Consider the following 48492-nt stretch of genomic DNA (forward strand, 5'->3'; position numbering starts at 1 on the left):
GGGCAGAAGCCGGTCGTGACGACAACCTGCCCGCTACACTCCCACCGCTCGACGTTTCCCCAGGTCAAGCCACAAAGTACTGCTGGAGTACTAGGTCCTGTCCGGCGGATCATGTAAACGCCCCACTTTGGGATCATCGTTTCTGTGGGGCGGGGAGATCTGACGAACGACGAGTGGGCGCGACTGGCGACTCATCTGCCAAAGTCCGGTCGCCGGGGCGGGCGCTGGAGCGACCACCGGAAGGTGGTCAACGGGATCCTGTTCCGAATCCGCACGGGCATCCCGTGGCGGGATCTGCCGGAGCGGTTCGGCAGTTGGAAGACCGTGTACGAGCGCCATCGCCGCTGGTCGGCGGACGGTACCTGGGATCGGATCCTCCAGGCGGTCCTGGCCCACGCCGACGCCGAAGGGCGGATCGACTGGAGCATGGTGAGCGTGGACTCCACCTCGTGCCGAGCCCATCAGCACGCGGCAGGAGCACCCCATAGGGCGCCCCGGCTCTCGAAGCGAAAAGTGATACCTCGGCAGCACCGCCCAGACGAGGGGCTCGGGCGCTCCCGAGGCGGACTGACCTGCAAGATCCATATTGTCGGGGAAGGCGGACGTCGCCCGCTGGCCCTGCTGATCACCCCCGGTCAGTGGGGCGATAGCCCCCAGCTGATCCCGCTGCTCGAGCGGATCCGGGTCAGGCGCGAGGATGGCGGCCGTCCGCGTACCCGCCCCGATCATCTGGGCGGGGACAAGGCTTACAGCTCTCGTCGCAACCGTCGCTACCTGCGTCGACGCCAGATCAAGCACACTATCCCCGAGCCGAGGGACCAACGAGCCAACCGCCAGCGCCGCGGTAGCAAGGGCGGTCGGCCCGTCGGCTTCAACAAGGAGATGTACAGGCGCCGCAACGAGGTCGAGCGCACCATCAACCAACTCAAGCACTCCCGGGCCGTGGCCACACGCTACGACAAGAGGGCCTTCGTCTACATCGGTACCGTGATCGCCGCGACGATCCGTCTCTGGCTCAGGCCCTGAGCGCAACCCACATGCATCTGCCCGTCCACGGGACGGGCTCAGTGGGTCGTACTGAGGACGGTGTAGGCGGTGTCGGGGTCTGTACTCCGCACGGCATGTCCGCCGTGCGGGCCGACCCGTTCGGCCATCCGACTACAGTGCGCGGTCGTCCTGGGGGGGCGTGATCACTTTCGGTCACATGTGTCCGTGCCGATGTATGTCCCCAACCGAAGGGAATTGCGATGATGAGGCGCCGTCACAGAGACACTCTGCGGGTCGTCGTAGTGGCTGGGGTGCTGGTCTTGGGTGGCATGGTGGGCCTGTCCGGGCTGTCCCAGGCCCAGGCGAAGGTGACGACGTGTTTCGGCAAGCCGGCCACCATCGTGATCACCGGACCCTTCGAGGTCACGGAAGGGACGAGCGGTGCGGACGTGATCGTCGGCACCTCCGACAGGGACATCATCAAGGGCCTGGATGGCAACGACCGGATCTGCGGCCTCGGCGGCGACGACGAGATCCAGGGCGGCCCCGGCAACGACCAGCTCGACGGCGCCAGCGGCAACGACTGGGTGATCGGCGACGTCCTCGACGAGACTGGGAACGCCGACGGCGGCGGCAACGACACCCTCCTGGGCGGTGACGGATCCGACTCCATGATCGGAGACAGCAGCGGTGCGTTCCACGGCTCGGGCGGCGGGAACGACCGCCTGGTGGGCGGGACCGGCCACGACCGCATGGTCGGCGACAGCTCGGGTGCCACCGCGTCCGGTGGCGGACGCGACTACCTTGAGGGCGGTGAGGGGAACGACGACATGATCGGCGACTCCCAGTCCCACATTGGTGACGCCGAAGGTGCCGGCGACGATACCCTCCTGGGCGGGCTCGGCTACGACTTCCTGATCGGCGACAGCGACTCCTGGGGGAACGCCACCGGCGACGGCGGCGACGACAGCCTCAACACCGGTACGGACGGCGGCTTCGCCGCCATCGGCGACCACAACATCCGAAACGAGTTCGGCGGTTACGCCTCCGGATCCGGCCGGGACAAGATCGTCGGCGGCCCCGTCGCCGAGCAGCTGGTCGGGGACAGCTCGGTCGTCGAAACGGGCCTGTCCTCCGCCAGCAACGACGAGATCGACGGCGGGGGCGGCAACGACCGGATCTTCGGCGACAACACCGACTTCTTCGCGACCACCTCGGTGGGCACCGCCGGCGGCCGCGATCGCCTCGCCGGCGGCGACGGCGGCGACAGACTCAGCGCCGGCCCCGGCAACGACGAGCTCGACGGCGGCCCCGGCGGCATCGACTCCTGCGACGGCGAGTCCGGCACGGACACGGCGACGGCGAGCTGCGAGGTCACCCTGAACGTGCCCTGACGAGCCGACACTCGCGGCCATCCAGTTGCCCCAGGGCGTGTCCGCCGACTCACCCTGGGGGCCTGTCCGAGGTCCCGTACCCCACACCAGACCCGCGCCCCGCACACCGACATGACGGTGACCGTCTGCCAGGCCTACACCCCGTCGACCGGCCTCCCTGCGGCCCGTCCCGGCGGCGCTCACATGATCCGCCGGACACGACCTAGCCGCGCAGGCCGCGGCCCGGCGCAGGACCTCGTTCTCCTCCTCCAGCAGCTTGATCCGCCGACGTGCTTCCCGCAGTTCCGCGCTCTCCTGGCTGGACGTTCCGGACTTTGCCCCCTCGTCGATGTCCGCCTGGCGCATCCACTTCCACAGCGTCATCGGGTGGACGCCAAAGTCGGTGGCCACCTGCTCGACTGTCACGTCTGGGCCGCAGTTCCTCGCACCTGCACGACGTCCTGGCGGAACTCTTCCGGATATGGCTTGGGCACAGCGACATCCTTCCCACCTGCGCCACAGAGCAAGCCAGTTCAGATGTCACCCGATCTTGCGGTAGACCCAAACGCCCTGTTCCCCGCCAAGCTATTGCTCGACGGGGAACAGGGCTCTCCGAATCAGCCAGCCGCCCCTTCGCTACTCCGCTAGCGTGTTTTTGTATCGCACCAGCAGGTTCTCCAGCCATGGACTGGCCCCCTCCTGTGGCTGTGACTTCACAGGTGGCTCAGGGGCCGTCTCGACGAGATGTAGCAAGGTCCAGCTCAACCCGAAGCACTCATCGGGACCAAAGCTACCAAGCAGCAGCGACGCCTCTTCCTGGGTGACCGGAGCAGTTATTGCATGGAGCGCCTCGGTGACTGCTACCAGCCGATTGTATGCATCATCCGAGATGTCATCCTCGGTTGGCAGTGGCCCGAACTCCAGAAATCTCCGAACTTCGTCCCTTACTTTCCCCATTCGATCCTCTCGTGTATTCCCCTAGATATTTCCGGCGGCCCTATGTGCGGCGAGAATTCCGCGAATCTGCTGATTGAAGTGACTTGGATCTCCATAATTCTGCTGTCCAATTGAGCGCAGATCCCAGAGGTCTTTGGCGATGACATTACGCATCGGCAGCCCTTGGTCCAGGCGCTTGGTGAGCATACCGGCTGGCCCATAAGTGCGGGTCAGGAGATGGTCTGCATGCTGCATCACCACTGAGATTCCTTGCCGTGGAGTAGCCAGAAGTGCAGCCTGCGGAATGTGATTCGGGGTCAGGCCATCACCAGTTCGAGCCCGCCCAGCCAGCGCACCATAAGTTCCGACCTCACCCTCTTGTACCGCGAGTTTAGGGGCACCTCCCGTTGCACAACGGCACTTCGTAGCGTGGGTCGGATTTGACCCACGGCAGTTATGAACGAGTACCGGCGTCTGTCCTGCCAGCACATAGTACGTGTGGAGATCGGCGACTGTGAGGTTGTGGACCTTGGCCTGTTGGGTCCAGCGCTTGACTGCTGTGATCTGGACGTAGGCGCCAGAGTCGGTGCGGAGCCAGGTGCCGGGGAGCAGGTCGGTGGCGTCGACCCATTCCCCGAGTTCTGGGACCCAGAAGGGGTGGCCGTCTGTGGCGGTGGCTGAGGCGGTTGCTGTGTCGGCGTTTCCATCGGTGTCGATGGTGACCTCGACGAGGTTCTTTGATCCCTGACCGGTGATGGTCGCCGTGACTTCCTTGACGGAAGTTTCCGCCGTCTCGGGGTCGGTGGCGAGAACTTCATCGCCAGCGGTCAGTTCCTCGATGGGCTTCGAGCTACCGTCAGCCATGAGGACGGGAGTCCCCGGGGTAAAGCTATTCTTACATATGGAAAATGCCTTCTCGGCGCCCTTCGCCAGCCCCTTGAATAGGGCACCCCCGGGAGCGGGAGAAAGGAGTTCTCCGAGTTGGTAGTCGTTGCGTGTTGTGTCGATTCCGATACTGGTCATTGCGCCCCGGTAGGCATCACCGGCGCTTGGCATGGGAAGGCCGAGTTGCGCAGCGGGGGTGCCGCTAGCTACCAAGTCGGCGAGGTCTGCGAGGCCCTGGCCCATTCCGGCGAGGAAGTGGCCTGGTTTAAAGTCGAATCCGGTAACGTACTTGACGTTCTGGTTGATGAAGATCTGCTTCATGACCCTGGTGTGGGTCCAGGATTCGTCAAGCCCTCTGCCGCCGCCACGGTAGTCCCGAGCCGGGGCATGTGTTTGGTAGTACCTAACCTGCCTGTCGACCGTGTTGTAGGTTATCTGGCTGGCGTTTGATGCTGTGATGACTGTGTTGCCGTGGCAGTTGTAGAGCGTTCCGCATTCTTCGGTTTTGAGGCCGCTGGGGTCGGCTCCTGTGATGGGGTTGCCGGCTGAGTAGGTGTAGCCGTTCATCTGGAGTGGGTCGCTGATGTCGATGATGGGGTCGACGGAGATGAAGCGGCCGGTTTGGGGTTCGTATTCGCGGGCGCCGATGTGGGTGAGGCCGGTGGTGTTGTCGTCGGTGCCGACGCCGAGGAAGGTGTGGTTTCCGGGCCAGTTGGAGGGCTGTGCGCCGCGGGGGTTGCCGTACGGGTCGGATTTCCGGCGTGTGACCTCCTGGCCATCCTTCTGTTCGACGTTGATGGTGGCCGTGTTGTGGTGGTCGGTGAGTTGCTGGGCCAGGGTGTGGCCGGTTGCTTTGCCGTTGGTGTGGCGGACGGTGGTGGCGCCGCCGGGGCTGCCGTAGTAGCGGACGGCGTCGATGGCCTGGCCGGCCGTGTTGACGGTGATCTCGGTTTCACCGAGGTAGAGGGTGCGGGCGCTGCCGGTTTCCTGGATGACGCGGTTGCCGGAGGCGTCGTAGAGGTAGGTGGTGAGGTTGCCGAAGCTCCACTGCTGGGCCGAGGTGACGGCGGGGCTGGTGCAGGTGGACAGGTCGAGGTCGGTGCCGTCGGCTGTGTTGTCGTTGGGAACGGTGAGGCACTGGTTGGTGCCGGTGACCAGGGCCTTGTCGGTGGACCGGTAGGTGAACTTCTGCCCGGCGTTGGCGGGATCGCAGGTCTTCAGGCGGGCCTTGCCGCCTTCGGCGGTGAGGCACTTGCCGAGGGCCTGGACGGTGTCGCCGGTGATGCGCCACTGCTGGGGCTTGGTCTCGTTGCAGGCCAGGAGCTGGACCGGGGTGCCGTCGGTGGTCTGGCCGTCCTGGACGTCGAGGCATTTACCGGCGAGGCCGGTGACGGCGACGGAGCCGATGCCGGGGCTGGTGGCGGACTGGAGTGTGTTGCGACGGTCCCAGGTGAGGGTCTGGGTGTCGCCGTCGATGGTGCGGCTCTTGGTGTTGCCGGCCTGGTCGTAGGCGTAGGTGGACAGGGAGTCGAGGGTGGAGCCGGGCGTCCTGGTGGTCTTGTTGACCTTGGTCAGGGCGTGGGGCTGCTTCTTCAGGGACGGCTGGGGGCCGCCGATGTCCACGCCGTAGGCGTAGCTGGTTTCGTCATCGAGGGCGCTGTTGGTGGGGTCGTGGTCGGTGAGCTTGGTGCGGTTGCCGATGGCGTCGAACTCGTAGTCCTGCCAGTAGGCGTCACCAGCTATGCCGGAACCCACTTCGGAGAGTGCTGGGCCGGTGGGGCTGGTGGGGCAGCCGGCGGTCTTTCCGGTCCAGGCTCGGGTGAGCTGGCCGAGCTGATCGTAGGTGAAGCACTGCCGGTCCACCACGGGCGACGTCTGGGCCGTGGTACCGGGCTGGGTGTCGGTGATGGAGGTCGGGTTGCCGACGGCGTCGTAGGTGTAGGCGAGGGAGGACAGGAGGTTGGACTGGGAGAGCGGATCGCGGGTTTCGCGGTGGCTCTCTGCTTTGGTGACCCGGCCGGTGTGGGAGTCGTAGGAGTTGGTGGTCCACACCCGGTGGGGTGCATTGCCGGAGGCGGTGCGCAGGACCTCACCGAAGGGACCGTAGATGGTGTCGGCCGTGTACCAGGACAGCCCGGACACGGTCTGCACCATGCCGTCGGCGTTGTAGCGGGTGATCAGTTTTTCGGCGGCGAGGCCGCCGACGGTTGCCGGGAGGGTCGTCGACTGGACCTTGCCGGTGGGCGTGTAGGTGGTGCTGTAGGCGTAGGTGCCGGCCAGGCCCTTGGTGGTGGGCAGGTCCGGAATAGTGATCTTCGATCCGGTGGGCCGGTACTCGCTGTCGTAGCCGGTGACCTCGCTCGTGTACGAGCCTGCGCCCCAGTTGCGGGTGGCGGAGACGGGCTGGCCCTTGGCACCGGGAAGGGTGTCGTAGGTCCAGGACGCGACGAGGTTCCCGGTGTCGGGGTTGTCGTCGCGCAGTTCGGTCTTGCGGCCGAGGGCGTCGTACTTCGTGTACTGGGCGAGGCCGTTGACGTTGGTCGCCGAGACCTGCTGGTCGAGGTTGTTGTAGGCGAACGTGGACGTGCCCATGTCCGGGTCGGTGGACGAGGTCATCCGGCCGCGGGCGTCGTAGGCGTAGGTCCAGCTGTTGCCGGCCGGGTCGGTGACCTTGGCGAGGGTGCCGCGGACGTCGTCGTAGCTGTAGCTCGTCTTGTTGGCCGCGGGGTTCGGATCCAGGGCCGGGTTCACATCTGCTGCGGCCGTGGAGGTGTAGTGCTCGACCGCTGTGGTGCGGTTCAGGGCATCGGTGGTCGTCTTGACCGCGCGGCTGCCGGGCAGCGGGGTCGCCCCGGTGGGGGACATCGCGCTGCGGGCCAGGGTCCAGTCTCCGCCGTACTGGGTGATGGCGGAATGCTTCGCAGTGCCCTTCTCCACCGTGGTGCTGCGTACGGCGCGGCCGAGGCCGTCGTAGGCGGTCTGGGTGGAGTTGTGGATCTGGGTCACCGAGACGGGGACGAAGATGGTCGTGCTCAGGTTGCCTTCGGCGAGGTAGCCGTTGTTGGTCTGGGTGACGGTTCCGTTCTCGGAGTAGAGGGTGTCGGTGATGACGCGTACGCCGCCGTGGCCCTCGGTCTGGGTCTGGCGCGGGCGCAGCAGTCCGTCGTAGATCGCGATCGACGTGCTGTAGGTGCCGTTGTCCTTGAGCGCACGGGTGGTGACGGCCGGCGTCTTCAGCTCGGCGATCTGGTATTCGAACGTGTAGGCAGGCTTGCTGGTGGCCGGGTTCTGCGACGGGGTCCAGACCTTGGTGGTGCGGCCGAGCTCGTCGTAGGCGGTGGTGACTTTGCGCCCGTTGGCGTCGGTCGCCTCCAGGACGCTGCCGCGGGCCGGCTCCACCTTGGTGCTCACCGTGTGCCCGAGCGCGTTGGTCGCGGTGACCGTGAAGGCGGGTCCGGTGGCGGGGCTGTAAGCGGTGGTCGACGGGTTGCCGAGCGTGTCGTACGTCTTGACCGTCCGGCCGAGCGCGTCGTATTCGCTGCGCCCGGAGGTGGTCCAGCCGGTGCCGGCGGCGTCGAGGGTGTCGACCTGGTAGGGCAGGCCCTTGGTGGGGGCGCTGCCGAAGGCGTTGACGGCGTCGAAAGACGTACGGGCGGCGCTGAGGAGGGTTCCGGCGGCGATCCCGGCGTCGGTGCAGTCACCGGTCGTCTCACGGATCTCGGCGGTGAGGCCGATCAGGTTGCTCGCGGTGTTGTGGACGTAGCTGGGCTTGCTGCAAGCCTGCTTGACCGTGGTCCAGCCGGTGCCCTTGTTCTCCATGACATCGGTCTGCGCGGTCTTGAGCAGGCCGTACGTCCCCTCGAGAACGTTGCGCGTGCGCACCATGCGGGCCTTGCCGCCACTGACGGTCTGGATCTCATCAGTTCGCTCGACACCCCCGCGGTACGCCTCGACGAGCCGGCTGGCGTCGTCGATTCTGGGGCGCTGGGCGGTCTTCTGGCTTGAGGGCCAGGTCAGGTGCCGGTTTTCGAGGCTTCCGCCGGCCTTGGTGTAGGTGATGGTCTCCGCTGTCTGGCCCTGGTACTGGGGCAGGTCCTCGCCGAGATCCTCGGTGTCGGTGGAGTCCTTGACGGTGACCTTGGCGGCGGCGGTGGACAGGCCGCGGAAGTAGCGGGTGCGGGTCTGGGACTGCTCGGTCGCGGTGGGCTTGCCCGCGTTCTCCGTCTTGCCGGTGGTGGTGAGAACGCTGGCGTAGCCGCGCCACTGGCTGTGGGTGCGCATCTCGGGCTTGCTGAGTTCGTCGTCCTCCTTCGCCCAGGCCGCGCCGCCTTCATAGGTGTAGGTGGTGGTGACGTTGGGCCGCTGTGCGACGCGGTCCTTCTCGGTCACGCTTTCCACGACGTACTTGTTGAACACCTCGATCGGTGTCTTCTCCGGGGCCAGTTCCGGATCTGGGGACCAGCGGACGGGGAAGCAGCGGGTGGTGTTCTTCGCCGGATCGGGAACGGTCGTGCCGATGGCGCAGGGGGCGGAGTAGGTGACGTGGATGTCACCGCCGGTCTCGGTGAGGATCGTCTGGACCCGGAGCCGGTCGAAGTCCGGAGTCGCGTCCGGCTTCCCGTCCTTGGGGGCCCGGGCGACGCGGTTGGGCATGTCGACGACGTTGGCCTTGAAGGAGACAGGGGGCAGCTGAACGCCATTGGTGCTGTCGCCAGGGCCGTAGCCGGTGCGGGTGATGGACTCCAGCCACAGCGGGGGGCTGGTGTCGGTGCGTTGCCTGGGCAGTGACTGCTTCAGGGCCCATTGGTCGACCTTGGTGAGGGCAGTGGAGCCCTCGGTGCGCTGACCGTAGGTGGTGACCGTGTCCAGGCGCATGCGCGACCAGAAGGTCGGCGAGGTGATGTAGCAGTTCGCCGCGTCCATCTTGCAGTGCAGGGCGCTGGGAGTGTCCCACCATCCGAGCGCGTTCTTGGAGCCGAACTGGGAGTCGTCGCAGTTGGTGTCCTTGTCGGGGAAGCACCGCTGCTCCGTCTTGAACTCGACGCGGCCCGCGGGGGCGCCGGCGAGGTTGTCGGCGCGCAGGCCGTAGAGGATGCGGACCGGGTAGCCGCCGCGGATGTAGCCGACCTTGGCGCGGTCCTTCTCCGCGAACTTCTCGTTCTTGGCGTAGCGGTTCTCTTCCTTCTTCCAGTCGATGACCATGGCGTTGCCGTGGAGGTCCTCGACGTAGTCGAGGTTCCAGCGCCAGGCCTGGGTGCAGGAGGAGTTCGCGTACGCCGTCTGGTAGCAGGGCTCGCCGGGGTGGTTGCCGAAGACCGGGACGGTGAACACGGAGTCGGTGACGGTCTGCGGTGAGGTGCCGTCGCCGTGGGTGCCTACGCTGTGGCGGCCGTAGTGGTAGCGCATGCCGTCGCGGGTGGTGACGACCCAGTACTCGCCGTCCTTCGCGCCGTTGCCGCTGCCGGTCTTGAGCTCGACCCTGGAACCGTCGTCGGAGGCGGGAACCCACTTCCCGCTGGCGGCGTCGCGGACGAGTTCGGTCGTCGAGCCGCCCAGGGAGAGAACGACGCTGTCACCGGACCAGCACAGGTCACTCTTCTTCTTGTCGGTGGCGTTGTCGTTGTTCGGCTTGCTGGGGGTGGCCTTCAGGTCGTCGGAGCAGGCGCGGTAGCGCCGCTCGATGAACCCCGGGTGGTAATCCCAACCGTCACCGACCCAGGACGCCTGCCCGTTGGTCACCGACGTCCTGCCGTCCACCGACTGGGACGAGTACGAGAACGCGATCGAGGGAGTGGGACCCGCCGGAGCCGGGGGCACCGTCAGCGGGTAGGTCCAGGAGAACCCGCCCCCGCTGCCGCCAGCCGTCCACGTGCCGGATGCGGACAGCGAGGTGGCCTTGTACGAGCCTCCGGGGCCCGACGCCCCGTCGGAGGCAACCAGCACCGAAGGACCACTGCCACCCGACATGGTGTGCATGCCCTCAACGGGCGGAGCAGCCGGATCGATGGTGGCGATGGCCCTCTTCTCGTCCGGAACGTTCGTACTGGGAACGTCCTTGGAGACCGCACACTCCGGCAGGTCGGGGGTGTCGAGGAAGCAGGCGGGGAACTGGCGCAGCTTCAGGCGCGAGGCCCACTCAGTGCCGTACAGGTCCTCGAACTTCGTGTAGTCCAGCGCGACGTCGACCGGGTTCACCGCGTCGGCCGGAGGCGTGATCGCGATGACCGCGCCGTCGATGCCGGCAGCCTCGGTCTTGGCGCGGTCCTGAACCGTCGCAGACCAGGTACCCGACGGAGGGGCACCCGTGTCCTGCACCTTGCCGATGCTGACGGGCAACGAGCCGACCTGGGTGAACTCGACACCGGCGGTGGGCGTGAGCGGGACGCTGGCAGAGGCACCCGCCGGCGGCGCCACCATCGTCGGCGCATACGCGTCAAGCGACGCCGGCGGTTCACCGTTCCACCCCTCCAACTGGGTGGTGGCGACATGGTCGAGCTCTGCCTTCAGGTCCTTCGACAGGCCCGGCAGGGTCACGCCGGTGCGGTCGCCCGGTGGCGCCGCCCAAGCCTCGAGGGGAAGAAGAGATGCGACCAGCATCACGGAGAGTGTGATGCCGGTGCGCCCGGCGAGGCGCGCGCGTCTGGCGCGTGACCTTCTGTTTCCGGGCAGGCGGAATTGCGCCGTGAACGGCGACATGTGGACCCCCCACGCTCTGCCGCCGCGGCCGAAGGCGCACGGCCGGCAGGAAACTGACAATTAGCCAGCTGATTCTGCGGCCGGAAGCCCGGAAAACCTACGGTTCCGATATCTGTTGTGGGCTTTATCACCTTACCTGCTGCATAGGGTGGGGCAATCTACGCGAACCTGCTGGAAGTGCCTGGTCAGGGGGTTGGGGTGAGGGGTGAAGATGTCGGCGGGATGGTTCATGCTCGGCTCGCACCCCGTGTGCCAAATGGCGTGCGGGGAGTGGGCTTTTCACGTCTTGTCGGCCGGTGGTCGAATTACTTGTGAGTACCGAGGGCTGCTCTGTTGTGTGCCCGAGGGGGGAGAAGTGCGCCTGTGTCTATCAGTGAATCCGTGGATGAAAGTCCGCCAACGGCGGCTTGGGAAAAGGAAGTTGCCGTACCTCCGGTAGCGCGGTGGTTCAAGCGGCGCCGGACGCTGGGTGCACTCGCTGCCCTCCTCGCGGTCGCCGTCGCAGTCCCGGTGGGCGCGCACATCACCGGAAACGGAAAACAGGAGACCGGGCCCGCCGCGGGCGCCCTCGTGGGTGAGCGGGAGGCGCGGCGTCTGGCCGAGAAGTCCGGCAAGGAGGTCGAGGTCACCGCGGCGCGAAGCGCCAACACCACCACCTGGGCCCGACCTGACGGCTCGTACCGCAAGCAGGTCTTCAACTCCGCTATCCGCGCCCGGGTCGACGGGCAGTGGAAGCCCATCGACACCGGTCTCCACCGCGTGGAGGCCGGCTATGCGGCGAAGGCCGTCAACGGCCGTGTCGTCTTCAGCGCCGGGTCGAAGCAGCACGCCGCCGCCGGTGGCGGGGAGCGCTCTTCTCGCTCCGTCACCCGTGTGGCGCTGCGACAGGACACACCCGCCCAGGTGTGGACCGAGCTGGTCCGGTTGAACACCGACGGCCACGACATCGTCGTCTCCTGGCCGGGAACCCTCCCGGAACCGGTGATCGACGGCCCCCGGGCTCTGTATGAGAACGTGCGTCCCGGGATCGACCTGGTGCTGACCGCGCAGGACGGCGGCTACTCGCATGTCCTGGTCGTCAAGGACCGCCAGGCCGCAGCCGACCCGCTGTTCGGACAGATGAAGTACCAGCTGGCCTCACCCGACCTGACCTTCCGCCTCGACCCGGAGTCGGGCGCGCTCAGCGCCCGCAACGCCCAGGACGAGGAAGTCGCAGGCTCGCCGACCCCGATGATGTGGGATTCGAGCGGCAAGGTCGCCACCACCGACAACGAGCCGGCCTGGAAGCCCACCGAGAAGGCGGCCCAGCACCCCACTCTCGGCCTGGCCGGCCTGGCCGGTGCGGAAGGCGCCCGCCTCAAGCCCGCCACGCCCGCCCTCGCCGACAACGTGCTCTCCCTCGCCCCCGACACCGGCCTCCTCGAGGCTGCGGACACCGTGTACCCGGTGTTCGTCGATCCCTCGTTCAAGGGCCACAAGCATTCCTGGAGCCTGTTGTACAAGACCGAGGGCAACTCCAGCTTCTACAACGGGCAGAACTACAACGCGGCCGGCACGAACGAGGCCCGGGTGGGGTACGAGTCCACCACGGGCGGTACGTCCCGTTCCATCTTCAACTTCTACTTCGGCAGTGAGCTGCACGGCGCGGGAATCCGCAGTGCGAGTGTGCGGGCATTGCAGACGTATTCGTGGTCGTGCAGTCAAAAGGCCATGGACATCTACTCGACTCCGTTCGTGAACTCGTCTTCGACGTGGAACAACACGACGGGCTGGTGGGGAAACAAGGTCGCCACCGAGATGGCCGGATACGGCTACAGCAGCTCGTGCCCTGACAACTGGATCGCCCCCGACATCACGGGGCTGGTCGGGCAGGCCGCCTCCGGTCGCTGGCAGGCGCTGTCGCTTGGCTTCAAGGCGCCCAGTGAGTCGGACTCGTACTACTGGAAGAAGATCCTCGCCAACGGGGAGACCGCCCCGTACCTCGACATCATCTACAACACCCTGCCCGACGTACCTGTCGCTGCGAACATGCAGACCATCCCGGGCGGGCCGTGTCTCACCAGCGGCGCAGGTACGAGCATCGGCAAGACCGGCGTTCAGTTCGTGGTGAAGGGAACCGACCGCGACGGCAACCTGAACGGGGTCCAGATCGCCGTCTGGGACGCCGACACCGGGCAGGGTATTCGCGACGAGTGGCTGGTGCCGGACAGCGGCGGATCCGTCAGCGTGGACCTTGACATGGCCACCTTCACCTCCGGTCACAAGTACTACTGGCTCGCCCGCACCAAGGACACGGACAATATGGTGTCTCCGGGCAGCGGGCCCATGGATTCCGGTGGCGGTGGTTGGTGCACCTTCACCGTCTCGCACGAGGTCCCGCCCAACCCCGCGATCAGGTCGATGCACTTCCCGGCGCCCGGCCCGAACTTCAACGAGTGGAGCCTGAACCCGGCCGGCACCCCCGACCAGTGGATCGAGATCCTGGGCAATGGCGCCAAGCCCGAGGACATCCGCGAGTACCAGTGGAGCCTGAACCACCCCGTCTACGACCAGAAGACCTGGCCGTGGAACGGAGACCTGGCCTCGATCAACCTCCAGGCCGACGTCGCCGGCCCCAACGTCCTCTACGTCCGAACCGTCAACAAGTTCGGCAACATATCCGCTCCGACCGAATACCTCTTCTACGTCCAGCCGCCGCTAGGCCAGGACAAGCCCGGCGACGTCACCGGTGACGGCAACCCCGACATCCTCGCCATCGACGGTGCCGGAAACCTCCGCACCTACGCGGGCGACAACAAGGGCGACACCGACGCCTACATCCCCGGAGCCGTCGAGAACGGCAAGACCGTAGCCGACGGGTACTGGAAGGACGCGGCCACAGGCAAGTCCGCGCTGATCGCCCACTCCACCGACTGGTTCCCCGGCGACGGCATCACCGACCTCATCGCCCGGATGCCCGACGGCAAGCTCTACGTCTACCCAGGCACCGGCACCGGCCAGTTCGATGTCGGCCGCCGCATGGAAGTCCTCCTGCCCACAGGCGCACCCGACCCGGCGACCCTGAGGCAGATCGTCGCCTCCGACGATGTTGACGGTGACGGCTTCGCTGACATGTTCGCCCTCGACGCCGACGGATTCTGGGCCCTCACCGGATACAGCGGATCCAGCTTCAGCTCAGCCAAGAGACTGTCCGGCGGCTGGGCGTCCCGCGACATCGTCGGCGTCCGCGACGTCAACGCAGACAACGTCCCCGACCTCCTGTTCCGGACCTCCACCCTCGACCGCGGCCTGATCCTGCGCATCGGCAAGCCCGGCACCAACGGTGGAGCAGACCTCAACTCGCTGGCATCAGCGGCCAACTCCGCAGACGGTCACGACAACACGTACGCCACCACCGGCTGGAGCCGAGCGGACAAACCCTTCGTCCTCGGCACACCCGACACCGACGGGAACGGCATCCCCGACATCTGGGCTGTCGCCACCGACGGAAACCAGTACCACTTCTCCGGCGTGAAGGAGGGGCAGCTGACCGGCTCCTGGACCGGCGGGGACGAGGACGGCTGGAACACCTTCCTCACCATCGGATAACCCAACACGACACCAGGCGCCCGGCCGGGACACACCTCCCCGCCGGGCGCCGCCATTTGTGGATTCAACACAACGCCGTCCTGGCCCTCTCTCGGGTGATTTTGCTCCCTCCAACGGCTGGGAGTTCGAACTGGGGCGTACGGGCCGGCAGCGGTGATGCTTGCCTGATGTGTGACGCTGGCAGCCCCGTGGACCCCGCGGACCTGGGTCAGTGGGCCGAGAAGGCGGGGGCACTGTGGTGGACGTGCCGCAGGGAGACCCCGAGACGCGGGACCTGCCCGAGGCGGAGTGCTGCATCGCGCCGTGGTGGTTCGAGGAGTGACCGTGCGTGGACGTCTCCGACGTCAGGTTGAACAGCGTTCTACCATCTGTGGTCCCGGCCGGCGTGCGGACTGGCCGGACGCATCCTCACCGCCTGGAGCCCCAGATTTCCACCTACGACGGCACCCGCCACGGTGGCGGCACAGCAAGTTCGAGGCGGTCGTCTTCGAGGCCTGCAACCTCACCCAGGCCGATTTTCAGTTCGCCGAGCTGCGCGACGTGCTCTTCTCGCACTGCGATCTGATCGGCGTGCAGTTCGGCAACGTGGCGATGCAGCGGGTCGGGTTTGAGGACTGCACGATGGTGGACGTCGGCGGGGCCGTGCACATGAAGGGCTCCTGCGTGCAGGGGCCGGGAGCGCTGGATCTCGCCCTGGCCCTCGCACGGGACGCCGGGATCAAGCTGGAGCTATGACCGGTCAGGGCCGGGTTTTGCGGTGTTTGCCGCCCTGCTTCTTCGGCGGGGGCTGTGTGGGCTGCTGCTGTGGTGCGGGGGCCGGGTTGAGGATCTGGCAGGCCGCCGCGTAGTGGGGGGCCAAGGTCAGCGGCTGCCAGGCGAAACCGTCCCATTTGAGGATGAGGCGAGGGGCTTCGGGGTCGACGTGGGCGGCACGGTGTGGGCCGGTGCTGAGGGTGACGGCTTTGAGTTCGCCGGGCTTTCGCAGGCGCCCTTGGCGCCGCGCGGCCCATTGTTCGAGCGGTTCGTCTTCCACGTGCGTACCTCCCTGGCGCGAAGGCAGCACACTACCGGCGCCGGACCGTGCGTCGCCCCCTGCTCCTGTACGCGGAGGAGGGGGCGCTGCTGTGTGTGGGGCGGCCGTCAGCGCTCGAAGTAGGCGACCTTGCCCGTACGACGGGCCTCGTCGATGCCTTTCAGCCGGGCGAAGCCCACCGGTGTCATGGCCTTCTCCCACTCCTCGACCGTCTCGACACGCATCTCGGTGTGCTCATCCGGGTCCAGGACGATGCCATCGATCTGCTCATCGGTCAGCGTTCCGCCGTCAAAGATGAACACAATGTGGTTCGCTGGCCACGATGTACCGCGCGGACGAATGAACTGGGATCCCAGCAGTGTCCGAGGGCCCTCGAAGATTATGCCGGTCTCCTCCAGGCATTCGCGCACCGCACACTCCCAGGGGGTTTCCCCAGGGTCCATGTTGCCTCCGGGCCATTGCCAGATCTCCGTGGCACGCCTGGCGCGCAGCTGTACGGGGCGTCCGCGGGTGTCGGTGAAGTAGAGGCAGGCGGCCGAGGTCGCGCGGGCGACGGTCTCGATGTACTGCTCGGGCGGCAGCCACTTCGCGGTCATCGGCAAACGCCGCGGACCAGCAGGGTGCCGATGTGGCCGGGCGTGGGTGCGTCGATCTCGCGGGCCTCGATGTCCTCGAACCCGGCCTCGCGCATGAAGGTCTCCCACCGCTCGGGGGTGTAGCTGTAGCGGTAGGTGAACATGGCGGGCCCGGCGAAGCCGCCCTTGTACATGCCCTGCGGTCCGTAGGCGCCGGGGATGGCGGGAGGCTGGGAGAACACGAAGACGCCGCCGGGGTTGAGGGCGCCGGCGACGAGCGGGAACAGCCGGGCCGGATCCGTGAACCAGGCGGCGCCGAAGATCGAGTACACGGCGTCGAAGGTGCTCTCGCCGCCGGCGAGGTGGGCCAGGATCTCCGCGCACACGAATTCGATGCCGAGGTGCCCGTACCGCTCGGTGCTCTTCTCGACGGCGAGCGGGGACAGGTCCACACCTGTGACCTTCACGCCCTGCTCGGCGAGGTAGGCCGCGGCCCGGCCGGTGCCGTAGCCGATCTCCAGGACGGTCGCGGGGTCACCGAGGAGTTCGACCCCGGGGGCGTCCGGGTGGTCGGCGTACTGGGTCCAGCGGAACACCGGCTCGCCGTTGGAGGAGTCCTTCCACGCGCTCTCGGCGAAGGCGTCCCACAGGGCGGTCTCGTGCTCGTAGTTGTGCGGCGCGGTCATCGTCGTGTCCTTCACGGGAATGGGGGCAGGGCCCCGCCGTTCGCGCTGGCGAGGCCCCACACACTAGGGCGGATCAGTCGTGCTGGCGGCCGAGTTCACCCGTCAGTGGGAGTCGGGCACCTTCGAGTCGCACGGCGAGCAGTTGGCGCCGTCCTTGGCCCACAGCTCCTCGTCCGCGTCGAAGCCGATCGAGCGGAGGAACGCGGCGGTGTCGATCACGGTTCCGTCGTTGCGGCGCTGGATGAACGGCGCGTGGTGCTTGTAGGTGCCGCCGTTGTAGAGGTCGCAGAACGCGAAGAACACCGGGGTGTCGAGGATGACCTGGTGCACGCCCTTGTCGACGATCTCGCCGACGCACGCACCTCGGGGTGCTCCATGGACGCGATCAGGTACATCACCGCATTGCCCAGAATGCGTTCCGCGGTCTCGCGGGTGTCGACCTCATCGCGGAGCAGGAGTGCCACCTCGCGGTCCCAGACGGTCATGCCGCTGTCGAGGATGTTGACGGTGAGGTGCTGGATGTGGGGCTGTACGGCGTTGAGCAGTTCGCGGGGGTCCCGGGTGCGGGTGGCCGCGATGTTGTCGACGAGCGTAGTCATGGGGTGGTGCTCCTCTCGGGTTGGTGGAACGCGAGTGGTGCGAGGTTTTGGGTCAGACTCCGCCGCAGCTGGTGCAGTTCGGCTTGGTACCGCCGCAAGTGGGGCAGCCGTTCATAGCGGGTCCCTTCCTGCCGATGGATGGCGAGGTGGCGCGTCCTCCCCGCCCCGGGCCGTAGGAAGTGCGGGGCGGGGAAGTCTGTGGGGTCAGAGGGCCTCGACGTTGTCGGCCGCGGTGGTCCACTCGACGCCGCCGTTCGCGGGGCGGATGTGGGCGACGCGGACCACGCCGTGCTTGTGCTGCTCGTGGACGACGGCCATCAGTTCGCCCTCGGATCGGCGCGATGTCGCGGACGCGCTGAGGACGCAGCGGGTGGTCCTCGTGGTCGTAGCCGTCGAGGTGGTTCACGGCTCCTCCGGCTTGGAAACAACGACCGGACGGCGGCGTTTCGTAGACTCTGCCGGAGACGACCGCCTTCGGTTATTCTGCGCCCCCACGGTTCCGCGACGCTCCGTCTTCTGGACCGGGCGCGACTCTGGCCGCCGTTCCTCGCGAGAGCGTTCGGGGCCGACGGGCAGAGCTGGGCCTCACCGGTGGCGGGTTCGGGGGAAGTGTCGTCAGGGGCCGGCTGCTGACGACGCGCTCTGGCCTGCTGAGCGGTGCCGACGGGGCGGGGGCGCCTGGGCCCGCTGAGGCTTGTTGACGGCAGGCGTGACGTTCACGCACCCGGACGTCGCCGGCAGGACGGTAAGCAGCAGGGGGATCGTCGGCGGTGCATCCAACCACTCTGGCCTACCCCGGGCACCGGCCCCTCGAAGGCGGCCGGCTGCCCGGGGACCTGAAGCGAGATCGTCCAATCCAGCAGTAGCCCGGGACGCGGGACGCCAGAATCGGCCACAGGCGATCCGCTCCGGGGTGATCCTGCCGGTTTCCACACGCTCGCATCCAGTGATGCGGGATGGTCGTGTTCGGGCTGTTGACCGCAGCTCCCGGAGCGGTGTGGAGGTGTCTGTGGAAACGGACGAGACGTGGACGTCGGACGAGTACGGCCCGTCGCACGAGGGCCGTGTCGGCGTACGGCTTGAGGACGGGACGGTCCCGAAGCCGGTCTACTTCGACTCGGCCTCGGGCAGTTCCGGCTGGGACGTGAGCCACTGGTCCGTCTACGACGGCATCACCACGTACCTACCCCGGCCGAAGGCCCACACCCTGGTCGCGGAGTGCTCCTGCGGCTGGACTGGAACCCCACGCCCGATCGACTGGGAGGCGGCAGGCGACGCGCCATTGCGGGAGCACGGCCTGGACACGGCCGAGGAATGCGAGCACGACTGGGACACCCACATTGAGGCCGTCGGCGACACGACCATCACCCTCCCTGCTGAACTCAAGGCCCTGCTGCAGGCGGTGACCGCGGCGATCGAGGAGCTCGGCCAGGACTCCCCGCCCGCCGCCCTGAAGGCGGCCCGGACGCTGGAAGTCATCGCCCAGCGCACCGCGCACGCGCCGGCCCACGAGGCACGCCACCAGGACCCGGAGGTGGTGGCGGCGGCGCTCGGCTTGTCTGTGGACGCCACGCGTAGCCTGCTGGCCCGCTACGGTGGCTGGCCCTCCTGGACCTGACGTAGGCCAGGCCCGGTCCAGCCCCGCACGGGCGGGCCAAGGCAGCGGAGCGGGGCTGGGTGCTTGGCGGCTCCGGCCGTGCCGCTCGATCCCGTCAGGCCAGCGGAGTGATCCAACCACCTCGAAGGTCATTTAGTTAGCTTGACGTTCAACACCGGGCGTCGAACGAGACTCGAACTTGGTGGGCGTGTGCCCAGTTCATCGGACGTGGAAGGCGATGCGGTGGCCGGCCTGCGGGGCACCGCGGAGGGGAGGGCGGGCGGGGTGCTCCGGCACGGGGTTCCGCACGCTGGCCCGGGCGAGGGCTGCGTGTGCCACCGCCACGACTGCGGCGGCCTGGTCCCGGTCGACGGGTGCGCCGAGCACGGCCGGGCTGTCGGTCCGGTGCTGGAGTGGCACGCCGGCGGCGGCATCCGCTGCACGGCCCTACAGCGCCGCCGTGCAGCGGCCGAACGCGCCGGCACCGTGCCGACCTGGCCGGACCCGCCGGAGGTCCCCACTTACATCTAGCTCGGCTGCGCCCACTCCACTCCGAGGGCGGCCAGGGCGGCGAGTTGGCCCGTGTCGAGCCGGTCGCGGCGCTGCTTCTGGTTGACGATCCACACCCCAGTGCGATGCCCTGACCCATGGGGCAGAAGCTCGATATGTGCTCGGCCGGGCAGGCCGCCCCCTTCCCTCTCGATGTACAGTGTGAGGGCCTGGACGCCCTTGTGGAAGGCTTCCGCGGCCCGCCCGGACGTCGTGGTCGCGGCCGCCGTGCGGGCTCGCACGGACCGCGCCGGCTTCGCCCCGAACTCGGTCAGCCGGCGCTGCTGCTCCTCGTTGAGCCGGCCGAAGTCGCGGCGCTGTGTGGCGAGCCATCGACCGATTTCTTCGCCGTGCCATGTCACTCCCGGCACGATGTTCGCCAGGCGCGCACCGCCCGCCAGGAGGGCCCGAAGGCCCGCGTACTGCCGTTGCCAGTCCACGGTCCACCCGAGCGCGCCCGGGTTCCAGTCCTCATCGATCGAGGCGACGGCCGCGGCCCGCCGCTCGGCCCGTGCGGGGTCTTTGCCGAGCCCGCCGGGCCGGCGGATGTTGGTCAGCCACTGCCCGACCGGCTTGTCGAGTGCGGTGCCGTGCTGCGGCTCACGTCCCGCCCGAGTACGCGGGCCGCCTGTTCGCCGCGCAGGAGGCAGGAGAGACAGAGGCGGAACTTCAGCGGATCGCTCCCGAAGCACTCCAGGAGGCCTACTTCAAGGACAGCGGCCGCCGTGCCAACGACCTTGTCGTCGAGTTCACGGACATCGACTATCTCGACCTCGGCTACTAAGAACCGGCCGTGTCCGCCCGCTCACGCCGGGCGGGTGACCTGAAGCATGAGAGTTGACTCCAAGACAGGCGTGTTGTCACTCGGGTGCGTCCGCCGGCGGCGGCAGGGGGTGGGGCCGGAGTCCACCTGCACAGGCCAGCACTTCTGTCGCCGAAGAGTTCAGGAAGATCGTGAACACGGACGATCGGTCCACGGAGTCGATGAAACCGGTACGCACACGCTCTTCCCCGGCCTGCCGGAGGATGTCGACCGACGCCGCAAGGCCCCCGACTGTGTGGCCACGCCGAGCAGCTGTGCGGATACGGATTGCGAACACACCCGCGTGCCGGCTGGCGGGGACCAGACCGTCCCCGACGCGGAAGGCACCTCCGGCAACCAAGGCGTCACGGGCAGGTCCGCATGCCGGGGTCTGTTCGCCAAGCATGGCGATGAGCTCCTCGCGAGGAATGCTGCGCACAGGTACCCGAACGACCCACTCATCGACTTGGTGTGACAACTGCAGCGCCTCTCCGGTGACAGCCCGACTGCTCCGACCTGCTTCCTCCGCAGGCTATCTGGTGCCGACGGTGACAACTACCAAGCCTCGGCACAGCGGGTGCTTGAGGCCAGTACCTGCCCGAGACCAAGATCCTTAAAAGGTGGGTTAAGGGGTGTCCCTGCTGGTCAGAGGATGTGTCGCTCTGGCGCGGAGGGGGCAGGTGAAGGAACTTCAAAGCCTGCTTACCGAAGTTGACTCGGGGCGACGGGGTGTGAGGTGACCGCTCTGTGGCGGCTGTTGTCGCCGAGCTTGAGAGGTCGCTGGGTGTACATGGAAGAAGCCGGGACCTTGGGGAGGTCCCGGCTGCGGTGGAGAGGTTGGGCTGAGGGGTTCAGCCGTGGTTCGTGTCGAGCTTGTTGGCGGGGGCGGTGTCTGGCTCGGGGTCGGGGATCGTTCGGGTGCTCCCGGTGTGCAGCTCGAAGTGGAATCGGCCGTACATGTTGATGTGGGCGTGCAGGAGGGGGGAGAGCTGGGCGATGTCGGTGTCCAGGACGGTGTGGCCCTGAGCGCGGAGCTTGTCGACGATCATCTGGATGTAGATGGTGTTGAAGAGGGCCACGGCGTTGAGGACGAGGCCGAGGGCGCCGAGTTGCTCTTCCAGGCCTGGGAGGTACTCGGGGTATGGGCCGTCGACTGCGTGGCAGATGCGCTTGGCGAGTCGTTGCCGGGCCTCGTGGAGCGCGCTTTGGGATTCGATCTGGCGACGGAAGTCGGGGTTGTCGAACAGGCGTAGCAGGTGGCGGGTTTTCGCGATGCGTCCGACGTCGACGATCGCCATCCCGAGCTGGGTGGGCTTGCCGTTGCGGGTGAGGATTCGCAGGGCGGTGTGTGCGCTGACGGCGCCTTGGCGGATGGAGCCGATGACGCGCAGGATCTCGTCCCAGTGTTCGGTGATCCGGGCGAGGTTGATGCGTCGCCGTGTGGCGTCCTGCAGGCGCCCGTAGTCCGCCGATCCGTCGATGCGCCACAGCTTGATGCTGGCCAGTTGTTTCGGGGTGGGCTGATAGGAGTAGCCCGAGAGGGTGAGAAGGCCGAAGACGAGGTCCTCATGTGTTCCGGGTTGGGCGACGATGGCGTCCGGTGCGAGATCGGGGCCGGTTTCGTGGCCGGTGGGTTGGGTGCGCCGGCGCGTGGTGAGGGTGTCGAGTGCTTCCAGGGCTGCGCTCGGGTTTCCGCTGACCAGGCGGCCGGAGAGCTGGATGGCCCGCTCGGTGATCACGGTCATCCAGGTGACCTCCGTCTCTCCGCGCGGGGCGATGCGCAGGTTTTCGGAGGCGGGAGGGACGACGAACCGCAGGCCGTCGACGACGGCGAGGCGTCGTCCCTCGTTCCAGAGGCTGGTGACGGGAAATTCGGCCTGTTTCTCCAGCATCAGGGTGTTGAATGCCTCGATCGTGTCGGGCCGGAAGTAGGTGCGGCTGACATGGTCGAGCCGGGCGAGGGCCAGGGCCTCCCGTTTCCCTTCCCCCTCTTCCTCCGCGACGGCCTTGAGCCCGAGGTTCGAGCCGAGTCCGACCATGACGGCGGCGAGGGAGAGGTCGAACTCCGTGTACGGCGAGGGGCTGCCGTTGAGGGTGGTGAACGCACCGGCTCCGCCGGTTCGGCTGAGGATCTCCACCATCACCTGGGACAGCTCGACGCTGGGGAGCATCTTGTTCACTTGCCGGTTCAGCCTGGCCAGGCTCGCTGGCAGGCCTGGCGTCTTGCGCAGGGCCAAAGTGCCGTCGCCGAGCTGCACCTGGTACCCCTCGGGTACGCGCGCGGCGACCGCGATGAGCTCCGCATGCAGGTTCCTGCGGGCTTCAGTGAGGTACGGCTCGGGGTTCTCGGGCAGGCCGAGGCTGGTGAGCAGAGCGGGGCGGGCTCGTTCCCAGGCCTTACCGGACAGCAGAGCCGCGCGCAGATCTCCCCAGCGCGAGGCACCGACGGCGAAAATCTCTCGTCCGCACAACCGCTGGTGGAAGGTCTCCAGCACGCAGAAGGCGTATGCCTGCGTGTTCACAGTGTCCGAAGTGGGGTCCTGGTCGCTGCGCACCAGGCCCTTCCACGAGCCGGTCAGCAGCGTGGTGTCGATGTCGCCGAGCCGCAATTCCTCGCGGTCGAGGAGCTCGGGCAGGGACCACAGCGCCGTCAGCGCCGGCTGCCCCGCGGGGGTCGCGCCGAACTGAACCCTGTCGACAAGGACCGGGACGAGGGAGCGCAGCGCCGGGTACCGCTCCAGCATCTTGGCGCGGCGACCCTCGTGGGTGTCGGAGCCCGGAGGAGGCATGCTGCCCGCCAGGACCTCGACCGCGGTCTCGACGGTGTGTCGGTCGGCGAACCCCTCGATCAGGGCCCGCATGGAATAGGTGTCGGTGTGAGGGTCGGTGATCTCCCCGGTCTCGGGATCGACCTGCTCCTTCACTGCGTGAAGCACAGCGCGCATGACCTGCGCGACCAAGGCGCCCGCGGGGGCGAAGGTCGGGAAGGCGGCGATGATGTCATCGTCGGCCAACCGCTTGGGCTTGCTGAGGAACTGCTGGGTGATCAGCTTGTCGAGCATGTCCATCGCGTCGTCCAAGGCGTGCTTCTCCATGCACTTGATCGCCGCCAGAACCGCAGCCCGCTTGCCGCTCTGGTTCGCAAGCCGTGACACCCGCTCGGTCATGGCGTGGCCTGCCAGATGCGCCAGCTTGCGCTCCGGGACCTCGGAGACATGCACGTCGGCGAACGGGAGAGCCATGATCTCGTCTACACGGCACAGTGCCTTCTCGAACGCCGCCCACGACGGCGGCCCAACCACGCGGCGCAGCTGCTCCAGCCCGCTGATGCCCTTTCCGGCAGGGACCTTCATCAGCCCGTCGAGCACACCGATCTGCTTGGTGGTCAGTTTTCCGCAGAGCTTCTTCGACAGCTCCTCTTCTGCTCGGTTGCGGAGTTTCACCACCAGAGATCGCAGCGTGTGGTAGCTGGGCAGCAGTACTCGGTTCCTGCGCAGCCGCTCCACCGCAAAGATCATCAGAGCCGTCGGGCCGTCCGTCGTGACCTTCAGGTGGGCCTCCAACTCCGTGACGAGCCAGGCCCTGCCAGCTGAGTACGACGTCCAGTGGCACTGCTCCGAGATCTCCCGAGCATGAGCCTGAACCTGGTCACGGTTCTGCCCGTAGTGCCTGATCGCGCCTAGCGGATCCTCCGTGATGCCGAGCTGCTCGGCCACACGTAGGACCAGTTCCTCGGGGACTCTGTCCAGGTCTGTTTCGAAGCGGCCGAGGAACTTCACCACCGTCAACAGCACGCCGAAACCGAGCCGGCTGTGCTCCCCCCGCCTGGTCTCGACCAGCTTGAGGTCCTTCTCGTCGAGACGGAGACGGCCCCAGTCCCTCTCCGGAATCCCGTCGATGAACGACGGGTATCCGACGCTCCGTTCCTGCTGCACCTCTGCCGACTCCACTGCCTCTCCTCCGAAGATCGGATTACAACGCAGGGCAGCCTCGGGCCCCCGATCCGGCCCGGTCAAACCACCCTCCCGGCGGCGATGGCCTTAAGCCACCTTTTCGTGATCTTGGTCGTCGGGGCCCCGTCCGACGGCGCCGTTCGAGTGGACCAGGCAATGTGCGAACACCTTGGAGATCTAGCGTCCTCGCCCATGGAAAACGTGTGGATCCAGCCAGGCGGCAGCAGCGGCCCCGGCTACACCGACGAACAGCTCAAACGCGCGAGAGCCCTCGCCGAGCAGGACATCCAGGCGTCACGGACGCAACTCGCGGCCCGCTTCGGCCTCGGCTCCATCTGCGCCGAGATCGTCGAGCAATCCGGTCTGAGCGGGATCAGCGCCCTTGAAGCGCTGGCGAAGCAACTCGGCTACTCGGCGAACACCCTCGACAGATACCGGCGAGTGACCAAGGCGGCAGCCGACTCGTTCCGTGAGCGCCTCATCACATCGCCCATCGTCGTCCCGTGGAAGTGCGTGACCACGGCCTCCGTCACCAACCCCGATGAGCGCGCTCACCGTGTCGGCCTGCTGCTGGGCCGACTGGGCAGCGCGGAACGGGCGGGATGGCCGGCCGTGCTGGACGCGGCGGAGTACTGCCGAGCCCTGGGCCTGGCAGACGGGTCAGGCACCGACCCGGAGCCGACCCCCACCGCCATCGTCGCGCAACTCGACCGGGAGGACGTCCGCGAGGCCGTGCTCGCCGAACTCACCAAGACCCCGACCGCGGCCCTGGCCGTGCTCCAGGCCCCGGCCGTACGCGAGGTCCTTCAGGACCAGGACGTCGCCCGGTACGTGCGCGAGCAGATGCGCCCGGCACCAGACCCGGACGAGGACCTGCTCAACAAGCTGATCGGGGCTGGCACACGCGATCCGCGCGCCGCCTGGACCATCCGCTACTTCGACCTTGCCCACAAGTGCAGGGAAATCCTCCTCCTCGGCCCTGACGACTTCGTGGACGTTGACGACCCCGACGTATGGGAGTCCGTCGAGTCATTCCGCGAGTCCGTCACTTCCTGGGCCGACCGCGTCCTGCAGAAGCGCCCCCACAAGATCCGTCTCGTCTCCGGAAAGTAGGAACCCATGCCCATCCCCACCAGGTCCGCCGGCCGCTACCCCAACGCCGTTCGCGACGTACTCGACCGCGAAGCCCTCCGCTCCATCCACGAGGGAGGCACCGACACAGAACAGCTCGCCCGGATGCAAGGAACCGTCCGGACGAAGATCAAGGTGCTTGCCCCGGAGTACCGCCCGGTGTTCGACCGCGCGGTGAAATCGCTGTGCACCACCTCCTTCCACAAAGTCCGCAGGGAGCTGCTGCTCGTGGCCCAGGCCGGCCCGGCCGACCCGATCCCGACCGGCGTCCCGACCGAGCCCCCTGGCTGCGGAACCGGCACGCTGGACCCTGACGGCACCACGGTCCCCGGCCCGCGGGCAGTCGGAGCAGACGACGACCAAGTCGTAGCGAAGGTCCTGATCGGCGAAGGCGGCGAGATCACCGAGAAGACCGCCCGCCAGCTCGTCATCGAGGACACCGACCGCATCTTCGAGGTTCTCCCCCCGCTGGCCGAGCGCTGCTACATGGAAGCCGACCGGCTCGACCATGTGGCGAAGGAAGCCTCAGAGGAGGCCAAGGAGCAACGCAACCGCGGCGCACGCATCCTCGCCCTGTTCAAGCGGTACGACCGGCTCGTCGTCGGCATCGACACCCTCCCCGGCATCTTCACCCTCGCCGACTACGTTGCCGAAGTCGGCCCGCAGAACCTCGGCCTCGACGAGGACGACGCCGAACTCATTCGGTACGCGAGCGCCCTGTGACTGAGTCCGGGTGGCACAAGGAGATCAAAAGCTGGGGAGTGGAAGCCGAGATCCGGATCGGGAACCGGCGGGCCGACTGCTGCCTCCGCGGCGGCAAGCGGGCCGAAGCCCAGTCCAGGGGCCTCCCATCCACAGAGGTCATGGCCCGGGAGGCACACACAGACCTGTGGATCCTGAACTGCCGGGCAGCCCACCGAACCAACCGCCTTCCGGTGTGGGAAGACCCCAATCTCGGTGGCCTGTTCCGCTGGGACCGCTCCTGGCAGGGTTTCGCTGTCGCCAAGCGCCCCGTCTACCTCAACCTGGAGCTCAACATCCACACAGGCCAAGGCCGCTTCCTGGAAGTGACAGCCTGGGCCTTCGACGGATACCGAACCGTGGGTACGGGCCAGGTCCACACCGCGGCGGCCATGCGGTCCTGGATGCGCTACGACATCCCCCTCGCTGCCGAAAATCCGGCGGTACGGTGACCCATCCCTCGCACCTTCCTTACGCCCAGGGCAGGACCCGGCCCTCCCAGACGGAGGCAGGCCCCGTGCACCGCACGGTGGCGGTCGAACTGAACGGCATCCTCAGACAGGTGCCTGCCGAGTACCACCGCACCGGCCTCCTGGCTGGGCGCATGCTGACAGCTCGGATCTTCCGCGCTGAGTCCCCGTTCGGCGAGTGCCCAGTACCAGTGGCCATGCCGCTGCACCGGCCCACTGAGCGGACCGACCCCCGGCTGATCGTCGTGGACGACCGGATCACGCGGTGGGTCATGGGCTTCAACGTTCAGCACGGACAGCGCGCCTACCGCATCACGGACTTCTACCCGCTGTGAACACAAAGAGCCGGGCCCCCGCCGACCACGGTCGACGGGGCCCCGGCGCGAAGTTGCGCAGGCCGAACCGCAGGCGACGGCCGGGAGCAATTGCCGACCGAGATGGAGGGGAAGCGATGACGCAGAAGGCGCCAGACTGGTGGCTCCGCTACCTGCCCGACCGCGACATGCAGGACTTCTTCGACGAACTTGTCACCGCCCTCGGCGCCCCGGCCAGCCCGGACAAGAACGCCGCCGTCGCCCAGCTCATCACCGAGTGGCAGCACACGGCAGAGGTCCACGCCGATCCCAAGCTGAAGGCTGCTCTGACCGCCGACGGCGATGACTACGGGCCCGTGCCCGAGCCCGACGCCGCCAGATGAGTTGCTCTGAGGCACGCCGCTGCGATCGCTGGCCGACCAGCTGCGGACTCACGACTCTGAGTCCGGGCTGATGCCAACCGGTGGATTACCTCGCCGTGGTCCTTTGGACAGCAGCCACTCCCGTTCACCGTCGGACTCGGCTTAGAGGTCCTAACAAAGGCGTTGGACGTGGCGGTGAGTGATGAGGCAGGTGGCGAGGCCGAGGAAGGCTTCGTGGATGTCGTCTCGTCGTTCCCACCGGACGCGGAGCCGGCGGAAGCCGTGGAACCAGGCGATGGTCCGTTCCACGACCCACCGGTAGACGCCGAGGCCAGAGCCGTGCGGCACTCCGCGGCGGGCGATCACGGGTTTGACCCCGGTCGCCCATACGAGGCGGCGGTACTTGTCGTGGTCGTACCCGCGGTCGGCCAGGAGCGTGTCCGGCCGTCTGCGGGGCCTGCCGGCCAGCCCGCCGACGGCCGGGATCTTCCGCAGCAGTGGCATCAGCTGGGTGACGTCGTTGCGGTTCCCGCCGGTCAGCGAGACGGCCAGCGGGATGCCCTGGCCGTCGACGATCAGGTGGTGCTTGCTGCCCGGACGTGCGCGGTCGACCGGGCTGGGTCCGCTTTTGGGCCCCGCCGAGCGGCCCGGACATGGGAGGAATCGATCACCGCCCGCGACCAGTCCAGCTTCTTCGCGACCCGCAGCTTCTTCAGCAGCACCAGGTGCAGCTGGTCCCACACGCCGGCCTCGTTCCACGCGGCCAGACGACGCCAGCAGGTCATCCCGGAACCGAAGCCCAGCTCCTGCGGCAGGTACTCCCACTGGATCCCGGTATGCAGCACGAACAAGATCCCACAGAGCGCCTGCCGGTCCGGCACCCGCGGGCGCCCCTCCACCTGCTTCGGGCCCTGCTCAGGCAGCAACGGCTCGATCAGCGACCAGAGTTCATCCGACACGATCCACGGCCGGGACTGACGTTTCCCCACAGCCAGACCAACGACCAACCGAACCGAAAGTCACATGATCAACGGCTTCTGTTAGGACCTCTTAGAGGGCATCTGATCAACGTTCACGCAAGTGTGGGCGAGATGTCCGTTTCGATTCGCCAGGTTGGTGCAGATTCTCCAGCGAGTTCGCGGCTCATTTTGTTAGCCATCGCCCAGTGGATCACCGTCCGGGATCTCTGCGGCAGGGCTTCGTAGTCACGAGCCAGGCGGCGGTGCTGCATCAGCCAGCCAAAAGTCCGCTCGATCACCCACCTTTTGGGCAGCGGCTGGAAGCCCTTCTCTTTCGGTCGCTGCACCACCTCCACGTCGATCCCGAGGCCGGCGCCGTGCTGGATGACGCTGGTCTGGTAGCCGCCGTCGGCCCATACCTTGGTCACGCTCGGATGGGCCGCCGCCAACTCGGTCGGAGCCTGCTTGCCTCCGACGGAGTCGTGGACCGAAGCGGCGGTGACGAGGACGGTGAGGACCAGTCCGAGAGTGTCGGTAGTCAGGTGGCGCTTGCGCCCTTTGATCTTCTTGCCGGCGTCGATGCCCTGACTGGCCTCGGCGACATTGCTCGAGGTCTTCACGCTCTGCGCGTCCACCACCGCCGCGGACGGCTTCCCGCTTCGGGCGTTTGCCCGGCGGCTTCGATCCCGCAGAAGATCATGGACCCGCTCGGTGGTTCCGTCCGCCTCCCACTTGGCGTAGTAGTCATAGACGGTCTTGAACGGCGGGAAGTCGTGCGGCAGGTACTCCCACGGGATACCGGTGCGGTTGACGTAGAGGATCGCGTTCACGATCTCTCTCGGATCATGTACCCGCGCTGCCGCCCCAGGCCCGGAACGGGCGGCCCGCCAGGCGACGAACACGGGGCCCTATCAACGCCCAGCGGGCATCGGAGACGTCACTGCGATACGCACGTCGAGGGGTCACACCCCGGGCAACGAGCGCTACGCACTCCAGTCGCAAGAACATCCCAAAACACCAAGTACCTAGATCAGATGCCCTCTTACAGCACTGGCGGGGAGGCGGTATTGCGAACCCGCGCTATCCCGTGGCAGCGGTGCAGGCGACGGTGGAGGTAGAGCCGTCCAGGATTCGGTCGGCGGCCAGCCCGGTGGTGCAGTGGCCGCTGGGACACTGGACGCATGACCTCCCGGACCTTGATCATCGTGGGTGGCCCCTCGGCCACTGGGAAGACGACGTGGCCCGCCGGCTCGCCGGACAGCAGGGTTGCTGTTGGTGTGCCGGGATGACCTCTACGCGCCGTACGTGACCTCCGAAGTCGCGAGGCGCCCGCTCGCCCGCATCTGGGAGGGCGCGACGACGGAGCTGCTAGGCCGGGTCAACGCCGAGGGATTCCTGGGGTACTGGCCGTCGGCTGCCGCAGACGAGAACGCCAATCCACGTGATCGCTGAAAGCGAAGTGGCTGGTGGACACGGCATGACGGCGCAATCCCCGTCAGGTCGGTTGCCTGGCTGGGGCTTGGCTGGCGGAGGGTGCCTCCTCAAGTGGGGGCCGGAGTGTGGTTGTTGCTCCGGGTGTGCATCCGAGGGCTGCTGTCGGCGGAGGTGTACTCCATGAGGGTGAACCGCGCGATGGGTTTCGGATGATCCTTTTCGTGGCCCGGATCGCTGCTTTGAACGCTGTTGATCGGTCTGGTGTGAACGGGGGCGTATCCGGTGCGTTTGTGGGATGTCGGGACGTGAGTTCGAGGCCTATGCCGACTTGAACCGGAGGGCGGGGTCCCGGTTTTCACGGCGGTGCATGGCTTGGCGTCCCGGTGAACCCGTGGTTACGTTCCGGCTCCGGACAGCAGAAAGGTCCCGAGGGAGGCACCCCTCGGGACCCGACGCGCCGGCTCACACGAACAAGCTAGGAGATTCGCGTGATTGAACGCGTATTTCGACACCGGATCAGCCCGGAGCTGATGCCGATGTCGACCGACATTACCATTCCGTTCCCTCCGCCAGCTCAAACGGGAATTCTCGGCATTCTTTCGGTGGTTGCACGTTGGGGTTCGTTGCTGACCGCCGCCGCTCTGGCGGCCGTGGTGATGGGGAGCGCGCCGCCGGAGCTGATGCTGACCGCGACCCCGGCGATCCTCGCCGATCGGAGCTTCGTGTCCTACTGGCGTATCCGCCGTAGCTGAGGTGCGTGGGCCCGGCCGGGAATCACGGCCGGGCCCTGGCCTGCCCGCCCCCTTCCGGACAGCGCCGATTGCCCTGTTCGGAGGGACCCGTTCCGGCCAATGCCCACCGGCCATGATTCCGCAGATGTGACTGCCTGGGGTACTGATGCCCGACCCGGCCTTCCCGCACGCCGCTTGCCCGACCCGCACCCGTTTCGCGCCTGCGCCCCTCCCCGCCGGAGCGCCCTCCGACGCTGCCGCGTACGCCTCCTACGAGGCGTTCTGCCGTACGTACCGGCCGCTCTATGCCCGCTACGCCGCCGCCCGCCTGCACAGTGCCGGCGGCGGGGCCGATGTGGCCGACGCCGTCTTGTCGGGCGTTGCCCGCTGCTGGTCCCAGACGCTGACCTGCGCTTCCCCGGCGGCGGCGGTTTGGAAGCTGCTCACTGGCACGGTAGAGGCCCGCGTGCGCCGGCCTCGGCTGTCGGAGCCCCTGCCCTGCCCGCAGGCCGACACACTCATCCTCCGCCACCGTCTCGGCCTAGCTCCCGAGACCGCGGCCGATGTCATGGGCATTTCCCCCAGCGCGTTCTCCGCCCTCCACCAGGCGGCGCTCCGCGCACTGTCCCAGGCCCCGTGAATTTCTCCTGGCATATTCGACGAATACATGCCCCGGCGCTCCTCCGGGTGTGGAGCCGGATACCGGACGGCCGGGAGCGCGCGGGCTCGAAAAGACGGAGGCTGATTTGCCCCGCGCACGCCACCGTAACCCGTACGTGGCCTAGTGCCCGGATAGCGAGAGCCCCTAGCATGTGGCGCTACTCGACGGCCGGATCTGCGACGTGGCAGACCGGCACCCCCGGGAGCCGACCACCCCCATGATCGATGTCACCAGGCCCAGCTACGCCCGCATGTACGACTACCTGATCGGCGGGACGGACAACTACGCCGCCGACCGCCATGCTTGCCACGAACTCCTGGCCATCGCCCCCGCCATGGAGCAGCTCGCCCAGGCCAACCGGGCCTTCCTCGTCCGCGCCGTGCGCTACCTCGCGCGCGAGCGAGGCGTACGGCGCTTCCTTGACTTCGGCGCGGGACTGCCCTCGCGCCCCAACGTCCACGAGGTGGCCCAGGCCGTCGACCCCGCGTCCTCCGTCGTCTACATCGACGACGATCCGATGGTCTGCGCCCACGGCCGCATGGTCCTGGAGGAGAACCTCCTCACCACGGCCGTCGTCGAGGCCGACATCCGCAGACTCGACACCATCTTCACCGTCCCACGCGTGCGCCGACTCCTCGCCGCCGACGAGCCCGTCGCCGCCCTGTTCGTCTCCGTCCTGCACTGCATCGACGACACCGACGACCCCTGGAACCTGGTCAGCGAAGTCGCCGCCCGCCTGCCCCGGGGCAGCTTCATCGTCATCTCCCACCTGGCCAGCGACGACGCCACCCAGCGCGAAGACCTCACCAACTTCATGCAGCGCACCGTCACCACCTGGGGACGCGTCCGCTCCACCAGCGAGATCGCCCGCCTCTTCGCGCAGATGGACCTCCAGGAGCACCCCGAGCCCGTCGACGTGTCCACCTGGCACCCCGACGCCCGCCCGGGCCTGCACCCCTACGCCCGCGACTGGGCCGAATACGGCGGCGTCGCCCAGACCCGCTAACGCTCGACCAGGCCCTCGATCAGCCGCTCCAGGAACTCCATCGACCCCTTCTTGGGCAGGGCATGCTCACGCAGCTGTTCCAGCGAGGCCTTCACCGACTCGATGCGCGTCGACTGAAGCCAGGACCCGCCGTGAGCGGCGTTCTCCTCGTACAGCATGTCTGCGGACCCGTTCTCCCTGGGGAACTGGAGCAGGGTCAGCGAGGATGTCAGCGGCTGGGCCTGGTCCCACGTTGACGTCGGGAAGATCCGGATGTGGATGTTCTCGCGGTTCTCGGCGAGGTTGTGGAGGTGCCGCAGCTGCTCGCGCAGCACCGGACGGCCGCCGACGGGCCGGTGCAAGACCGCCTCGTCGATGATCGCCGTGTACAGCAGGGACGACTTCGACTCCAGCAGGCGCTGCCGCTCCTGGCGCAGCCGCCGACGCCGGTCGATGCGGGTGCGTTCCTCGGGGGACAGGCCGGCGTGGCCCAGTACCGCGTTCATGTAGGCGGGCACCTGCAGCAGCCCGTTCACGAACTGGTTCTGGTAGTCGGTGATCCGCTCGGCAAGCGGCTCCATGTGCAGCAAGTCGGCGAAGTGGCCGGTGACCAGACCATCCTGCTGCGCCCACCACGTGCCGGCGTCGTCCGCCTGGGCCTGGTCGAACCGTTCCCACAGCAGTCTGAGGTCGTCGGGATCGGTCACGCCGTAGAGGGCGACCAGCCCTTGGATGAGCCGACGCGTGATGGCCACGTTGGTCTTGCCGGTCTCGATCCGGCTCAGCACGGTGTGCGAACTGACCGCCTTGGTCGCTGCGACCTGCTGGCCCGTCAGCTTGGCCCTCTTCCGCAGCGTCCGCAGGTGCCCGCCCAGGAGTTGGAGGGGGACCGTACTCGTCGGCCGGGCCGACCTCCGGGGTTCCGGAAGATCGGCCCGGCCGACCACATCCAAATGCCGTGCGGGCACCAGCGGCTCCTCGTTCACGATGGCGATCAACCGCCAGAGCACATCGTGAAGTCTGCAAACGATCGCGGCAACCCTAGGCCATACGGTTTCAGACAGTCATGCCGTCGAACTCACCCGCCTTGGCGCCGTGAAGGAACGCGACAACCTCATCCCGGGTGAACACGAGAGCCGGACCGCCCGGGAACCGGGAGTTCCTCACCGCCACCTCGCCATCCACCAGCCGTGCAAATTCCACGCAGTTATCGAAGGCGTTGCTCGCGGACGCCTTCTGCCACACCGCGCCGGTAATCGAATCCGCCGACACACCGTTTGTGAACATCCCGGTCATAGAACTGCCCTTCCCTCACTGACCAGCACACCTGACAGCCTGACGAGACGCGACGGCCCGACCGGTCAGTCGAACAGAACCATCGCTCCTGGGACCGTGAAATTTTCACGGTCCCTGCAGGCGAGGCAGAGACTAGCCCGCCCCTGCCGCGGTCACCGTCCCCCGCAAGGGCCCTTCTTTCAGTAGGAAAACCATTCGAATGCCCGCTTGTGTCGCAGCCCGAGACCGTTCATGCGAAGGCGTCGGCACAATGGCCGAACTGCAATGCACCTTCAAGTCAAGGAACCACTCGAAACCAGCAGAACCGCCACCCGGCAACCCCGACAGCAACTATTTGCAACCCGCACTAATCCGGCGCACAAGAACCTTCGCGCGCCCCCCTGGCGCTGCCCCGCGCCCCATCCGCCACCGTCATGTCTGCCCCGTTTGACCTGCTGTACCGGGTGCCGCGGGGGAGATTCTCTGCGTGGCCATCAGGAGGGGGTGGCGACGGCACTTCCGTGGTAGAGGGGCTGTTCCGGGGTGCGGGAGTTCTCCTGTTGCAGGCGGGGGTGAGGCTGTCTCGGATCACGCGGTCGCCGAGCTGGAGTGCCGTTTGCAGGGCGTGACGGAGTTGGCTGGGGAGAGAGCCGGAGCCCAGGCCGCAGGCCTTGACCAGGTCGCGGCAGCTCTGTGCCTGGCTTGGGGTGGCGAGAGCGCTGAAGAGCAGGTTCGCCATGACCTCCCTGGCAGCGGCGCCGTCATTCGCCGCGAGGACGCGGCGGTGTAGAGCGTTGGCAATGCGTCCGGCAGCCGGGTGGGTGTCTGACCCGATGGCGTCCAGGGCAGTGAGACCGAGGCGAATCTCGAAGACGGTCATCCCGCGTGCCGCGGGCACGGCGAGGAACGCGGACTCGAGCTGGTTCGCCTGATCGTCGACCGGCCGCCCGATGGAACGCCGCAGCAGGGCGTTTAGGCAGGCGGTGACGGCCTGTTCCCACGGGTCGCCTACGGCGGTGTCGGCGATGAGCTCGGCGGCGCGTGCAGTGTCCTTGTTGGTGAGGGCTGCGACGACGGCGATCTGCCTGCCGTCGAACATGCGCTTGCCGATTCCTCGGTGCTCTTTGGTGTGGGCGAGGGCTTCGGTCCACCGGCCAGCGGAGGTGAGTGTCCGGGCGCCGTCGGCGAGGAGTACCCGCCACAACCAGGCGCGGACCTCCTGCCGGCCGGCGGCGGTCTGGGTGAGGTCCGCCGGGATGTGGACGTCGTCGAACTGCTCGGCGGTGCTGTTGCTGATGGCGGCGGACAGTCGCAGGAGGCGCTCGCGCCCGTGGTCGGCGTGTCCTGCGCGGATCTGCAGGCGGGCGAGGTTGACCACGGGTTCCAGGGCGCGGATCGCGGTCATGGCGGGGAGCGGTGCGGCGTGGAGGTAGGCGGCCGCGTGTTGGTGGCACATCGCGCGGGCGAGATCGGGGAGGTCGAGGTCGGAGGCGATGAGGGCGGCCTGGTTGTAGACCGCTGAGGCGAGGCCCTGGTCGGTGGTGGTCGCGGCGGTGCCGGCGAGCGCGACGAGGGCCTGAACGCGGTCGTGGAGCGGGAGGCAGGCGGGGCGGAATCGGGCGACGAGCGGGAAGCGGCGGGCGATCTGGCCGTGTGGGTCCATGGACATCTCCGGGAAGTGGTGCCGGCCGTGCGGTGCCCGCCGAAGGGGGCGGGCACCGCAGTCACGGGCGCGTGATCACTGCCAGTCGACGACGATTCGGTTCAGGGGAGTGTCGATGGTGAACCGGCCGCGGCGCTCCTCGGGGGCGGGGGCATCGAATGCTCGGAGCTCGAACTTGGCATCCCTGCCGCGGAAGTCGCGGTCCCAGATCCGGATGGCGTCGGCGACCTTGGCGACGAGTTCGTCACTGCCGGGGCCGTGGCCGATGACACCGAATTCCCACAGCTTGCCGCCCTCGGGGGTGGTCTGGTCCGACAGGCGACGGGCGAGGTAGGCCAGCGCGCCCTTGTCGACGGAAGCCGTGGAGGACGGGTAGGGGTCTTCGGTGAGCACGGTCCCCTTGGAGGATTGCGGGAACAGCATTCGGATCAAGCCGGAATCCAGGGAGCAGGAGACGAACAACTCCATCCATTCCGGTGACTCCATGGCGCGGACGGTCATCCCGGTCCACTCCTCGGTGCGGGGCTGGTCGAGCACGCCAGTCAGGGCCTCGGTGTCGATGGGTGTTCCCGCGGGTGCCTGGAGGCGGACGGTGCCGTCCGTGCTGAGGGGGATGACGCGCCGGTCGTCGTCGGCGATGCCGCGCCGCAGCGGCATGAATGTGTTCATCTCGCTGGTGAGGGATACCCACTTGTCGTCGCGGCGCTCGTAGACGATCGAGCGGGAGACGCTGCCCTTGAGCCGTTGGGGGACGACGAGTCGGCCCTCGGGGGCGAGCTGGTCGAGCCAGGCGTGCGGTACGCCGTGGGCGCCGACGGTGGCGATGATCCGGTCGTACGGGGCACCGGAGGCGTAGCCGATGGCGCCGTCACGGGTCAAGGCCTCGACGTTGGTGAAGCCGGCCGCGGTGAGGTGTTCGCGGGCGCCCTCGACGAGGTCGTCGTCGACGTCGATGGTGGTGACGTGCCCGTCCGGCCCTACGAGGTGGGCGATGAGAGCGGCGTTGTAGCCGGTGCCGGCGCCGAGTTCGAGGATCCGCTCGCCTGGCTGGGCATCGAGCTGGTCGAGCATGAGCGCGACGACGGCGGGCTGCGAGGCGCAGGAGAGGGATGTGCCGTCGGTGTCGTACTTCACGTGTACCGGTTGGTTGGCGTACGCCTCCTCCAGTGAGGCGTTGGGCACGAACAGGTGCCGGGGCACGGTGCGAAGTGCGGCCTCGACGCCGGTTGTGGAGGCGTGGCCTTCCTGGAGGATCTGGTCGACCAGGGCGTTGCGGAGCTGTTCCGCGGCGGGGTTGGGGGTGGTGAGCGTGTCGGTGTTCACCGCGCCGACGCTATCGGCGGCAGGGGCGTTGCCTGGATCGGACGCGGGGATGTCACTCGTTCCCATGATGACCTTTCGGGCGAGGTTGGACAGGGCGCTCTGGTCCTCCAGAGGGAGGCCGGCCCGGTTGCAGTGGAAGATCACGTGGTGCGCGAGGACAGCGCGTAGCCCTCGGCGGAGAGCTCCGTCGCGGTTGAGGATGGCGAGGGCGGTCCCAGCGCGCGCGAAGGCGCGCACCCAGTCCGCATGGCCGTAAAGCGGGCCGTCCTCCCGGCAGAGGCTGGCAGCGTCGATGGTGAGCAGGTGCCGCATCGACTCGTCCAGCTCGGGCGCAAGGACGGGAGGCACGGAGCGTTCCTGGGCGATCTTGTCCCACACGTCGCCCTGTTCGTACCAGTCGAGGCCGGCGGCGCGCATCATGGCGCTGACGAGGAGCACGGCGGTCTCCCGCCGGCCGAGGTGTCCGGCCTGGACGGGGTAGGTCAGCAGGTGTCGGCTGTCGGCGTGGAACAGGTCGTGCGCTACGTCCATGGCCTCGGCTCCCCCGAAGGCAGCCGTTTCGGGCTCGTAGATGGTGGGAATCCACTGCTGGACTTGCCCGGCCTGGACCAGGTTGCTGAGGGCTTCCCACAGTTTTGGGGTACCTGGGCCATCGGCCCGTACACGCAACTTCCACGGCTGCTTGTTCATGAACCACCAGGCGGTGATCTCGCCGCGTTCCTCGGCTTCGACCAGGGCGGGGCCGAGCGTGTGGGGGATCGCCCGCAGAGCGGTGGCTCTGTCGGTGAAGGTGACGTTGAACTGGTGCCAGATATCCGGCATGGGGTGGCGTCCTTCGGAGGGAGGGGGAGGCGGCTTGTCTGGTGGGTGTGGCCTGGCGGTCAGGCGATGAGGAGGCAGGCGTCCCAGGAGGTTCGGGGCGGGGTGCTGGTGGCCGGGGCCAGGAGGGCGAGGCCGATGCCGGCCGCGCCGTCGAGGAGCCCAGGGTCGGGTTCCGGTGTGTGGAGGAGTTCGGTAGCTGCGGCTGCCGCGTCGCTCCCCGGAGGGTGCACTGCGGCCAGGATCGAGGGAAGGACGGCCCGGATTTGGCCGGTGGTGGCCGGAAGGGCGTCGTCTGCGGCGCGGGCGGCGATGTGGGCCAGCCCCGCGAAGCCGTGGCACAGGCCGCTGTCGGTGGTCGTGCCGAGCTGATTCGGATCGGTCAGTGCGGACAGGAGATCGTTTTCGGCGGCGAGTTGCCGTGTCCGGTCGCCGAGGGCGATTCCGGCGAGCTGCTGGGCGCGGGCCAATCCGGCGGTGCCGTAGCACCAGGACGGGCGTTGCGGCCCCACGGGCAGGTGACCGGTGCGGAGTGCGGGCAGGGTCACCCAGTACGGCCAGACCGGTCCGCGGGCGGTGTCGACCCGCCAGCGGTCCAGCCAGGCCAGGATGCTGCGGATCGCCTCCCGATGCCCGCCAGCCATGGTCCCTCGGTGTGCGGCGAGCGAGAGGAAGGCGAGGACGCCACCGATGCCGTGGGCTACGCCGGTGTTGGCGTGGCCGTCGGGGTAACGGCTGTCGGTTCGGCCGGAGGGTCCGGACGCGGTCCACCAGCCGGGCACGGTCTCGCCGTGGCGGTCGAGTGGCTGGGTGAGCTCGACGAGGTAGTCGAGGATCGCGCGGACGGTGTCGCAGTTTGGGCGCCTGCGGAGCAGGTAGGCGCCATAGCCGGTGAGGCCGCGGATGGCGTCGAACTCGGCGAGGGCGGGCAGTTGCCCGGCCGCCATGCGCTGCTCGGCGGCGGCCAGGCGGCGCCGGGCGTCCGCGGCCATCTGCTGGTCCAAGGCGTCGAGGGCGGCCCGGTAGGAACCGGGAAGGTGATCGCCGGCGCACGCCAGTGTGTGGGCGAGGGCGGGCGCCCCGTAGAAGGGGTGACTGTCAGGCCCACTGGTCAGCGGTTCCCGGGTCGCGGCGGACAGCCAGGCGTGCGCGCGGTCCCACGGCCCGAGGCCGGCGGCGGCCCGTTCGACGTGCAGCAGGGCGATGCCGGGCAGACCATGGCCGAGGGACTGCCGACGCCAGTCGGTGGCCGCCGTCGCGCCGGGGGCGGTGTCCGGGTAGGCCAGCCGGTCGGCGATCTCGTCGACGAGCCTGAGCGCGGCGTGGGGCATCAGCGGGACCTCCTTGCGGTCCAGGCGAGTGCGGCAGCCCGCGTGAGGTAGAGGCAGATGGCCTCTTCGGGGAAGTCCACGGCGACTGCGCGCACGAAGTGGACGTGGAGCAGCGAGGTCAGCACGTCGTCGGCGTCGATGCCCCGGGTTTGGGGGCTGGACTGGTGAAGCCGGTAGGCGGCCAGGGCCTCGTTCCGGTCGCTCCATGCCTCGACGACCGCGTTGCCCCCGGGGACGGAACGCAGCGCTGCCCAGTCCCTGCTCGGGTCGGCGAGCCGTACAGCCTCGCTGAACTCCGGGCGGGACACCCGTGTCGGGGGCGATGGCGGGATGTGGTTGACCAGCCACGCCATCGCCGCCTCCGTACCGCCGAGGAAGGCGGAGGCGATGGCCACCGAATGCGCGGCGACCAGCGCCCGGTGGGATGGGCGGGGCGCGCGGCCGAGTTGGGCGAGGACCGCGCGGGAATCGGCGCGGAAGACGTCTTCGGCCGAGTCCCAGGCTGCCCCTTCACCCCAGCGGCCCATCTCCGGGTAGGAGGTGACGTAACGCAGGTCCGCCAGCAGGCCGGCGCGTCGCAGTTCGTTCGCCCACGTGCTCACCGTGCGTGCCGTGGCGGTGAAGGCATCCGGGGTGGGCAGGGCGAACCGCAGCCGTAGGTGCTGGTCGGGATCGCGGAACCGTACGAACCACCAAGGCGGGGCCCCGAGCCGGTCGAGGAGGTCCGGCAGGTGCGTCCCGAGGAGGGTGTCCTGGCGGCGGATGTCCCCGTACAGACTGGCCAGAAGGACCGGAGAGGCGGCCGGGGTGTGAACCAGGTCCCGGCGGACGGTCCGGGCGGGGGTGGGCTTGGGCAGGTGGGGCCAGGCCGGCTGGTGGGTGGCCTTGAGCGGGACGACGACCTCGTGGGCCCGGCCGCCGCACCACCCCAGCTCGGCTGCGGGCGGCGCTTCGGTGATCGTGACCCCACCGGCGCGGTCCAGATCTTCGCGGAGCAGCGCCCGGTGCGCGGGGACCGTGAGGTCGAGCGGCAGCAGCCGGTCGCCCTCGCCCACGTGCACGGCCAGAGGCAGCCGGCGGGCAGCGCGCCAGGTACCGAACGCGGCGTCCCAGTCCGCCCACGGGCAGGCCGCGTCCGGCAGTTCGTCGGCTTCCAGCCGCCAGCGAGCCGACGCGAGGATGATCCGGCCGTAGCGGAGACGGGGCAGGTAGGGAAGTTGGGAGGCGGCCCCCCAGTCGAACACGGTGACCTGCGCACATTGGGCCCGGCTCAACTCGGTGAGGAACCGTGCCAGAGGAGGGGTGTGGGTGTCGAGGTTCAGCGCGTGCATCCCGACGGCCTCCACGCGGTGGCCACGGCCGGGGGCCGCGAGGTACATCCGACGGCCGTCGCAGCCCACCGCCAGGTCGTCAACGGTCAGCACGTTGTCGGCCGGGAGGCGGTGCTCGGCCAGGCTGACCACCGCGGGCAGCACGCGCGGCGTCCGGGTCACGTGGGCACTCTCCGCCAGGAGGGGCGGGAACGACAACTGCACGGCCACCGTGTTGGAGTCGGCGGCGGGCAGGTCGCACAGGTCGTTGATCAGCGCCGCGCGCTGGTCGGCATCGAGGACCGCCAGGAACCGGCCCGTCCCGACCCCGGCGCCCCGGGAGACGCTGACCACTTCCAGGCAGAAGTCACCCCGGTCCAGCGCATCAGGAGTGTTCGCCCGCAGACGGAACCCAATTTCAACGTGCGGCGGGAGCCGCACCGCCTCGCTGCTCACCGTCAGGGCGTCGACTGCGTTCTCGTCGAGGAGTACTTCCCGGCTGCCGTCGAGCGCAGCGCGCTGCGCCAGCCGAAGCAGCACCCTGTCGCGGTCCGACACCCGCGGCTTGTGCTCCTCAGAGCGGGAACCCGGATACCCGTCGGGGTAGCCGATGCCGCTGTCGGCGACCACGTCAAGGACCGGCACCATCGACCCGATGCCGAAACGCTCGTAAAACCGCATGTGGAACCGCTTCCAGGCCGCCGTCCCGAACGGGGCGCTGCTGACCCGGGCCAAGAGGAGGGCGGCCTGTTCCGCCTCGCGCGCGACCATGGGCGGCAGCGTGACCGCTGCGTTCAGCCGGGTGTCCACGGCGATCGGGTGGCGGCGGAGGCCCGGAGTCAGGGTGCGCATCCGCGCACCCGCGCGCTCGTGCCCACGGACATCCTGCAGGCCGGCGTGGACCGCCCGGAGCTCGGCAATCATCTCGGAGACGTCGGCGACCGCCGGGGCTCCCACCGCGTCGAGCCGGTCCAGCAGGTAGCCGAGTGCGTCGGTCTCGGTGCTCGGCGCGCGCAGAGACGTGATCAGCACGCGGACCCTGATCAGCTCCCGCACGAACGTGTCGACCGTTGCCCTTCCCGCCTCGGGAAACACGGCCAGTACCTGCGCGATCACGTCCCCGACCGCGGTGGGCGTTCGGGCGGCCATGAGTGCGGCGGACACCGGGCCGGTCAGGCGTACCGATGCTTCGACGGCACGCTGCCGCCCGTCTTCCGCATCGGCCTGGTACGGGACGACGATGCGGCCCCCGCGTTCGGTGAGGGTCGTATTGGTGACCACGGGCAGCCGCTCCAGCAGCGCGGGAACAGCCTCCAGCCGGGCAGCAATCTGCTCAAGCCACTCCGCGGAGGCACCGGCCACGGGGATGTGGTGGAGACCCCAGTCCGCGCGGGTCGGTCCGTCGAGCGTCGCTGTGGTGACACCGGCAAAATGCCCGAAGGGCGTGGGCCGGCCGTGCGCCCGAAGCACGTACCGGGCCACCGAGAGCGCCGCACGTCGCACATCACGCGGGTGGGGCCATTCATCGGCAAGGAGGTCGTCGATCTGCCGTGCCAGCGCCGGGCTGGCATGCCATATCCCTCGCCCGGTGCCCGTTCCGCGGACCGCGCGCAGCCAGGAGATATGGCCGGCGCCAGCACCTGGGGCGCGGTCGGACAGGTCGGGGCACGGCAACAGCGGCGGGGTCGGGGACGCCACGGCGCGCACCAGCGCCGTTCGACCGGAACGGAATGCCGGGCGGGCCACCTGTACCTCCATGAAGCGTCTGGGCTGTCGGGGACGGCCGGTGCCGCCGCGCCATGCGGGCTGGGCGACACCGGCCGGGGTGGAGCCGATGGGTCAGTGGACGCCGGTCGTGCAGGCGCCGCAGGTCGACCCGCAGTTGTCGTCGGTCAGGGTGCGAAGGCCGCCGGGGTCACCCAGCTCGACCAAGGCGACATCCAGGTCGAAGGCGCCCTCCGTCGTCGTCTGCGGATGGGCCTGTGTCGTGCCCGGGTTGGGGTTGCTGGCCATGCCAACTCCTGTTCTGTGTTGTGATGTTGCTTGACTGGTTGTGCGTGCCAAGACCGCGCGGGGGAGGCGTAATCGGGCTGCTCATCCGCGCGGGTGTTTCTTGGCCATTCCCACAGCACGGGCCTGCTGAGGCTGACGGTGTGGGAAGCTCGATCGCCCTTCTTGGACCACAGGCATGGAACGGGAGCCGTGTCAGTAGCCCATCGGCCCGGTCAGGGCCAGCGCCGTGAACTCGGCAGACCAGTCCAAGTCCCAGCGCTCGGTGTGCAGCCAGCCCTCACGCAGCTGCTCAATGACCGTGTCCGGGTAGCCGCGGGAGAAGCCGGGCTCCTGCTTCTCCCACACCTGCACCACTACGTAGACCACCCCGGTGCGGGGCTTCACCCAGCGGCGGGCGTCGGTCATGAAGTGGTGGACGTCCAGGTACGGCAGCACCAGCCGGCATGCCAGAACATCCACGCTGCCCGGCGACAGCGCCCGTGGTGCGTTGCCTGTCAGGAAGTCGTGGACTTCGAACGAGAGCCGCTTTTCGGAAGGCCAGAACTGGCGGGCCCGTTCTATCGCGACCGGCGACCAGTCGTAGCCGGTTGTGCGCAGGCCCTCGCGTGCCAGCGCTGTCGTCAGCACGCCCCAGCCGCTGCCCACGTCCACAGCAGTCGTCATCCCAGCGCCCAGGACGTGCCGCCGGATGCCCGCCAGCTCCAGCTTTGTGAAGGGCAGGTTCTGCTGCGGGTCAGGGTTGGAGTAGAAGCGGTCCCAGTCCATGCGCTTGCGTAGAGCCTCCCGCGGGTTGGCCGGCACTCGGCGGGAGAGGGCAAGGCTGTTTGTCCGGGTCGGCAGCGTGTTCACACCCCACCTCCGCGACGAGACAGGCGAGCCTCACCCACGTCGATCGCCGAGGGGTAGTCGCGGCCCGCATCGGTGGACAGGTCCGAGCAGGTCGGCTCCTGTTCCTCCTCGCGCCTGCTGTGCTTCAGATCCTGCTGCGGCGTGCGTACCGGCACTCCGATCGGCTCCGCCGCTCTGCTGTGCTCCACGGTCGTCTCCTGTCTCCGTTGCGTACCAGTACGCGCTCATCAGCCCGAGCACGATCAGCACGATCAGTGCCTGCAAGATCCACTGCCGCCAGCCCACTCCGTACCGCCGATCCGCCCACCGCTGCCGGTCCACCCATGTCCATAAGCCGCTCACCGGCCTGTCTCCGACCGCCCCAGTGCCACGAACCAACCGCGTCCGGCCATGTCCTTGAGGAAGCGTTCGTACTCCTGCAGATTCGGGCTGATGTGCTCGTAGGTCGGCGCCACGAGCCCGTCCGCAAAGCCGGCGCGCAACAGGCGCCGCGCGGCCGACAGGCCCGGCCTGTACTCCAGAAGCGCGGGCCCGGCCGAGTCCAGGCACAGCTCGTCCCGCACCAGCCAGTGCCGGGACCGGGCCACGAGTTCCAAAGCTTCGAACTGAGCATCCGCCTCACATTCGGGCGCCTGCACGTAGCGGACGACCTTGAGCATCCGGCCGTTCTGCCGGGCAACCTCGCCAGCGGCGCGTACCCCGTCCGTGCGAAAGCCCAACAGTCGCGCCAGCGGATCGGCTTGCCTGACCGGTCGCTGGCCCAGGCTCGTCCACTCGCGCCGGACAGTGCTGTCCCGGTCCATCCAGTCGTCGGGCTGCAACTCGGTGAAGGCCGTCACGGCGTGCTCCGTCCAGCAGGGCAGGGGCGTGGAAGGTCGCCCAGGAGCTGGGTTGCGAGGCGCTGCCACCAGCTCCCAAGCGACTCGACTACCGTCCTACCTAACCGAGTTGAAGTGCAATCAGAACTCTCAGAGCAATTGCTCCCGGAAGTGGATTGGTATATGCATGAGGCGAACCGATGCTCAGAGAGGGCGTACCGGCGGTCGGCAGCGGCGTACCGGTGGTCCTGCAACGCGAACCGAAGCTGCGACCATCGAGGCCGAGGCTCGGACGGTCTGAACCGGAGAGGAGGCGAGGCGTATGGCGGCGAACGTACGAGCCACGTTCCTGAGGATCACCCTCGGAGCAGAACTCACCCGTCTACGTGAGCAAGCCGGGTTGACGGGCGACCAGGCGGCGAAGAAGGCTGGCTGCGCGCCATCGGCCATCAGCCGAGTCGAGAGCGGTACGTCCGGCTTCCAGCGCATAGAACAATTCACCAAATTGCTCCGCGACGCCTACGGCGTCAGCCGCCAGGACGCCGCGGTACTCACCGACTGGTACAAGAATGCGAAGCGGGAAGACTGGTGGGCCCCGATTGGGTCGGTTCTGCCCTCTGGCCTGAGCACGTTCTTGGCTTTCGAGTCCGGCGCGCGCCGTGTCCACGTGTGGACCCCGATGGTCGTGAACGGGCTGTTCCAGACGGAGGACTACGCCGAGGCGCTGATTGAAGGCGCGCGGATCGCGGATGACCGCACGGCCGAGTTCGTCGAGAGTGCCGTAAAGGTTCGGATGAACCGAAAGAAGCGGATCACCGACGAAGGTATGGAACTGATCTGCATCATGGACCAGTCAGTACTCACCAATGTGGTCGGTGGGCTAGACGTGATGAGGGCGCAGTACGAGGAGATCAAGCGTCTTGCCGCGCTGCCGAACGTCACCCTGCGGTTCATCCCGGCAAAGGCTCCTGCCTACCGAGTGCTGAGCGGCGAGTTCCAGATCCTTGATTTCGATCGGAAGGAACTTCCTGGTCCCGTCGTCGCGAGCACGACGGTGGCTGGTGAAACCCGTGTCCTGTCGAAAGACCGGCCGGTGAAGCAGTTCATCCGACGCTTCGATGTCCTTGCTCAGGGCGCCCTGCCTGTTCACGAGACCCCTGTGTTCATTGATCAAGTAGCACGAGAGGTAGAGAAGCAGCATGAGTAGCACCAACACTCCGCGACCCTATGGGCAATGGTTCAAGTCCTCGTACAGCGGTGGGACGAGCGACCAGTGCGTTGAGGCGTGCCCGCAGCCGACTATGGTTTACGTCCGGGACTCCAAGCGCAACGCGGAGCCCGGCGCGCCCGTTCTCGGCTTTACCGCCGCAGCGTGGTCAGCGTTCGCCTCGTATGCAGGCAGCAGCCGCTAGTCTCCGCGTGGGTGCCCTCCTCGTCCTAACCGAGGAGGGCACCCACGCCGACCAGCTTGCCGTACGGCACTGACAGGAGTCGTCGGCCCTGACTGACTCGGCGGCTGAAAGGGTCACTACGGCCCTCATCTCCTCGGTTCGGAAGGTGAGGGCCGTAGCCGTGCTCTGCTGAGGCGGGTGCTCCCGGGGCCGAGCACTATGTGCTGGGTGACCAGGTACCGCGGCCCCTTGGTGGCCTCCGCGGCCGAGGGCATCACGGCTATGTCGTCGATGAGTTCGGCATCGATGATCTCCAGCTCGGTCACTTCGGTCCCCCGACCGCAGCGGCAGAACGTGCTCTTCGTGCGCGGCAAGATAGCGCCCAGCTGCCGGCAACCCAGCGTGGTTGCCGAACGAACGACCTCGGTGATCAAGAGTCCGCCGTGCCTGTTGTCGAGGCTCAGAACGCCTCTTCGGGGTTTCTTTGCGTGGTCAAGGGCGAGCGAGTCACCACCCGTTGGGGGCAGACTAGGCCAACAACCCTCATCAACCATGGTTGTTGTGGTGTAGTGGTTGATACCGCGTTAGAGAAATGGGGTGTGTCGGGGATGCCGTTGCAGCGTTGGCGGGAGTTGGCGGATCGGTTGGCGGCGCGTATCGAATCGGGCGAGTTTCCGGTGGGTGGGAAGATGCCGACGACGGTGGAGTTGCTTGCGGCGGGGGAGTCGAAGCCGTCGGTGGAGCGGGCGTATCGGGAGCTTGTCGAGCTGGGCCTGGTTGTGCGCAAGCCGCGGGTGGGGACGGTAGTCCGCAGTCGCGTTCCGGTCCGTGTGCCGCTGAGCCGTTACGGTGCGGTGATGCGACCGGGCGGTGACAGGGGTCCGTGGGAGACAGCAGCGGCTGCCGTGGGCCTGGGCGGCCGTGTCATGCCGCTGACTGTTGAGCGTGTCCCTGTTCCCGGCGATGTCGCAGTCGTGCTCGGTCTCGAGCCTGGGCAGTTCGTTGTACGTCGTCGCAGGCATGCCCTGATCGACGGTGATGTCGTCCAGTTGCTGGAGGCGTTCTACCCGGCTGATGTGGCGGATGCTGCCGGTCTGGGCGAGCCGGGCAAGGTGGTCGGCGGCGTGCTGGCCGCGCTGACGGTTGGCGGGCTGGATCCGGCGTCCGCGGATGAGAAGGTCACGGCGAGGCTGCCGACGCGGGAGGAGGCTGCAGAGCTCTGTATCGGGGAGAGAGTGCCGGTGTTGCGTATCGAACGCGTGGTGCGGGACCGGGAAGGACGAGTGTTGGAAGTGCTGCGTGTGGTGGGCGCCGCCGACCGCTTGGAGCTGCACTACGACAACCTGACGCTGGCCGGCGGCCTGCCCTAGCAGGCTGCAGGTTCACCGGTGACTCACTGGCCTGCAGGTAGCGGAGTTGTGATCCCGCAGGGTGTGTACCGGTGGTCGCAGCGGTGAGGTCACCGCTGTTTCGTGGGGCGTGACCGCCCTAGCCAACTGCACGAGCCCCGCCATCATGGCGGGGCTCGCACGTCCTCGTCTGGGCCTGGTCCGCCTGGGCGAGGAAGAGCACCTAGCTGCTTGAACTGGAGGTGCGCTTTGTCATGAGCGTACGCGTATTCACCGTCGCCGCGCCACGCGGCGCTTGGACTGACGCCACTGGGTTCTTCCGCTGTGCGGGGGTGGGCCGTGGCGCTTGAACCTATCCTGTGGGCCCTTCATGACAGTCCGGTGGTCAGTACGACGGACCGGATGCTGCTTGCGGGTCTGGCGGAGAAGGCTGATGCGGATGGCTGTAATGCCTTCCCGTCACGCCGTACTTTGGCCCGCATTGCACTGTGTGATGTGAAGACGGTGCAGCGGCGGCTGGCCTGTCTGGTGGAGCAGGGAGTGATCGCCTTGGGGGACCAGGATGCCGCCCGCTACATCCCGGCGCATGCCCGCCCCAAGGTCTACGACCTGCAGATCCCCGCATCCTGGTACGGACCGGAGCGCCTGGCTCGGGTGAACGGAGATCGGGCGCATCGGGGCTTGCCACCACTTTCAGGAGCCAACCGGGGACCACTGGCGCCGGCCCCGCCCCGGACGCAGCGCAGCGACAAGGGAAAGCCACGGGGAAGGAGAGGGGACTGTCAGTCCCTCCCCCCAAACCCGGCTGAATCGCCCGCAAGGGGGGACTCCGAGTCCCGGGGAAGGGGGGACTGTCTGTCCCCGCAAGGGGGACTCACAGTCCCCCAACCCTCTCCGGTAACCCTCCCCGAAACACAAACCCCGACAGCGCCTGCGGCGCGTAGCGCCGATGACGCCCGCAGGGCCCCTGCAGGTACAAGCGCGCACAACACCGGCGTCACTGCCGCGTCCCCGGGCTCCGACGCGCCCGCCCGGACGGCCGACTCGGCGCAAGCGGCTCTCAGTAGTGCGCCAGATCGGCACGCCGATGCGTTGCGGACGGTTGATGCGGGCTGGCCTGCCGGCCTCGCGGCCCTCTTGCCCGCTCACCGGCCACGCGTACTGCGCGATGCCATCCTTCAAGGCCTCGACGGTGGACGCACCGCCGACCAACTCGTGGAGCGGGTCCAACGGCGATGGTGGACCCACGGCTACGCCCGGGCCCTTGCCGATGGCGACCTCTGCTCCCCGGTCGGCGTCGCGGTGGCGCTGGTGCGCCCGTCGGTGGATTGCCCGGACCCGATGTGCGAGGACGGGGTGACCTTGCACCTTGGGGATGCGTGTCCCAAGTGCGAGCAGCGTTCCGTGGACCGCCGCCGGGGTGAGAAGTCCGCTGACTGGGCCAAGGCCCCGGCGGCGCAGTGGTGGGAATGCGCGGGCTCCGGCTGCACTGCAGCGGGCAAGGGATCCAAGCCTGATGACGGACTGTGCTGGCAGTGCCAGTCCCGCGCCGAGGTCGGTGCGGCGAGGCTTGCGACCGCAGCCCTGGCTGACGAGGCTGAAGCTGGCGGCGAAGCAGGACGCCTGCGACAGGCGATCCGCTGGACGCGCATGGTGGACGACGCGTACACCGAGCACGCCTTGCGAACCCAGACAGCACAGGAGCGCATGGAAGCAGAGCGGCGGGCTGCTGCTGACGCCGACCAGGTGCGTCTTCTGCGTCAGCAGCTCCTTCTGGAGCATCCTGAGCTGGCGGCCTACGTACAGGACGAGACGTGACCGTCCGCAGGCCTGGGGGACGCCAAGCCGATCAGACCACCGTCCAGGATAGGGAAGCCGTTGTGCAGGTCGGACTCGGTCTGTGCCTCCGGGCTGGTGAGCTGGCCTCCGTTGTCCTTCGGGCCGTACTTGCCCTGCCCTTCCGGCCTCCGCTCTCGCGCCGCTCGGACTACCTGATCCGTGCGTGGTGCGCCCGTGCAGCGGTTGAGTTTTTGATCTCCAGTCTGTTTCCGGACCTTCGGTCACCTCTGGATGAGATCGTGACCGGCAGCAAGAGCCCTGATCGGGAGGTGTACGTCTTCTCATGCAGCTGACTCGTACGCACCGGATATTGATCGGTGTCGTGGTGGCCGGTGCCGTGGTCATCGCGGGGATCGGTTTCGCGGGGTCGTACTCCGCGGTGCGGGCCCTGGCGTTGCAGAAGGGCTTCGGCAGCTTCTCCCTGGTGTTCCCGATCGGTATCGACGCCGGCATCTGCGTGCTGCT

Annotated in this window: 36 protein-coding genes and 5 pseudogenes; 20 read left to right on the forward strand and 21 right to left on the reverse strand. The window is 68.0% G+C overall.

Features of this window, described 5'->3' with window-relative positions; genetic code table 11:
- The first annotated feature begins 144 nt into the window (after nucleotides 1-144).
- Together AB0O21_RS35205 and AB0O21_RS35210 are read left to right on the forward strand one after the other, a co-directional pair.
- Nucleotides 145-1026: an IS5 family transposase gene (locus AB0O21_RS35205; protein ID WP_365178330.1), complete on the forward strand. Its 882-nt coding sequence runs from the start codon at nucleotides 145-147 to the stop codon at nucleotides 1024-1026.
- A gap of 290 nt (nucleotides 1027-1316) precedes the next feature.
- The gene (locus AB0O21_RS35210; protein WP_365178425.1) at nucleotides 1317-2381 is read left to right on the forward strand and encodes a calcium-binding protein; all 1065 of its coding nucleotides are present in this window, start codon (nucleotides 1317-1319) and stop codon (nucleotides 2379-2381) included.
- Nucleotides 2382-2663: 282 nt separating this feature from the next.
- Here AB0O21_RS35210 and AB0O21_RS35215 read toward each other — a convergent pair.
- Together AB0O21_RS35215 and AB0O21_RS35220 are read right to left on the reverse strand one after the other, a co-directional pair.
- A pseudogene (locus AB0O21_RS35215) lies at nucleotides 2664-2744 on the reverse strand (hypothetical protein); the annotation flags it as partial.
- 594 nt (nucleotides 2745-3338) lie between these two features.
- Entirely contained in the window at nucleotides 3339-10778 is a 7440-nt protein-coding gene (locus AB0O21_RS35220) for a polymorphic toxin-type HINT domain-containing protein (protein ID WP_365178333.1), read from the reverse strand.
- A 609-nt stretch (nucleotides 10779-11387) separates the two neighbouring features.
- Between AB0O21_RS35220 and AB0O21_RS35225 the strand changes: the two genes are divergently transcribed.
- The gene (locus tag AB0O21_RS35225; protein ID WP_365178335.1) at nucleotides 11388-14465 is read left to right on the forward strand and encodes a DNRLRE domain-containing protein; all 3078 of its coding nucleotides are present in this window, start codon (nucleotides 11388-11390) and stop codon (nucleotides 14463-14465) included.
- A gap of 324 nt (nucleotides 14466-14789) precedes the next feature.
- Entirely contained in the window at nucleotides 14790-15200 is a 411-nt protein-coding gene (locus AB0O21_RS35230; RefSeq protein WP_365178338.1) for a pentapeptide repeat-containing protein, read from the forward strand.
- 4 nt (nucleotides 15201-15204) lie between these two features.
- Here the strand turns inward: AB0O21_RS35230 and AB0O21_RS35235 are convergent, their stop codons facing one another.
- The 4 genes and pseudogenes from AB0O21_RS35235 to AB0O21_RS35250 all read right to left on the reverse strand — a co-directional run bounded on the left by AB0O21_RS35235 (nucleotide 15205) and on the right by AB0O21_RS35250 (nucleotide 17358).
- Nucleotides 15205-15498: a DUF6087 family protein gene (locus tag AB0O21_RS35235; RefSeq protein ID WP_365178340.1), complete on the reverse strand. Its 294-nt coding sequence runs from the start codon at nucleotides 15496-15498 to the stop codon at nucleotides 15205-15207.
- 107 nt (nucleotides 15499-15605) lie between these two features.
- Nucleotides 15606-16094, reverse strand: a complete 489-nt coding sequence (locus AB0O21_RS35240) for an NUDIX domain-containing protein (protein ID WP_365178343.1) — start codon at nucleotides 16092-16094, stop codon at nucleotides 15606-15608.
- The gene (locus tag AB0O21_RS35245) at nucleotides 16091-16759 is read right to left on the reverse strand and encodes a class I SAM-dependent methyltransferase (RefSeq protein ID WP_365178346.1); all 669 of its coding nucleotides are present in this window, start codon (nucleotides 16757-16759) and stop codon (nucleotides 16091-16093) included. Before AB0O21_RS35245 ends, AB0O21_RS35240 begins: the two co-directional genes overlap by 4 nt.
- Nucleotides 16760-16861: 102 nt before the next feature.
- Nucleotides 16862-17358: pseudogene (locus AB0O21_RS35250) on the reverse strand (hypothetical protein).
- A 1009-nt stretch (nucleotides 17359-18367) separates the two neighbouring features.
- Here AB0O21_RS35250 and AB0O21_RS35255 point away from each other — a divergent pair.
- Together AB0O21_RS35255 and AB0O21_RS35260 are read left to right on the forward strand one after the other, a co-directional pair.
- Nucleotides 18368-18976 carry a hypothetical protein gene (locus AB0O21_RS35255; protein ID WP_365178348.1) on the forward strand — a complete coding sequence of 203 codons (609 nt, stop codon included), beginning with the start codon at nucleotides 18368-18370 and terminating at the stop codon, nucleotides 18974-18976.
- 189 nt (nucleotides 18977-19165) lie between these two features.
- On the forward strand, nucleotides 19166-19486 hold the full coding sequence (locus AB0O21_RS35260; RefSeq protein ID WP_365178350.1) for a hypothetical protein: 321 nt from the start codon (nucleotides 19166-19168) through the stop codon (nucleotides 19484-19486).
- Here the strand turns inward: AB0O21_RS35260 and AB0O21_RS35265 are convergent.
- Nucleotides 19483-19944: a helicase associated domain-containing protein gene (locus AB0O21_RS35265; RefSeq protein ID WP_365178353.1), complete on the reverse strand. Its 462-nt coding sequence runs from the start codon at nucleotides 19942-19944 to the stop codon at nucleotides 19483-19485. The genes AB0O21_RS35260 and AB0O21_RS35265 overlap by 4 nt on opposite strands.
- Nucleotides 19945-20084: 140 nt before the next feature.
- Between AB0O21_RS35265 and AB0O21_RS35270 the strand changes: the two genes are divergently transcribed.
- Nucleotides 20085-20288 (forward strand): hypothetical protein, encoded by a 204-nt coding sequence (locus tag AB0O21_RS35270; protein ID WP_365178356.1) that lies wholly within the window; start codon nucleotides 20085-20087, stop codon nucleotides 20286-20288.
- 869 nt (nucleotides 20289-21157) lie between these two features.
- On the opposite strand, the gene AB0O21_RS35275 is transcribed toward AB0O21_RS35270, so the two are convergent.
- Nucleotides 21158-24256: a Tn3 family transposase gene (locus tag AB0O21_RS35275; RefSeq protein ID WP_365178359.1), complete on the reverse strand. Its 3099-nt coding sequence runs from the start codon at nucleotides 24254-24256 to the stop codon at nucleotides 21158-21160.
- Nucleotides 24257-24451: 195 nt separating this feature from the next.
- On the opposite strand from AB0O21_RS35275, the gene AB0O21_RS35280 reads away from it, so the two are divergent.
- From AB0O21_RS35280 to AB0O21_RS35300, 5 genes are all read left to right on the forward strand, one after another.
- A complete protein-coding gene (locus AB0O21_RS35280; protein WP_365178361.1) occupies nucleotides 24452-25372 on the forward strand; it encodes a hypothetical protein in 921 nt (306 codons plus the stop codon).
- A 6-nt stretch (nucleotides 25373-25378) separates the two neighbouring features.
- The gene (locus AB0O21_RS35285) at nucleotides 25379-26113 is read left to right on the forward strand and encodes a hypothetical protein (protein WP_365178364.1); all 735 of its coding nucleotides are present in this window, start codon (nucleotides 25379-25381) and stop codon (nucleotides 26111-26113) included.
- Nucleotides 26114-26253: 140 nt separating this feature from the next.
- Nucleotides 26254-26583 carry a hypothetical protein gene (locus tag AB0O21_RS35290; protein ID WP_365178367.1) on the forward strand — a complete coding sequence of 110 codons (330 nt, stop codon included), beginning with the start codon at nucleotides 26254-26256 and terminating at the stop codon, nucleotides 26581-26583.
- Nucleotides 26584-26648: 65 nt separating this feature from the next.
- Complete coding sequence (locus tag AB0O21_RS35295; protein ID WP_365178370.1) at nucleotides 26649-26936, forward strand: hypothetical protein; 288 nt, start codon at nucleotides 26649-26651, stop codon at nucleotides 26934-26936.
- A gap of 116 nt (nucleotides 26937-27052) precedes the next feature.
- A complete protein-coding gene (locus AB0O21_RS35300) occupies nucleotides 27053-27298 on the forward strand; it encodes a hypothetical protein (RefSeq protein WP_365178372.1) in 246 nt (81 codons plus the stop codon).
- Between the two features lie 150 nt (nucleotides 27299-27448).
- Here the strand turns inward: AB0O21_RS35300 and AB0O21_RS35305 are convergent.
- Together AB0O21_RS35305 and AB0O21_RS35310 are read right to left on the reverse strand one after the other, a co-directional pair.
- Nucleotides 27449-28266: pseudogene (locus AB0O21_RS35305) on the reverse strand (IS5 family transposase).
- An 83-nt stretch (nucleotides 28267-28349) separates the two neighbouring features.
- Nucleotides 28350-29202, reverse strand: a pseudogene (locus tag AB0O21_RS35310) (IS5 family transposase).
- 956 nt (nucleotides 29203-30158) lie between these two features.
- Between AB0O21_RS35310 and AB0O21_RS35315 the strand changes: the two are divergent.
- Both AB0O21_RS35315 and AB0O21_RS35320 read left to right on the forward strand, forming a co-directional pair.
- Nucleotides 30159-30422: a hypothetical protein gene (locus tag AB0O21_RS35315; RefSeq protein ID WP_365178375.1), complete on the forward strand. Its 264-nt coding sequence runs from the start codon at nucleotides 30159-30161 to the stop codon at nucleotides 30420-30422.
- Nucleotides 30423-31279: 857 nt separating this feature from the next.
- Nucleotides 31280-32068 carry an SAM-dependent methyltransferase gene (locus tag AB0O21_RS35320; RefSeq protein WP_365178377.1) on the forward strand — a complete coding sequence of 263 codons (789 nt, stop codon included), beginning with the start codon at nucleotides 31280-31282 and terminating at the stop codon, nucleotides 32066-32068.
- Here the strand turns inward: AB0O21_RS35320 and AB0O21_RS35325 are convergent.
- From AB0O21_RS35325 to AB0O21_RS35370, 10 genes are all read right to left on the reverse strand, one after another.
- Nucleotides 32065-33057, reverse strand: a complete 993-nt coding sequence (locus AB0O21_RS35325) for a helix-turn-helix transcriptional regulator (RefSeq protein ID WP_365178380.1) — start codon at nucleotides 33055-33057, stop codon at nucleotides 32065-32067. The two genes, AB0O21_RS35320 and AB0O21_RS35325, sit on opposite strands and share 4 nt — an antisense overlap.
- 46 nt (nucleotides 33058-33103) lie before the next feature.
- Nucleotides 33104-33343 (reverse strand): DUF397 domain-containing protein, encoded by a 240-nt coding sequence (locus tag AB0O21_RS35330; protein WP_365178383.1) that lies wholly within the window; start codon nucleotides 33341-33343, stop codon nucleotides 33104-33106.
- A 346-nt stretch (nucleotides 33344-33689) separates the two neighbouring features.
- Nucleotides 33690-34985: a hypothetical protein gene (locus AB0O21_RS35335; RefSeq protein ID WP_365178386.1), complete on the reverse strand. Its 1296-nt coding sequence runs from the start codon at nucleotides 34983-34985 to the stop codon at nucleotides 33690-33692.
- A 75-nt stretch (nucleotides 34986-35060) separates the two neighbouring features.
- On the reverse strand, nucleotides 35061-37130 hold the full coding sequence (gene fxlM, locus AB0O21_RS35340) for a methyltransferase, FxLD system (RefSeq protein WP_365178389.1): 2070 nt from the start codon (nucleotides 37128-37130) through the stop codon (nucleotides 35061-35063).
- Nucleotides 37131-37189: 59 nt separating this feature from the next.
- Nucleotides 37190-38458, reverse strand: coding sequence for a lanthionine synthetase C family protein (locus AB0O21_RS35345; RefSeq protein WP_365178392.1), 1269 nt, complete (start codon nucleotides 38456-38458; stop codon nucleotides 37190-37192).
- Nucleotides 38458-41526, reverse strand: coding sequence for a lantibiotic dehydratase (locus tag AB0O21_RS35350; RefSeq protein ID WP_365178395.1), 3069 nt, complete (start codon nucleotides 41524-41526; stop codon nucleotides 38458-38460). The genes AB0O21_RS35345 and AB0O21_RS35350 overlap by 1 nt, the downstream gene beginning before the upstream one ends.
- A gap of 81 nt (nucleotides 41527-41607) precedes the next feature.
- Entirely contained in the window at nucleotides 41608-41781 is a 174-nt protein-coding gene (locus AB0O21_RS35355; protein WP_365178398.1) for an FxLD family lanthipeptide, read from the reverse strand.
- A 192-nt stretch (nucleotides 41782-41973) separates the two neighbouring features.
- Entirely contained in the window at nucleotides 41974-42630 is a 657-nt protein-coding gene (locus AB0O21_RS35360) for a class I SAM-dependent methyltransferase (RefSeq protein ID WP_365178401.1), read from the reverse strand.
- Entirely contained in the window at nucleotides 42627-42818 is a 192-nt protein-coding gene (locus AB0O21_RS35365; RefSeq protein WP_365178404.1) for a hypothetical protein, read from the reverse strand. Before AB0O21_RS35365 ends, AB0O21_RS35360 begins: the two co-directional genes overlap by 4 nt.
- Nucleotides 42819-42968: 150 nt before the next feature.
- Nucleotides 42969-43469 carry a hypothetical protein gene (locus tag AB0O21_RS35370; protein ID WP_365178407.1) on the reverse strand — a complete coding sequence of 167 codons (501 nt, stop codon included), beginning with the start codon at nucleotides 43467-43469 and terminating at the stop codon, nucleotides 42969-42971.
- Nucleotides 43470-43770: 301 nt separating this feature from the next.
- On the opposite strand from AB0O21_RS35370, the gene AB0O21_RS35375 reads away from it, so the two are divergent.
- Entirely contained in the window at nucleotides 43771-44655 is an 885-nt protein-coding gene (locus AB0O21_RS35375) for a helix-turn-helix transcriptional regulator (protein ID WP_365178410.1), read from the forward strand.
- On the forward strand, nucleotides 44648-44860 hold the full coding sequence (locus tag AB0O21_RS35380) for a DUF397 domain-containing protein (RefSeq protein WP_365178413.1): 213 nt from the start codon (nucleotides 44648-44650) through the stop codon (nucleotides 44858-44860). Before AB0O21_RS35375 ends, AB0O21_RS35380 begins: the two co-directional genes overlap by 8 nt.
- Nucleotides 44861-44985: 125 nt before the next feature.
- Here the strand turns inward: AB0O21_RS35380 and AB0O21_RS35385 are convergent, their stop codons facing one another.
- Nucleotides 44986-45165 (reverse strand): hypothetical protein, encoded by a 180-nt coding sequence (locus AB0O21_RS35385; protein WP_365178416.1) that lies wholly within the window; start codon nucleotides 45163-45165, stop codon nucleotides 44986-44988.
- A gap of 117 nt (nucleotides 45166-45282) precedes the next feature.
- On the opposite strand from AB0O21_RS35385, the gene AB0O21_RS35390 reads away from it, so the two are divergent.
- From AB0O21_RS35390 to AB0O21_RS35405, 4 genes and pseudogenes are all read left to right on the forward strand, one after another.
- A complete protein-coding gene (locus tag AB0O21_RS35390; protein WP_365178419.1) occupies nucleotides 45283-46209 on the forward strand; it encodes a GntR family transcriptional regulator in 927 nt (308 codons plus the stop codon).
- Nucleotides 46210-46569: 360 nt separating this feature from the next.
- A pseudogene (locus AB0O21_RS35395) lies at nucleotides 46570-46719 on the forward strand (helix-turn-helix domain-containing protein); the annotation flags it as partial.
- 561 nt (nucleotides 46720-47280) lie between these two features.
- Nucleotides 47281-48006, forward strand: a complete 726-nt coding sequence (locus AB0O21_RS35400; RefSeq protein ID WP_365178428.1) for a hypothetical protein — start codon at nucleotides 47281-47283, stop codon at nucleotides 48004-48006.
- Nucleotides 48007-48310: 304 nt separating this feature from the next.
- Nucleotides 48311-48492 (forward strand): DUF2637 domain-containing protein (locus AB0O21_RS35405; RefSeq protein WP_365178422.1); only part of this gene is annotated, 182 nt, incomplete at its 3' end.

This window comes from Streptomyces sp. NPDC091371, from assembly GCF_040684275.1.
In the GTDB taxonomy this organism is placed as follows: domain Bacteria; phylum Actinomycetota; class Actinomycetes; order Streptomycetales; family Streptomycetaceae; genus Streptomyces.

Bases quoted from the DNA above. Each gene is read 5' to 3' on its own strand.
- AB0O21_RS35355 (WP_365178398.1), bottom strand. From the start codon at position 41,781: ATGGCCAGCAACCCCAACCCGGGCACGACACAGGCCCATCCGCAGACG.
- AB0O21_RS35285 (WP_365178364.1), top strand. From the start codon at position 25,379: ATGCCCATCCCCACCAGGTCCGCCGGCCGCTACCCCAACGCCGTTCGC.
- AB0O21_RS35335 (WP_365178386.1), bottom strand. From the start codon at position 34,985: ATGGACCCACACGGCCAGATCGCCCGCCGCTTCCCGCTCGTCGCCCGA.
- AB0O21_RS35320 (WP_365178377.1), top strand. From the start codon at position 31,280: ATGATCGATGTCACCAGGCCCAGCTACGCCCGCATGTACGACTACCTG.
- AB0O21_RS35300 (WP_365178372.1), top strand. From the start codon at position 27,053: ATGACGCAGAAGGCGCCAGACTGGTGGCTCCGCTACCTGCCCGACCGC.
- AB0O21_RS35280 (WP_365178361.1), top strand. From the start codon at position 24,452: ATGGAAAACGTGTGGATCCAGCCAGGCGGCAGCAGCGGCCCCGGCTAC.
- fxlM (WP_365178389.1), bottom strand. From the start codon at position 37,130: ATGCCGGATATCTGGCACCAGTTCAACGTCACCTTCACCGACAGAGCC.
- AB0O21_RS35350 (WP_365178395.1), bottom strand. From the start codon at position 41,526: ATGGAGGTACAGGTGGCCCGCCCGGCATTCCGTTCCGGTCGAACGGCG.
- AB0O21_RS35220 (WP_365178333.1), bottom strand. From the start codon at position 10,778: ATGCTGGTCGCATCTCTTCTTCCCCTCGAGGCTTGGGCGGCGCCACCG.
- AB0O21_RS35210 (WP_365178425.1), top strand. From the start codon at position 1,317: ATGGTGGGCCTGTCCGGGCTGTCCCAGGCCCAGGCGAAGGTGACGACG.
- AB0O21_RS35245 (WP_365178346.1), bottom strand. From the start codon at position 16,759: ATGACCGCGCCGCACAACTACGAGCACGAGACCGCCCTGTGGGACGCC.
- AB0O21_RS35240 (WP_365178343.1), bottom strand. From the start codon at position 16,094: ATGACCGCGAAGTGGCTGCCGCCCGAGCAGTACATCGAGACCGTCGCC.
- AB0O21_RS35380 (WP_365178413.1), top strand. From the start codon at position 44,648: ATGAGTAGCACCAACACTCCGCGACCCTATGGGCAATGGTTCAAGTCC.
- AB0O21_RS35345 (WP_365178392.1), bottom strand. From the start codon at position 38,458: ATGCCCCACGCCGCGCTCAGGCTCGTCGACGAGATCGCCGACCGGCTG.
- AB0O21_RS35290 (WP_365178367.1), top strand. From the start codon at position 26,254: ATGGCCCGGGAGGCACACACAGACCTGTGGATCCTGAACTGCCGGGCA.
- AB0O21_RS35375 (WP_365178410.1), top strand. From the start codon at position 43,771: ATGGCGGCGAACGTACGAGCCACGTTCCTGAGGATCACCCTCGGAGCA.
- AB0O21_RS35330 (WP_365178383.1), bottom strand. From the start codon at position 33,343: ATGACCGGGATGTTCACAAACGGTGTGTCGGCGGATTCGATTACCGGC.